The sequence below is a fragment of the Muricoccus harenae genome (assembly GCF_009848505.1).
Classification (GTDB): domain Bacteria; phylum Pseudomonadota; class Alphaproteobacteria; order Acetobacterales; family Acetobacteraceae; genus Roseomonas; species Roseomonas harenae.
On sequence record NZ_WWDL01000007.1, the window covers coordinates 56,859 to 112,939 of the forward strand.

General features: G+C 69.2%; 51 protein-coding genes (2 of these 51 cut by a window edge). 29 read left to right on the top strand and 22 right to left on the bottom strand.

Annotated elements, in window-relative coordinates; translation table 11 throughout:
* From GSE44_RS07375 to GSE44_RS07395, 5 genes are all read left to right on the top strand, one after another.
* Positions 1-803 carry the 3' portion of a Bug family tripartite tricarboxylate transporter substrate binding protein gene (locus GSE44_RS07375; RefSeq protein ID WP_159348148.1) on the top strand. It extends 199 nt beyond the left edge of the window, so 803 of the gene's 1,002 nt are visible here — the last part of the coding sequence; its start codon lies beyond the left edge, outside the window; it ends in the stop codon at positions 801-803.
* 28 nt (positions 804-831) lie between these two features.
* Positions 832-2,004 carry a thiolase domain-containing protein gene (locus GSE44_RS07380; protein WP_159348149.1) on the top strand — a complete coding sequence of 391 codons (1,173 nt, stop codon included), beginning with the start codon at positions 832-834 and terminating at the stop codon, positions 2,002-2,004.
* 5 nt (positions 2,005-2,009) lie between these two features.
* On the top strand, positions 2,010-2,408 hold the full coding sequence (locus GSE44_RS07385) for a Zn-ribbon domain-containing OB-fold protein (protein WP_159348150.1): 399 nt from the start codon (positions 2,010-2,012) through the stop codon (positions 2,406-2,408).
* A 14-nt stretch (positions 2,409-2,422) separates the two neighbouring features.
* Complete coding sequence (locus tag GSE44_RS07390) at positions 2,423-3,337, top strand: SDR family NAD(P)-dependent oxidoreductase (RefSeq protein ID WP_159348151.1); 915 nt, start codon at positions 2,423-2,425, stop codon at positions 3,335-3,337.
* A 126-nt stretch (positions 3,338-3,463) separates the two neighbouring features.
* Positions 3,464-4,687, top strand: coding sequence for an ABC transporter substrate-binding protein (locus tag GSE44_RS07395; protein WP_159348152.1), 1,224 nt, complete (start codon positions 3,464-3,466; stop codon positions 4,685-4,687).
* Between the two features lie 21 nt (positions 4,688-4,708).
* On the opposite strand, the gene GSE44_RS07400 is transcribed toward GSE44_RS07395, so the two are convergent.
* Positions 4,709-5,512 carry an IclR family transcriptional regulator gene (locus GSE44_RS07400; protein ID WP_159348153.1) on the bottom strand — a complete coding sequence of 268 codons (804 nt, stop codon included), beginning with the start codon at positions 5,510-5,512 and terminating at the stop codon, positions 4,709-4,711.
* A 251-nt stretch (positions 5,513-5,763) separates the two neighbouring features.
* Here GSE44_RS07400 and GSE44_RS07405 point away from each other — a divergent pair, with 251 nt between their 5' ends.
* On the top strand, positions 5,764-7,767 hold the full coding sequence (locus GSE44_RS07405; RefSeq protein WP_159348154.1) for a pre-peptidase C-terminal domain-containing protein: 2,004 nt from the start codon (positions 5,764-5,766) through the stop codon (positions 7,765-7,767).
* Positions 7,742-8,122, top strand: coding sequence for a hypothetical protein (locus GSE44_RS07410; protein ID WP_159348155.1), 381 nt, complete (start codon positions 7,742-7,744; stop codon positions 8,120-8,122). The genes GSE44_RS07405 and GSE44_RS07410 overlap by 26 nt, the downstream gene beginning before the upstream one ends.
* A gap of 26 nt (positions 8,123-8,148) precedes the next feature.
* Here GSE44_RS07410 and GSE44_RS07415 read toward each other — a convergent pair whose 3' ends face one another.
* The 6 genes from GSE44_RS07415 to queA form a co-directional block, all read right to left on the bottom strand.
* Positions 8,149-9,114 (bottom strand): MYG1 family protein, encoded by a 966-nt coding sequence (locus GSE44_RS07415; RefSeq protein ID WP_159348156.1) that lies wholly within the window; start codon positions 9,112-9,114, stop codon positions 8,149-8,151.
* Between the two features lie 50 nt (positions 9,115-9,164).
* Positions 9,165-10,025 carry a lytic transglycosylase domain-containing protein gene (locus GSE44_RS26460; protein ID WP_408015094.1) on the bottom strand — a complete coding sequence of 287 codons (861 nt, stop codon included), beginning with the start codon at positions 10,023-10,025 and terminating at the stop codon, positions 9,165-9,167.
* A gap of 129 nt (positions 10,026-10,154) precedes the next feature.
* Positions 10,155-11,225: a tRNA epoxyqueuosine(34) reductase QueG gene (gene queG / locus GSE44_RS07425; protein ID WP_159348157.1), complete on the bottom strand. Its 1,071-nt coding sequence runs from the start codon at positions 11,223-11,225 to the stop codon at positions 10,155-10,157.
* Complete coding sequence (gene queF, locus GSE44_RS07430; protein WP_159348219.1) at positions 11,222-11,686, bottom strand: preQ(1) synthase; 465 nt, start codon at positions 11,684-11,686, stop codon at positions 11,222-11,224. The genes queG and queF overlap by 4 nt, the downstream gene beginning before the upstream one ends.
* A complete protein-coding gene (gene tgt, locus GSE44_RS07435; protein ID WP_159348158.1) occupies positions 11,680-12,834 on the bottom strand; it encodes a tRNA guanosine(34) transglycosylase Tgt in 1,155 nt (384 codons plus the stop codon). Before tgt ends, queF begins: the two co-directional genes overlap by 7 nt.
* Positions 12,831-13,895 carry a tRNA preQ1(34) S-adenosylmethionine ribosyltransferase-isomerase QueA gene (gene queA, locus GSE44_RS07440; protein ID WP_159348220.1) on the bottom strand — a complete coding sequence of 355 codons (1,065 nt, stop codon included), beginning with the start codon at positions 13,893-13,895 and terminating at the stop codon, positions 12,831-12,833. The genes tgt and queA overlap by 4 nt, the downstream gene beginning before the upstream one ends.
* A 162-nt stretch (positions 13,896-14,057) precedes the next feature.
* On the opposite strand from queA, the gene GSE44_RS07445 reads away from it, so the two are divergent.
* Both GSE44_RS07445 and GSE44_RS07450 read left to right on the top strand, forming a co-directional pair.
* Positions 14,058-15,146 carry a calcium-binding protein gene (locus GSE44_RS07445; RefSeq protein WP_159348159.1) on the top strand — a complete coding sequence of 363 codons (1,089 nt, stop codon included), beginning with the start codon at positions 14,058-14,060 and terminating at the stop codon, positions 15,144-15,146.
* An 84-nt stretch (positions 15,147-15,230) separates the two neighbouring features.
* The gene (locus GSE44_RS07450) at positions 15,231-16,427 is read left to right on the top strand and encodes a hydantoinase/carbamoylase family amidase (RefSeq protein WP_159348160.1); all 1,197 of its coding nucleotides are present in this window, start codon (positions 15,231-15,233) and stop codon (positions 16,425-16,427) included.
* A gap of 20 nt (positions 16,428-16,447) precedes the next feature.
* Here the strand turns inward: GSE44_RS07450 and GSE44_RS07455 are convergent, their stop codons facing one another.
* Positions 16,448-17,731: an O-antigen ligase family protein gene (locus GSE44_RS07455; RefSeq protein WP_159348161.1), complete on the bottom strand. Its 1,284-nt coding sequence runs from the start codon at positions 17,729-17,731 to the stop codon at positions 16,448-16,450.
* A 282-nt stretch (positions 17,732-18,013) separates the two neighbouring features.
* Between GSE44_RS07455 and GSE44_RS07460 the strand changes: the two genes are divergently transcribed.
* Entirely contained in the window at positions 18,014-18,619 is a 606-nt protein-coding gene (locus GSE44_RS07460; protein WP_159348162.1) for a DUF2585 family protein, read from the top strand.
* A 35-nt stretch (positions 18,620-18,654) separates the two neighbouring features.
* On the opposite strand, the gene GSE44_RS07465 is transcribed toward GSE44_RS07460, so the two are convergent.
* Positions 18,655-19,677, bottom strand: coding sequence for an SDR family oxidoreductase (locus GSE44_RS07465; RefSeq protein WP_235924611.1), 1,023 nt, complete (start codon positions 19,675-19,677; stop codon positions 18,655-18,657).
* Positions 19,678-19,922: 245 nt separating this feature from the next.
* Between GSE44_RS07465 and GSE44_RS07470 the strand changes: the two genes are divergently transcribed.
* The 3 genes from GSE44_RS07470 to aqpZ all read left to right on the top strand — a co-directional run bounded on the left by GSE44_RS07470 (position 19,923) and on the right by aqpZ (position 24,635).
* Complete coding sequence (locus GSE44_RS07470) at positions 19,923-22,226, top strand: molybdopterin-dependent oxidoreductase (RefSeq protein ID WP_159348163.1); 2,304 nt, start codon at positions 19,923-19,925, stop codon at positions 22,224-22,226.
* Complete coding sequence (locus tag GSE44_RS07475) at positions 22,223-23,794, top strand: PhoX family protein (RefSeq protein ID WP_159348164.1); 1,572 nt, start codon at positions 22,223-22,225, stop codon at positions 23,792-23,794. Before GSE44_RS07470 ends, GSE44_RS07475 begins: the two co-directional genes overlap by 4 nt.
* A 100-nt stretch (positions 23,795-23,894) precedes the next feature.
* Complete coding sequence (gene aqpZ / locus GSE44_RS07480) at positions 23,895-24,635, top strand: aquaporin Z (protein ID WP_159348165.1); 741 nt, start codon at positions 23,895-23,897, stop codon at positions 24,633-24,635.
* Between the two features lie 23 nt (positions 24,636-24,658).
* Here the strand turns inward: aqpZ and GSE44_RS07485 are convergent, their stop codons facing one another.
* The 4 genes from GSE44_RS07485 to GSE44_RS07500 form a co-directional block, all read right to left on the bottom strand.
* Complete coding sequence (locus tag GSE44_RS07485; protein WP_159348166.1) at positions 24,659-25,492, bottom strand: ABC transporter permease; 834 nt, start codon at positions 25,490-25,492, stop codon at positions 24,659-24,661.
* Positions 25,493-25,625: 133 nt separating this feature from the next.
* Positions 25,626-26,570: an ABC transporter permease gene (locus GSE44_RS07490; protein WP_159348167.1), complete on the bottom strand. Its 945-nt coding sequence runs from the start codon at positions 26,568-26,570 to the stop codon at positions 25,626-25,628.
* 1 nt (position 26,571) lies between these two features.
* Complete coding sequence (locus GSE44_RS07495; protein ID WP_159348168.1) at positions 26,572-28,242, bottom strand: peptide ABC transporter substrate-binding protein; 1,671 nt, start codon at positions 28,240-28,242, stop codon at positions 26,572-26,574.
* Between the two features lie 44 nt (positions 28,243-28,286).
* Complete coding sequence (locus GSE44_RS07500; protein WP_201305968.1) at positions 28,287-29,618, bottom strand: Nramp family divalent metal transporter; 1,332 nt, start codon at positions 29,616-29,618, stop codon at positions 28,287-28,289.
* 170 nt (positions 29,619-29,788) lie between these two features.
* Here GSE44_RS07500 and GSE44_RS07505 point away from each other — a divergent pair, with 170 nt between their 5' ends.
* Positions 29,789-30,415: a DUF4412 domain-containing protein gene (locus tag GSE44_RS07505; protein ID WP_159348170.1), complete on the top strand. Its 627-nt coding sequence runs from the start codon at positions 29,789-29,791 to the stop codon at positions 30,413-30,415.
* 61 nt (positions 30,416-30,476) lie between these two features.
* On the opposite strand, the gene GSE44_RS07510 is transcribed toward GSE44_RS07505, so the two are convergent.
* Positions 30,477-31,199 (bottom strand): orotate phosphoribosyltransferase, encoded by a 723-nt coding sequence (locus tag GSE44_RS07510; RefSeq protein WP_159348171.1) that lies wholly within the window; start codon positions 31,197-31,199, stop codon positions 30,477-30,479.
* Between the two features lie 114 nt (positions 31,200-31,313).
* Between GSE44_RS07510 and GSE44_RS07515 the strand changes: the two genes are divergently transcribed.
* From GSE44_RS07515 to sugE, 5 genes are all read left to right on the top strand, one after another.
* Complete coding sequence (locus GSE44_RS07515; RefSeq protein ID WP_159348172.1) at positions 31,314-32,303, top strand: mitochondrial fission ELM1 family protein; 990 nt, start codon at positions 31,314-31,316, stop codon at positions 32,301-32,303.
* A 266-nt stretch (positions 32,304-32,569) separates the two neighbouring features.
* Positions 32,570-34,516 carry a PAS domain S-box protein gene (locus GSE44_RS07520; RefSeq protein ID WP_159348173.1) on the top strand — a complete coding sequence of 649 codons (1,947 nt, stop codon included), beginning with the start codon at positions 32,570-32,572 and terminating at the stop codon, positions 34,514-34,516.
* Between the two features lie 88 nt (positions 34,517-34,604).
* Positions 34,605-35,675, top strand: coding sequence for a tartrate dehydrogenase (locus tag GSE44_RS07525; RefSeq protein ID WP_159348174.1), 1,071 nt, complete (start codon positions 34,605-34,607; stop codon positions 35,673-35,675).
* A gap of 158 nt (positions 35,676-35,833) precedes the next feature.
* Positions 35,834-36,073: a hypothetical protein gene (locus tag GSE44_RS07530; RefSeq protein WP_159348175.1), complete on the top strand. Its 240-nt coding sequence runs from the start codon at positions 35,834-35,836 to the stop codon at positions 36,071-36,073.
* 107 nt (positions 36,074-36,180) lie between these two features.
* A complete protein-coding gene (sugE, locus tag GSE44_RS07535; protein ID WP_408015095.1) occupies positions 36,181-36,507 on the top strand; it encodes a quaternary ammonium compound efflux SMR transporter SugE in 327 nt (108 codons plus the stop codon).
* A gap of 10 nt (positions 36,508-36,517) precedes the next feature.
* Here sugE and GSE44_RS07540 read toward each other — a convergent pair whose 3' ends face one another.
* The gene (locus GSE44_RS07540) at positions 36,518-37,939 is read right to left on the bottom strand and encodes a helix-turn-helix domain-containing protein (protein ID WP_159348176.1); all 1,422 of its coding nucleotides are present in this window, start codon (positions 37,937-37,939) and stop codon (positions 36,518-36,520) included.
* A 131-nt stretch (positions 37,940-38,070) separates the two neighbouring features.
* Between GSE44_RS07540 and aceA the strand changes: the two genes are divergently transcribed.
* The gene (aceA, locus tag GSE44_RS07545; protein WP_235924612.1) at positions 38,071-39,483 is read left to right on the top strand and encodes an isocitrate lyase; all 1,413 of its coding nucleotides are present in this window, start codon (positions 38,071-38,073) and stop codon (positions 39,481-39,483) included.
* Between the two features lie 49 nt (positions 39,484-39,532).
* Here the strand turns inward: aceA and GSE44_RS07550 are convergent, their stop codons facing one another.
* The 5 genes from GSE44_RS07550 to GSE44_RS07570 all read right to left on the bottom strand — a co-directional run bounded on the left by GSE44_RS07550 (position 39,533) and on the right by GSE44_RS07570 (position 44,479).
* Positions 39,533-41,119, bottom strand: coding sequence for an ABC transporter substrate-binding protein (locus GSE44_RS07550; protein ID WP_159348177.1), 1,587 nt, complete (start codon positions 41,117-41,119; stop codon positions 39,533-39,535).
* A 119-nt stretch (positions 41,120-41,238) separates the two neighbouring features.
* Positions 41,239-42,168: a dihydrodipicolinate synthase family protein gene (locus tag GSE44_RS07555; protein WP_159348178.1), complete on the bottom strand. Its 930-nt coding sequence runs from the start codon at positions 42,166-42,168 to the stop codon at positions 41,239-41,241.
* Between the two features lie 101 nt (positions 42,169-42,269).
* A complete protein-coding gene (gene bluB / locus GSE44_RS07560) occupies positions 42,270-42,914 on the bottom strand; it encodes a 5,6-dimethylbenzimidazole synthase (RefSeq protein WP_159348179.1) in 645 nt (214 codons plus the stop codon).
* Positions 42,915-42,998: 84 nt separating this feature from the next.
* Positions 42,999-43,721, bottom strand: a complete 723-nt coding sequence (gene cuyB / locus GSE44_RS07565; protein WP_235924613.1) for a cysteate racemase — start codon at positions 43,719-43,721, stop codon at positions 42,999-43,001.
* On the bottom strand, positions 43,721-44,479 hold the full coding sequence (locus GSE44_RS07570; protein WP_159348180.1) for a sulfite exporter TauE/SafE family protein: 759 nt from the start codon (positions 44,477-44,479) through the stop codon (positions 43,721-43,723). Before GSE44_RS07570 ends, cuyB begins: the two co-directional genes overlap by 1 nt.
* Positions 44,480-44,622: 143 nt before the next feature.
* Between GSE44_RS07570 and GSE44_RS07575 the strand changes: the two genes are divergently transcribed.
* The 7 genes from GSE44_RS07575 to GSE44_RS07605 all read left to right on the top strand — a co-directional run bounded on the left by GSE44_RS07575 (position 44,623) and on the right by GSE44_RS07605 (position 53,258).
* Positions 44,623-45,453 (top strand): sulfite exporter TauE/SafE family protein, encoded by an 831-nt coding sequence (locus GSE44_RS07575; RefSeq protein WP_235924614.1) that lies wholly within the window; start codon positions 44,623-44,625, stop codon positions 45,451-45,453.
* 62 nt (positions 45,454-45,515) lie between these two features.
* Positions 45,516-46,763, top strand: a complete 1,248-nt coding sequence (locus tag GSE44_RS07580) for an Hsp70 family protein (protein ID WP_159348181.1) — start codon at positions 45,516-45,518, stop codon at positions 46,761-46,763.
* 424 nt (positions 46,764-47,187) lie between these two features.
* Positions 47,188-47,313, top strand: a complete 126-nt coding sequence (gene ykgO / locus GSE44_RS07585) for a type B 50S ribosomal protein L36 (RefSeq protein ID WP_043337704.1) — start codon at positions 47,188-47,190, stop codon at positions 47,311-47,313.
* Positions 47,314-47,579: 266 nt separating this feature from the next.
* A complete protein-coding gene (locus GSE44_RS07590; RefSeq protein ID WP_201305969.1) occupies positions 47,580-49,619 on the top strand; it encodes an MASE4 domain-containing protein in 2,040 nt (679 codons plus the stop codon).
* Between the two features lie 67 nt (positions 49,620-49,686).
* Positions 49,687-51,144: an FAD-linked oxidase C-terminal domain-containing protein gene (locus tag GSE44_RS07595; RefSeq protein WP_159348182.1), complete on the top strand. Its 1,458-nt coding sequence runs from the start codon at positions 49,687-49,689 to the stop codon at positions 51,142-51,144.
* A 5-nt stretch (positions 51,145-51,149) separates the two neighbouring features.
* Positions 51,150-52,340: an FAD-binding protein gene (locus GSE44_RS26190; RefSeq protein WP_408015096.1), complete on the top strand. Its 1,191-nt coding sequence runs from the start codon at positions 51,150-51,152 to the stop codon at positions 52,338-52,340.
* Between the two features lie 276 nt (positions 52,341-52,616).
* Positions 52,617-53,258 carry a hypothetical protein gene (locus GSE44_RS07605; RefSeq protein WP_159348184.1) on the top strand — a complete coding sequence of 214 codons (642 nt, stop codon included), beginning with the start codon at positions 52,617-52,619 and terminating at the stop codon, positions 53,256-53,258.
* 177 nt (positions 53,259-53,435) lie between these two features.
* On the opposite strand, the gene GSE44_RS07610 is transcribed toward GSE44_RS07605, so the two are convergent.
* Complete coding sequence (locus GSE44_RS07610) at positions 53,436-53,951, bottom strand: VOC family protein (RefSeq protein ID WP_159348185.1); 516 nt, start codon at positions 53,949-53,951, stop codon at positions 53,436-53,438.
* Positions 53,952-54,431: 480 nt separating this feature from the next.
* On the opposite strand from GSE44_RS07610, the gene GSE44_RS25270 reads away from it, so the two are divergent.
* Together GSE44_RS25270 and GSE44_RS25275 are read left to right on the top strand one after the other, a co-directional pair.
* Positions 54,432-54,959, top strand: a complete 528-nt coding sequence (locus GSE44_RS25270; protein WP_201305970.1) for an MFS transporter — start codon at positions 54,432-54,434, stop codon at positions 54,957-54,959.
* 38 nt (positions 54,960-54,997) lie between these two features.
* Entirely contained in the window at positions 54,998-55,387 is a 390-nt protein-coding gene (locus GSE44_RS25275; RefSeq protein ID WP_235924617.1) for an MFS transporter, read from the top strand.
* A gap of 57 nt (positions 55,388-55,444) precedes the next feature.
* Here the strand turns inward: GSE44_RS25275 and rpoH are convergent, their stop codons facing one another.
* Positions 55,445-56,081: the 3' portion of an RNA polymerase sigma factor RpoH gene (rpoH, locus tag GSE44_RS07620; protein ID WP_201305972.1), read on the bottom strand. 248 nt of this gene lie beyond the right edge of the window; only the last 637 of its 885 coding nucleotides appear in the window; the start codon falls outside the window, past its right edge — the gene reads right to left on this strand; the stop codon is at positions 55,445-55,447.

A 56,081-nucleotide genomic window follows, 5' to 3' on the forward strand; every position in this document is an offset into this window, starting at 1 on the left:
TGGTGGAGAACCGCGGCGGGGCGGGCGGCAATATCGGCGCCGATATCGTCGCGAAGTCTGAGCCGGATGGTTACACCTATCTCATGACGTCGATCGGCACGGCGGCAATCAACTATGCCGCCTATGGGCAACGCATGCCTTACCGGCCGCAGGATCTTGCGGCGGTGGGGCTCGTCACGCGTGTGGCGAATGTGCTGCTGGCGGCCAAGGATGTGGCCGTGCCAGATGTGGGCGGGATGATTGCGGCCGCGAAGCGGCAGCCAGGCACGCTGAATTATGGGTCATCCGGCACGGGCGGCAGCCCGCATGCCTGCATGGAGTTGCTGAAGTCGAAGCTGGGGATCGAAATCCAGCATGTGCCCTATCGCGGTTCCGGGCCGATGCTGACGGAGTTGGTGGCGGGGCGGATCGAGCTGGGGATGGACAATATTCCCTCGGCGCTGAACTTCGTCCGCAGTGGGCAGATCCGCGCGCTGGCTGTCACCAGCCGGGAGCGTTCGACGGTGCTGCCGGAGGTGCCGACGCTGCACGAGACCGGGATTGCCGATTTTGATGCGGTTGCCTGGTTCGGCCTTCAAACGCCGGCGGCGGTGCCCGCGCCGGTCGTCGCGTGCATGGGGCGCGAGATCGACGCGGTCGTGCGGCAGCCGGATTGGATCGCGAAGATGCGGGAGTTTGCCGCCGAGCCGCCGCGGCTGACGCCGGAGGGCGGCACCACGCCCGAAGCCTTTGCCGCATTCATCCGCGACGAGATCTCCCGCTGGGCGGAGGTGGCGCGGGTGAGCGGGATGGTGGTGGAATAGTGATGAAGAACGGGAAGGGACAGCGCGCTTGAGCATCCGGGGAAAGGCCTGCATCGTCGGGGCCTATGAGCATCCGACGCGCAAGGCGGAGGACAAGAGCACGGCTCAGCTGCATGCGGAGGTGGCGCTGGGCGCGCTGCGCGACGCGGGGCTGACGCGCGCCGATGTGGACGGCTATTTCTGTGCCGGCGACGCGCCTGGCATGGGGCCGCTGAGCATGGTGGACTACATTGGCCTGGATCGGCTGCGGCATGTGGATTCCACCGATGTCGGCGGAAGCTCCTACCTGCTGCATGTCGCGCATGCGGCGGAAGCCATCGCCCTGGGCAAGTGCAACATCGCGCTGATCACCCTGGCCGGGCGCCCGCGTTCGGAAGGGGTGGCGACGGGAACCGCGCCGCGCTCCGGAAGCCCGGCACAGCCGGACGTGCAGTTCGAATATCCCTATGGAGCCGCCGTCGCGAACATGTATGCCATGTGCGCCAAGCGGCATATGCATGAGTTCGGCACCACCTCCGAGCAGCTTGCCTGGATCAAGGTCGCGGCCAGCCATCACGCGCAGCACAACGAGCATGCGATGCTGCGCAAGGTCGTGACGGTGGATGAGGTGGTGAACTCTCCCCTGGTGGCTGATCCGCTGCACCGGCTGGATTGCTGCGTGATCAGCGATGGCGGCGGTGCGCTGGTGGTGGCGCGGCCGGAAATTGCGCGCCGGCTGAAGCGCCCGGTGGTGACGGTGCGCGGCGCTGGCGAAGCGGTGAAGCACCAGATGGGCGGGCAGCTGGACCTGACCTATACCGGCGCCCGCTTCTCGGGTGCGCGCGCCTTCGAGGAGGCAGGGGTGAGGCCCGCCGACATTAAATACGCCAGCATTTATGACAGCTTCACCATCACGGTGCTGCTGCAGCTGGAGGATCTCGGCTTCTGCGAGAAGGGGCAGGGCGGGCGCTTCGTGCAGGACGGCAATCTGATCAGCGGCACCGGCAAGCTGCCCTTCAACACGGATGGCGGCGGGCTCTGCAATAATCACCCGGCCAATCGCGGCGGCATCACCAAGGTGATCGAGGCGGTGCGCCAGCTGCGCGGCGAGGCGCATCCGGCGGTGCAGGTGAAGAATTGCGACCTGGCGCTGGCGCATGGCACGGGCGGGTCGCTCGGCACGCGGCATGGCAGCGCCACACTGGTGCTGGAGAGGGAGTAAGGGCGATGAGCGAACAGCTGCAAAAGCGCGTGCCGCCGAGCCCGACGCCCGATCCCTCCACCCGCGGCTTCTGGGCGGCCGCGCGCGAGGGCAAGCTGCTGATCGGGCGCAACACCAAGACCGGCAAAACGCATTACCCGCCGCGCCCGATCTGCCCCTTCGACGATGAGGGCACGGTGGAATACGTGCCGGCGAGCGGTGCGGGGACGATCTACACCTACAGCGTCATGCGGGCGAAAATCCCCTATGTGATCGCCTATGTGGAATTGGCCGAGGGGCCGCGCATCATGACCAACATCGTCGACTGCGACATCGAGGCGCTGCAGGTCGGGCAGGCGGTGCGCCTGACCTTCGTACCCAGCGAAGGGGATGGCCAGCCCATTCCCATGTTCACCCCCGCCTGAGAGGAAACCCAGTCATGAGCATGCTGGATGGCAAGGTCGCGATCGTTACCGGTGCGGGGGGCGGGATCGGGCGGGAGATTGCGCTGGCCATGGCGCTGGCCGGGGCGAAGGTGGTGGTGAATGACATCGGCGCCTCGCTGACCGGCATCGGCGAGCAGTCGGCGACGCCCGGCGAGCAGACCAAGGCAATCATCGAGCAGCGCGGCGGGAAGGCGGTGACGAATACCGACAGCGTTGCCGACTGGGAGAGCGCGAAGCGGATCGTGGCGAGCGCGATCGAGGCCTTCGGGCGTGTGGACATCGTGGTCAACAATGCGGGCATCCTGCGGGACCAGATCTTCCACAAGATGACGCCGGAGGAGTGGCGCGCCGTCATCGACGTGCATCTGAACGGCAGCTTCTATGTCTCGCGTGCTGCCGCCGAACATTTCCGCGCGCAGAGTTCGGGTGCCTATGTGCACATGACCTCTACTTCCGGCCTAGTGGGGAATTTTGGGCAGGCGAACTACTCGGCGGCGAAGCTGGGGATTGCGGCGCTGTCCAAGTCGATCGCGCTCGACATGCAACGCTTCGGCGTGCGCTCGAACTGCATCGCGCCCTTCGCCTGGAGCCGCATGACAAGCTCCATTCCGGCGGAGACGCCAGAGCAGAAGGAGCGGGTTGAGAAGCTGAAGCGGATGACGCCGGAGAAGAATGCCCCATTGGCTGTCTTCCTGGCGAGCGATGCAGCCAAGGATGTGACGGGGCAGATCTTTGCGGCCCGGAACAACGAGCTTTTCCTGTTCAGCCAACCGCGCCCGGTGCGCAGCGCGCATCGGAGCGAGGGCTGGACGCCGGAGTTGATCGCCGAGCACGCGATGCCGGCGCTGCGGGCGCAGTTCATGCCGCTGGACCGTAGCCCGGACGTGTTCTCCTGGGATCCGGTCTAGTCCGGAGGCGTAGTATTCTGGTGAAGCGGGCGGGGGGTTGTCTAAGCTCTCCGTCTGGCAGGGTGGCGGGAGCCGGCGGCCCGGCTTCGGTAAGCACAACAAGAATCAATGGGGAGGCTTGGTGAGATGTTGCAGCGCAGAGTACTTCTGGCCGGTGCTGCTGCAGCACCGCTTGCGTCCCGTATGGCACGGGCCCAGGCCCAGCCGATCCGCCTGGCGGTGCTCGGCGACTTCTCCGGACCCTACCGGCATCTTTCCGGTCCAACCGCTGTCGCTTGTGTGCAGCAGGCAGTGGAGGATTCCGGGATCCGTCAGCGCGGGATCGCCGTGGAGGTGTTCCAGGCGGATCACCAGCAGAAGGCCGATACCGGCGTGGGTATCGCGCGGGAATGGTTCGACCGTGGCGGGGTGGATGTGGTGCTGGAGGTGAACAACTCCTCCATCGCCCTCGCGCTCAACGGGCTGGTGCGGGAGAAGGACAAGATCCATCTCAACACCGGTGCCGCGACGTCGGAGCTGACGGCCAAGGCCTGCAGCCCGAACACGGTCCAGTGGACTTATGACACCTACATGCTCGCCCGCTCCTCGGGCGTCGCCTCGGTGCGCGCGGGGGCGGACACATTCTTCGTCATCGCCGCGGACATGGCCTTCGGGCACCAGATGGAGCGCGACGTCACGAAGTTCGTGGAGGCGGAAGGCGGGAAGGTGGTCGGTTCCATCCGCCATCCCTTCCCGGGCACAATGGATTTCTCCTCCTTCCTGCTGCAGGCGCAGCGGAGCCGGGCGAAGGTGGTGGCCTTCGCCAATGCGGGGCAGGACTTCATCACCTGCGTAAAGCAGGCTCATGAGTTCGGCCTCGTCTCGCGCGGGCAGAAGCTGCTGGGCACCATTGGTTTCGTCAATGACGTGAAGTCGCTTGGGCTTGAGACGGCCAAGGGGCTGTTGCTGACCGAGAGCTTCTATTGGGACCTGAACGACCGTACGCGCGCCTTTACGCGGCGTGTGTTGCCGAAGACGCCGGACAACTACCCGAACCAGACACATGCGGGGAACTACTCCGCCGTCACGCATTACCTGAAGGCGGTGGCGGAGATCGGGGCGGTGCGGGCGAAGCAGTCCGGGCGGGAGGTGCTGGAGGTGATGCGGCGCATGCCGACGGATGACGACGCCTTCGGGGCAGGCAGCATCCGTATCGATGGCCGTCACCTGCATGACGTGTATCTGTTCGAAGCCAAGTCGCCGGCGGAATCCAAGGGAGCATGGGATCTGCTGAAGCTCGTCAGGACCACGCCGGCGGCCGAGGCCTTCCGGCCGCTGTCGGAAGGGGGATGCGCGCTGGCCTCTGGTTGATTGCGCTGTTGCGGGCCGGTGCTATGCCCGCTCGGCCGGGCGGGGGAAGAGGGCCTTGCCGGTGAGCAGGGCGACCTCGCGCAGATCTTCACCCAGGCGGGGGAAGACATCTTCGGCATGCTGGGCCGCGATGGTGATGCCGCTGAGGCCGAAGCGGGGCAGGTCCTGCTGGTCGGTCACCAGCGCGGCAACGGTGATCAGCCCGCGATAGAGGTGGTGGCGGTCCATGCTCCAGCCGGCCTGCCGCGCCTTGCGCGTGTCGGCCAGGTAGGATTCGAAGCTCGGCGGCGTCTGCCAGCGGAGGGTGGCGAAGCGGCGGCGTAGTTCTTCCTCGGGCAGGTCGAGCGCGGCGGCCACGCAGCGGCCGACGGCGCCCACCAGCATCGGCAGGCGCAAACCCATGCGCATCTCGACGCGAACGGCGGTGTGGCTATGGGCGCGGTCGATAAGGACGATGTGCCCGTCCTCGGTAACGCGCCAGAGCACGATCAGCATGTCGTATTTCTGTGCCAGGCGCTGCAGTTCCGGCCGGATCAGCTCCGTATGACTCATCCCGAGGAAGCCGGCAGCCAGTTCCGCGACGGCAAGGCCGAGCGCATAGGTCTTGTCGGCCTCCCGGAAGGAGACGAAGCGGGCGCGCGTCAGCGTACGCAGGATGTTGAAGCAGGTGCTGACGCTGATGCCAGTTCCGCGCGCAATGGCTGCGACGCCGAGCGGCGCCGTTGCGGTGGAAAGGTGCCGCAGGATGCCGATGGCGTGGACCACCGCGCCCACGTCACGCTGGCCGGTCGCCTCGCGCTCCAAGGTGGACGCACGCGTATCCATCCAAGATCCTGATCTCCCAGCCGTTTTTTGAATGTAGACGAGTTGCCGGGCGGTGCAAGCGGCGCTTTGGCAGGAAATCCTGTGCCCATGGCTTCCAGGCGGAACCGTGGAGCACTCCGCAGCTGCTGTATAAGTTATTGTCCGCGCGAGTTCGTTGCACGAATTACAATCACAGTCGCATGATTACCATTGTACGTTATTCGACCTTCGCACCGGCTGTCGTAAGTTGTTCTGGGGCAAGGAGAAGCAACGTGCCGGGAACGACCAGCGTAAGCAAGACGGGCAACCAGGATACTGACGGAGTGCTGAGCGGCACGCGGTGGGACACGCTGAACCTGACATTCAGTTTTCCGGCGAGCGCGTCCTTCTATGGGACCAATTACGGGGGTGAGCCAAGCTCCGGCTTTGAGCCGCTCAACGCGATGCAGATGACGGCGGCGCGCGAGACCTTCGCGATGATCTCGGCGCTTACGAATCTCACCTTCGCCGAAATAACGGAGAGCGCGACGACGCATGCGGATCTCCGCCACGCGAGTTCCAGCCTGCCTGGTACCGCATGGGCCTATTATCCGTCCAACGCACCCTCCGGCGGCGATGCCTGGTACAATGGGAACGGGACCTATGACGTCCCCATTCTCGGCAGCTATGCCTATTTCACCTTCATGCATGAGATCGGGCACAGCCTCGGGCTGAAGCATGGCCAGGAGAATTCGGTCTATGGGCCGATGACGCCGGCCCATGATTCCCACGAATACTCGCTCATGACCTATCGCAGCTATGTTGGCAGCCCGGGCCAATTCTACACGAACGAGACCTGGGGTGGCCCGCAGACCTTCATGATCAGCGACATCGCTGCGCTGCAGCACATGTATGGCGCCGATTATTCGATGAACGCGGGCGACACGACCTATAGCTGGAGCCCGATCACCGGCCAGATGTCGCTGAACGGTGTCGCGCAGGGGATGCCTGGCGGCAACCGCATCCTCCGCACCGTCTGGGATGGCGGTGGCAACGACACCTATGATCTCTCCAACTATTCAGGCGGCGTCACGATCGATCTCCGCCCCGGCGAATGGACGACGACATCCCAGGTGCAGCTCGCAAATCTGGGAGACGGGCATTTCGCGCGGGGCAATATCGGGAATGCGCTGCTGTATCACGGCGACACCCGCTCGCTGATCGAGAATGCGATCGGTTCCTCGGGCAACGACACCCTCTACGGGAATGTGGCGGGCAACCTGCTCGACGGGCGAGGCGGAACCGACACGGTGGTGCTGGCGGGCGCGCGGAGCGACTATGCCTTCGCAGGGAATGCCGGCAGCTTCACGGCAGCAGGCTTCGGTGCGACAGATTCCATCCTCAACACCGAATTCGTGCGCTTCCTGAGTTCGGGTGTCGTCGTTGCCTCGGCGGATCTGTTCAGCACCGGCAGCTCGCCGGATGACTACCGGGACAGCATCACGGATCAGACCTCGCCGCTCGGCGCGCTGAGCGCTGGAGGCTCGCGCACGGGGCGGATCGAGGCCGCGGGGGACAGGGATGTCTTTGCCATCAGCCTGAAGGCGAGCAGCGACTATACTTTCGAACTGCGCGGGTCGCCGAGCGGTGGCGGAACGCTCGGCGATGCCGTGCTCGAGTTGCGCGACAGCAAGGGCGCCCTGCTGCTGTCCAATGACGACTTCAACTCGGCGGATGCAACCCTCGTTTTCCGGGCGAAGACGACTGGCACCTACTACCTCTCGGCGGGCGGCGATGGCAGCAGCACCGGGACCTACACGCTCTCCGCCTTGCGTGGCTTCGACGACCACGCGGACAAGCTGAGCGACACCAGCTCCGCGATGGGCCATCTGGCGGTGGGTGGGACACGGATGGGCGCGATCGAGAGAAGTGGCGATATCGACTTCTTCGCCGTGACTCTTGCCGCCGGGCAGTCCTACAGCTTCGACCTGCGAGGATCGCCCTCGGGTTCCGGCACGCTGCCCAATGCTCTGCTGGAGCTTCGCAACAGCGCGGGAAGCGTGCTGCTGACCAATAACGACTTCGGCGGGTCACGCGATTCCCACATCAGCTACACGCCCAGTGCGGACGGCACCTACTATCTGAGCGCGCGCGGCTCCGGCAGCAATATTGGCACCTATAGCCTGAGCGCGAGCAGCCCATCCGGCAGCCGCGCGGCTGGCGCGGAGGAGGACGTGCCTTTCCAGCCTGTCCTGTTCGCCGGCGCGGCCCATGCCGATTACCATCTGCCCGCGTGATGCGGCGCCGGGGGGTGGTGAACGCCATAGCCGGGGCGTGGCACTGCCGATCCGGCGCGGCAGGCGCCGCCACCACTTTGCCGTCCGGGCGGCGGTGCTGCTCTCGTGCTGGGTGCTGCTGCTCGGTGCCTGGGGCGCCGCTGCATCCGGTGGGGACGGAGCGGTGAGCAACCCTTCCGTCGTTCCGCCGGCACGCAGCGGCGATATCGCAATCCAGCAGGAGCTGGAGGCAGCGAGAGCGGCTGGCACGCGGGAGGCCTACGACCTTTTCATCGCAAGGCATCCTGGTCATCCGCTCGAGCGGGTGGCGCGCGAGGAGCGTGCGAAGCTGGAGGGGCAGTCTTCGGGACGTTAGAGGGGCGGTGCGACGCCGGAAGGGCTTCAGCCGCCTGCAGTCGCGGCGGCGGTGCCGATGGCGATGGCCTTGCGCGCCATCTCCATCGCACCCTGGCGGGACCGTGCGGCGGCGACGAAGCGGCGGGCATGGGTGAAGACCGCATCGGATATGCCACAGACGGCCGCCAGATCGGCGTCGCGCAGGCCGGCCCAGGCTTCGGGCAGGGGCATCCGCTGGGCGAAGGAGCCGGGCTCGGGCGGCATGCTATCCACCATCCAGTTGCCGTTCGGCACGGGATACACGGCGTAGAGGACCGGCAGCCCATGGGCGAAGACCGGGTTCTCCCAAGGCATCTTGCTGTCGAGCTCCAGAATGCGCGGGTCGGCGGAGCGGGCATGCGCGGCGACCACCACGGCCTCGGCCGCGAGGCTGGCCCGCATCGCCTCGGCGCGGCGGCGGAGGAAGGCTTCGGCGAGTTCGGAGGCACGGAGGAAGGCGGCGTCCTCGGCGGCGCGGTCGCCGATGGCGGGCGAATCCCAGGACGGGTTGCAATCGGCGACCGCCGCCGAGAGGTCGAGCGCGCCGCCCGGCTTGCCGAAGCCGTTGTCGATTTCGTCGATGCGGCGGATGACCTCGTGGTCGATCCCGGCGGCAATGGCGGGGATCAGGCCGGCGGCAGCGGGTAGGATGGCGCGGAGGGCGGCCTCGCCATGCTGGCGCCAGACCAGGCCGGCGGCGCTGAAGGGAGTGCCGTCCTCGCGCAGCGGGGCGCCGCGCTGATGGTGGTCGAAGCGGTGGGTGGCGGGGTCGTGAATGGCGCCGACATCCCAGACGATATCGGCGCTGGCGAGCGCGGCCTCGTCGCGGCTGCGGAGAAGGCGGTGATCCTGCCCGGCCGCGCGCAGGCCGAGCGCGAGGCGCAGGACGGCATAGGCGAAGGCATCGTCGAGATGGAAGGTGCCGCTATGGGTCGCGAGCAGGGGGCCGGAGGGCGGCGGCTTGGTGTCCATCGCCCTTCCCTAGACCGCTGGATGGATAGCGGCCAGCGGCGGTCCGGCTTTCAGCGCAGGATGCCGGTTGGTGCGCCGGGAGTAACCAGACCGCCGCCTTCAAAGGCGCGGAGGGAGGGGTCGTCGGCCGACCAGCCGGTACCGCCCTGTGATGGGCGGTAGTCCACGCCCATCAGGCCGCCGCCGGCATAGGCGAGGTCGGCAGCGGAGGTGGAGGCCGTCCGGTAGCTGCCGCCGCCGATATATTCCGTCATCGGGCCTGTCATCGCGACTTCCGGCCCGAGCCGTGGGGCTACGCTGGCGATGTAGTTGATCGTCTCGTCGGGCAGGATCTTCGCGCCGGAGAGGTAGCCGTCCACCCGGTCCGGCCCGGCGTTGTAGGCGGCGAGGAAGCCGGGCGCCCCGTAGCGGTCGTACATCTGGCGGATATAGGCGGCGCCGGCGAGGATGTTGTCGCGCGGCTCGTAGGGGTCACTGCCGAGGCCGTGGCGGGCGCGCAGGATGTCGTAGGTGTGGGGCATCACCTGCATCAGCCCCATGGCGCCGACGGGGGAGGTGATGGGGTAGCCGCTCGCGTCGTAGAGGCGGCCGCCGCTCTCCTGGCGCATGATGGCGCGGATCCAGCGATCGGGGACGCCGAAGCGGGAGGAGGCCTCGCGGATATGCGGGCCCCATGGGTCGTCGGGCGTGCCTGGGACGGCGTAGCTGCGGGCGGCATGGGCGCGGTAGCTGCTGGCCTCGGCACGGGAGGCAGCGGGGTCGTAGCCGTAGTCGCCATTGCCGTCATAGCCACGGCGGCCGTCCCAGCTTGTGGTGTAGGGCGCGGCGGCGCAGCCGGACAGGAGCGCGGCGAGGAGGAGTGCCGCGAGGGAGCGCATGGCGGCGGGGGCCTTGGACAGAGATGGTGTCATGGGCGCCTGGAATGGAGTTGCGTCGTCGTGGTGCCGCCAGTCTGCCGGATCGTCGCGCGGCTGGCAGGGTCAATCGGGCGTGACAGCGGCGGTTGGCGCGCGGGTGTGGCAGCGCGGTGTCGCCTGTGCTTACGGGGCGTGGGGATCAGGCCGGTGCGATGCGGCCGTGCCCAGGCGGCCCGCGGCCCAGCGGGCACTATCGGCCACCACCGGGTCTTCGTCGTCGCCGAGCGCGAGGGCGACGGGCAGGAGCGTTGGGTCGGCCGAGTTGCCGATGGCGTTCAGCACGTTGCGGACGAAGCGGTTGCGGCCGACGCGCTTGACCGGCGAGCCGGAGAAGCGGGCGCGGAAAGCTGCGTCATCCAGCATGGCCAGTTCGGCGAGGCGGGGGGCGACCAGGTCCTCCCGCGCGATCAGGCCGGGGACCGTGGTGGGGGCGGCGAAGCGGTTCCAGGGGCAGACGGCGAGGCAGTCGTCGCAGCCATAGATGCGGTTCCCGAGGCGGGGGCGAAGCTCCTCCGGGATCGGGCCGCGATGCTCGATCGTCAGGTAGGAGACGCAGCGGCGGGGGTCGAGCTGGTAGGGGGCGGGAAAGGCGTCGGTGGGGCAGGCCACCTGGCAGCGGGTGCAGGTGCCGCAGCGGTCGGCATGGGGCGCGTCGGGTTCGAGGGCGAGGGTGGTGTAGACCTCACCGAGGAAGAGCCAGGAGCCGTGGGCCCGCGAGACGAGGTTGGTGTGCTTGCCTTGCCAGCCGATGCCGGCCTGTTGCGCGAGCGGCTTTTCGGAAACGGGGGCGGTGTCGACGAAGACCTTCACGCCGGAGCCATCGAAGCGCGCGACCATCCAGCGGGCGAGGGCCTTCAGGCGGGATTTCACCAGGTCATGGTAGTCGCGGTGGCGGGCATAGACGCTGATCGTGCCGCGGTCGGGCATCTCCAGATAGGAGAGGGGGTCGTCCTCGGGGGCGTAGGAGAGGCCCAGGGAGATGACGGAAAGGGCTTCGGGCCAGAGGGCCTGGGGATGGGCGCGCTGCTCGGCGCGGGTTTCCATCCAGCCCATCTCGCCATGCATTCCCGCGGCGAGGAAATCGGCGAGGCGGTCCCGGACTTCCGGGCCGAGTTCCGCCCGCGCGAAGCCGACCGCGTCGAAGCCCAGGCGCAGGGCTTCGTCGCGGATCAGCGCGCGGGCGTCCCTACTCATCCGCGGCCGCGATAGGGCGGGACGCCCTGGTCGGGGATCCAGGCGCCGGCGAGCGGGGCGCCGGTCTGCCAGAAGACGTCGATCGGAATGCCGCCGCGCGGATACCAGTAGCCGCCGATGCGGAGCCAGGCGGGTTCCAGCAGGGCCACCAGGCGCTTGGCGATGTCGATGGTGCAGGCCTCGTGGAAGGCGCCGTGGTTGCGGAAGGAGGTGAGGTAGAGCTTCAGGCTCTTGCTCTCCACCAGCCATTCGCCAGGGATGTAGTCGATCACCAGATGCGCGAAGTCGGGCTGCGCGGTGATGGGGCAGAGGCTGGTGAATTCGGGCGCGGTGAAGCGGGCGACGTAATGCGTGCCCTTGTGCGGATTGGACACGCGCTCCAGCACCGCCGTCTCGGGCGATGTCGGTTGGGCGGTGTACTGGCCGAGCTGGGTCAGGCCGGATACGTCATGGTTCACGATGTCGTCTCCTCCGGCGAGGGCGGCTCGGGCGGCGTGGGGGTTTCCCACTTCGCGGCGATGGCGGCGGCCTCGGCCTCGAAGCGACCCTCGAGGATGGCGGCGCGGAGGCGTGCCATGAGGGTCTGGTAGTAGCGGATGTTGTGCCAGGTCAGCAGCATCGGGCCGAGCATCTCCTCGGCCCTGATGAGGTGCTGGATATAGGCACGCGAATGCCGTGTGCAGGCCAGGCAATCGCATTCCGGATCCAGCGTGGACGCATCGTCGGCATGGCGGGCGTTGCGCATGTTGAGCACGCCGCGGCTGGTATAGGCGCGGCCGGTGCGGCCGGAGCGCGTGGGAATCACGCAGTCGAACATGTCCACGCCGCGGCGGACCGCGCCGATGATGTCCGACGGCGTGCCGACGCCCATCAGGTAGCGCGGCTTGTCCTGCGGCAGCATGGGCACGGAGAAGTCCAGGGTGCGGAACATCTCCTCCTGGCCCTCGCCGACGGCGAGGCCGCCGATGGCATAGCCCTCGAAGCCGATATCGGTCAGCGCCCTCGCGCTTTCGGCGCGCAGGTCCTCGAAGACGCTGCCCTGCTGGATGCCGAAGAGACCGTAGCCGTCGCGCGGCTTGAAGGCGTCGCGCGACCGGGCAGCCCAGCGCATGGAGAGGCGCATGCTCTTGGCCGCCGCCTCATGCGTGGCGGGGAAGGGGGTGCATTCGTCGAAGCACATGGTGACATCGGAATCCAGCAGGTGCTGGATCTCGATGCTGCGCTCGGGGGTCAGGCGGTGCTTCGTGCCGTCGATATGGCTTTGGAAGGTGACGCCATTGTAATCCATCTTCCGCAGCCCGGCGAGGGACATGACCTGGAAGCCGCCGGAATCCGTCAGGATCGGGCCGTGCCAGTCCATCAGCCTGTGCAGCCCGCCGAGGCGGCCAACGCGCTCGGCGCCGGGGCGGAGCATCAGGTGATAGGTATTGCCCAGCACCATGCGGGCGCCGGTGGAGCGTACGGCATCGGCCGTCATCGCCTTCACCGTGCCGGCGGTGCCGACGGGCATGAAGACGGGCGTCTGCACCTCGCCATGGGCGGTGTGCAGCGTGCCGGCGCGGGCGGCGCCATCCTTGCCCTGGAGGGAGAAGGAGAGGGGGCCGTTCATGCCTCGGCCTCCGCATCGTCCCGGGTGATCAGGCTGGCATCGCCATAGGAGTAGAAGCGGTAGCCGGCGGCGATGGCATGCGCGTAGGCCGCCTTCATCCGGGCGGTTCCGCCGAAGGCGCAGACGAGCATGAAGAGCGTGCTCCGCGGCAAATGGAAGTTGGTGAGGAGGAGGTCGGCGCCGCGGAAGCGGTGGCCGGGCAGGAGGAAGATGTCGGTCAGCCCCTGGAAGGGCGCGATGGTCCCGTCCTCCCGCGCCGCGGTTTCCAGCAGGCGAAGGGCGGTGGTGCCAATGGCGACGATGCGGCCGCCCCGGGCGCGGGCGTCGTTGATGGCGGCGGCGGATTCCGGCGTCACCTGGCCCCATTCGGCATGCAGGCGCTGGGCGCGGGGGTCGTCTCCGCGGAGGGGCAGGAAGGTGCCGGCGCCGACATGCAGGGTGAGGGTGGTGCGCGACACGCCGCGCGCCTCCAGGGCTGCGAGCAGATCCGGGGTGAAATGCAGGCTGGCCGTGGGGGCGGCGACGGCACCGGGGGTGCGGGCGAAGATGGGCTGGTAGTCCTCGCGGTCCTCCGGGCGGGGGCCTTCGGGGCGCGCGATATAGGGCGGCAGGGGGATTTCGCCCGCCTTCTCCAGCGCGGCGGCCAGGGCGGCCTGATCCGGGCCGAAATCCAGGCGGACGGCGCCCTCCATCGGCGCTTCCACCACGCGGGGAGCAAGCTCAGGGGCGCCGTCGATCGACAGGATGTCGCCGGCGCGCAGCTTGCGGGCGTTGCGAACCAGGGCATGCCAGGTTCCGTCGGCCTCGGCGCGGTTGAGCATGATCTCAATCCGCGCCTCGCCGCGCAGGCCGCGCAGGCGGGCGGGGATCACGCGTGTGTCGTTCACCACCATCAGGTCACCGGGGCGCAGGAGATCCGGCAACTCGCGGATGATGCGGTCCATGGGCGGGTCGGCCACGCATAGCAGCCGCGCGGAGTCGCGCGGGCGGGCAGGGGACTGGGCGATCAGCGCCTCGGGCAGGTCGAAGGCGAAATCGGCGGTGGTGAGGGGGCGGGGCAGGGGACCTGGCCGTTGGAAAGGGGCGGGGGCGGGTAGCCCTTCCGGCGGGCGGGGGCAAGCGCGGGAGATCACGTGAACATTAAAATGGTTAACGAGGTGTGAGGTTGTGAAGGGGCCATAAACGTCTCAGAAAATAGACCGTCGACAATTGGTGAACGAGTCGTGCGGTATTCGACCCAAAGCTGGCGCCCCCATGGGAGCGTCGACCTGGCCGAGGCGCTTCACATGGCGGCGCTGCGCGATGCCGCGTTGATGCAGCCGGAGGTGGCGGGGATTGCCCTTGCACGGACGATGCCGGCGGACGGCTCGTTGCTCACGCTGTGGGAGGCGCTGTTCGAGATGATCATGGACGAGCCGCCCACCCCGGCCGCAATGCCCATGCCCGCTGATGTGCCTGTCCCCGCCGTCGTTCCCGTGCTGCCGCTGGAGGCCGTGCCCGCCCCGGCGGCGCCCGTGCTTCCACCCGCCCCGATCCTCCCCCGCCTGCTGGGCGGACTGGCGGACGAGATGCTGGTGGGCGGTGACGGAGACGACGTGATCAACGGGGGTGGTGGCCGCGATACGCTGTCCGGCGGCGCGGGGCGGGACATCATCACCGGCGGGGCGGCCGACGACAGCATCGACGGCGGCGCCGGCAATGACAGCATCCAGGCCGGGGATGGCGACAACCGCGTGGATGGCGGAGAGGGCCTTGACCTGATCGGCACGGGCCGTGGCCGGGACCTCATCCTGGGTGGGGCGGGCAACGACCTGATCTCCGCTGGAGCCGGCGATGACCGTGTCTTCGGGGGAGAGGGGGCGGATTTCATCCTTCTCGGTGCCGGGGATGATTTCGGCGATGGCGGGCCGGGCGACGACTTCATCCAGGGCGAGGCAGGGGATGACATCCTCTGGGGCGGCGAGGGGAACGACATTCTGTCCGGGGGTTCCGGCCTGGATCAGGTGCTGGGCGGGACGGGCGATGACCTGGTGATACACCGCTTCGCCGATCGCGGACCCTTGCCGGATCTCTATCTCGGCGGGGCTGGGCGGGACACGCTGCGATTGGAATTCGATTCCGGTTTCTGGGGCGACCCCGCCAATCGCGAGGCCGCCGCCTCCCTGGCCCGCTGGATCGAGGGCAGGCCGGGGGAGGAGGCCAGCTTTGCCGATGCGCGGCTCGGCCTTTCCGTCTCGGGCTTCGAGGTGCTGGCGGTGACGGTGGATGGCGTCGCGCTGGCGCCCGGCTGGTTGGACAACTGGTTCGCCTGATGGATGTTTGCGGGCGGGATGATGTTGCGCGGTACCAATCCGCTCTAAACCCTCCGACGCAACCCTGAGGATGGAATCGCGCACATGCAGGTGGACACCGATCGTTTCCTGGCGGACCTGCATGCGCTGCGCCGCTTCGGCGAGTTCAAGAGCGGCGTGCACCGCCCGACCTTCTCGCCGCAGGACATGGAGGCGCGGCACTGGTTCGTCTCCCGACTGCGGGAGGAGGGGCTGGAGGCCGAGATCGACGGCATCGGCAACATCCTCGGCCGCAGCAAGAAGCCGGGGCCGCATCTGCTGGCGGGCAGCCATCTGGAAAGCCAGAACGAGGCGGGGTGGCTGGACGGCGCGCTGGGCTGCGTCGCCGCGCTGCATCTGGCCCGCGCCGGGCTGCCGGTGGATGTGGCGGTCTTTGCCGATGAGGAAGGCCATTACGGCAGCTTCATCGGCAGCCGCTCCTTCACCGGGCTGCTGGAGGAGGCGGAGATCGACCGCCTGGCCAACCGCTACCACGAGAAGCCGCTGCGGCAGGCGCTGCGCGAGGTGGGGCTGGAAGGGCGCCCCCGGCTGCAGGTGGAGGCCGGGCGCTACAAGGCCTTCCTCGAGATGCATATCGAGCAGGGGCGGCAGCTCGAGAGCCAGGATCTCGGCATCGGGGTGGTGACGGGGATCGTCGCCATCTGGCAGTGGAAGATCACCATCGAGGGCCAGCAGAACCATGCCGGCACCACCACCATGGCCGAGCGGCGGGATGCCGGCATGGCGGCGGTGCGGCTGCTGGCGATGATCGACGAGGAATTCCCCCGGCACTGCGCCGAGCGCACCGTCTGGACCGCTGGGCGCATAGCCCTGACGCCCGGCGCGCCTTCCATCATCCCGGGCCGGGCCGAGATCCTGTTCCAGTACCGGGACGTGGATATCGAGGTGCTGCGCCGGCTCGAGGGGGTGCTGCGTCGGTGCGTTGCCGAGAGCAACCGGCGGGAGCGCACCCATGCGGTGCTGGAGGCGCTTTCGCTCTCCACCCCGGCGGTCAGCGACCATGCGCTGCAGGATGCGCTGGCCGATGCCGCCGAGGCGCTGGCGCCGGGCCGGTGGCAGCGCATACCCTCCGGCGCCGGGCATGACGCGCAGTACCTCGCCCGGGTGATGCCGGCCGCGATGCTCTTCGTGCCCTCCATCAATGGCATCAGCCATCATTGGACGGAGGATACGAAGGAGGAGGACCTGGCGCTCGGCATGCGCGTGATGGCCGAAGGCGCCCGCCGCATCCTCGCGGGCTGAGACGGGCCAGGCCTGGCGGGTCAGACCCGCCGGGCTGCGAGCCCCGCCGCGAGGGCGGCCGCGAAGGCCTCCGTGGCAAGCCACCAGGGCTGCCACACGCCGAAGGAGGCCATGAAGGTCACGGCGCCGGAGGCCAGGACCCCGGCCGCGACTGGGGGCGCCCCCCACCCCAGGGCCAGCACGGCCAGCGCGGCCAAAGCGAGGCCGATCCAGCCCAGTTCCAACCGGATCTGCAGCGCGCCGTTATGCGGGTGCAGCGACATGCGCTCGACCCCCTGCTGCGCGAAGAAGGCGTGCTTACCTTCCGGCACGATGCCGAGGCGGGCCAGGGATTCCGGAGACGGCCTGTCATGGCCGCCGGGAAGCTTCCGGCTTGCCTCCATGCCCCAGCCGAGGAGCGGCCTCTCGGCCGCGCGCTCCAGGGCGAAGTCCCAGATCAGCATCCGGTGCAGGGCGGAATTCGGTGCGCGCTGCGCGAGGTCGGGCCGGAGCATCAGCGGCACCAGCAGGGGCGAGGCTAGCAGTCCGCCCGCGAGGATCACCGCCAGAAAGCAGGACATGGCGCGGCCACCGACCCAGACCAGCCCGGCCACCAGCACCCCGGCCACGGCGGCGATCTTCGCCGTGTCGCCGGGCAGGATGAGGATGGCGCCGGCGCCGGCGCCGAGGAGGAGCCATCGCCAGCCGGCCCCGACGCGCAGCCGCAGTAGCAGGGGCAGGAGGAGCGCCATCACCGAGGCGGCGGGCTTCAGGCCGAATTCGAGCCCCGGCCGGGATGTCTTCAGGCCGCGGACGGCGGCGCGGATGGACTGGCCAGTGGCATCGTCGATGGTGGCGAGGGCGATGCCCAGGGTGAGCCCGGCCAGGAGGCACCAGACCAGGTTCCGCCGGGCGGCCGGCCCTTCCTCCTCCACTACGACGGCGCAGGCGCCGCCCAGAAGCGCCAGGCCGGCGAGATTGCCAGCGGCGGTGAGGGCCCAGCCCCAGTCCGGCGCCCATAGGCTTGAAAGGGCGCCCCAGGCGGCGAGGCCGACCAGGGGCAGCATTGCGAGCCCGCGCGGCCAGGGCCAGCGCCCTGCTTCCCGCCGGTGGGCGAGGACGGCGAGCAGCATGCAGAGGATGGCGATCGGGGCCATCGCCTTGGATTGCAGCACCGCCGCTGGAGGGGCGATTACCGCCGCCACCGAGAGAGGCAGGCTGGCGGTCCACCACCAGGCGCGGGGCGTGCCGCGATGCAGGGCACCCGGGCCGGGGCCGTCCGCGAAGTCGCTGGCATCTGGCGTGCGGATGCGGGGCAGCGCCATGTTGACCGCCTCTGCCCCGCCGGCAAGGTCCGGCGGGGCCGCCTCGGGCTGGCCGGGGGCGGTCAGCGGGGGCCTCCGGTGCTGGCCGCAGGCAGCGGTGCTTGCATTCTAGGCTGTCCGGTGGGCTGGGGACGGGTCACGCGATGCCATGCTCGTCCTTGTCGTGGGGATGTGGGACCGGCCGCGCTTCGCGGGCCATGGCGTTCTAAACCGGCGGGCGGTAGCACCCAAGCGGTGCCTTCGGGATCTTTGCCTGGGAAGCCGCGGGTGGCAGGCAGGGGGATGACCACGCGAATCGCGCCCATCGGCCGGGCCAGGATCTCGACCAGGGCTTGGATCTGGAGCCTGGCCATCCTGGTCCTGGCGGCCGGAATGGCGGGGGTGCTGCTGGCCATGGGGCGGGTGCCGATTTGCGAATGCGGCACGGTGACGCTCTGGCACGGGGCGGTGAACAGCGCCGAGAACTCGCAGCACATCGCGGATTGGTATGCGCCGTCCCATCTGGTCCACGGGCTGTTGTTCTACGGCCTGTTCTGGCTTCTGGCGCCACGCGCGCCGCTGGGGGCACGAGCCCTGATGGCGGCGCTGCTGGAGGCGGCCTGGGAGATCGTCGAGAACACGCCGATGGTGATCAACCGCTATCGCGAGGCGACGGCGGCGCTCGGCTATGCCGGGGACAGCGTGGTGAATTCGCTGTCCGATCTCGGCTTCATGCTGATTGGTTTTGCCTTCGCGGCCCGGGTGCCCGTCTGGGTGACGGTGGCGTCCGGGCTGGCGTTGGAGTTGCTGGCGCTGGCGGCGATCCGGGACAACCTGACGCTGAACGTGCTGATGCTGCTCTGGCCGGTGCCGGCGATCCGGGACTGGCAGGCGGGGTTGGGGGGCTGAGGCCTGGCCCCCTCTGCGGGGGCCAAGCGTGCCGCTCAGGGATTGCCCGAGCCGCCGGAGGCGCCGAGGACCTGGCCGGTGGTGAAGCTCGATTCCTGGCTGGCCAGGAGCACGTAGGTGGGGGCGATCTCCACCGGCTGGCCCGGGCGGCCCATGGGGGTGTCGCCGCCGAACTTCGTCAGCATCTCCTGCGTCTGGCCGCCCGAGGGCTGCAGGGCGGTCCAGTAGGGGCCGGGTGCCACGGCGTTCACGCGGATGCCCTTCTCCGCCAGCTGCTTGGCCAGGGATTTGGCGAAAGCGACGTTGCAGGCCTTGGTCTGCGCATAGTCGAAGAGGGCGGCGGAGGGCTCATAGGCCTGGACCGAGGCGGTGATGATGATTGAGGCGCCGGGGCGAAGATGCGGCAGCGCGGCCTTGGTGATCCAGAAGGGCGCGTAGACGTTGGTCTTGAAGGTCCAGTCGAAGAATTCGGTGGTGAGGTCGGCCAGGGCGGGGATGGTGTGCTGCCGGCCGGCATTGTTCACCAGGATGTCGAGGCCGCCCAGTTCGCGCACGGCGGTCTCCACCATCTGGCGGCAGAAGGCTTCCTCGCGGATGTCGCCGGGTAGGGCGACGGCCTTGCGGCCCTCCTTGCGAATGAGGTCCAGCACCTCGTCGGCATCCGGCTGCTCCTGCGGCAGGTAGCCGATGGCGACATCGGCGCCCTCCCGCGCATAGGCGATGGCGGCGGCGCGCCCGATGCCGGAATCGCCGCCGGTGATCAGCGCCTTGCGCCCGGCGAGGCGGCCGGAGCCGCGATAGCTCGTCTCGCCATGGTCGGGGCGCGGGTTCATGCGGCCGGCGAGGCCGGGCCATTCCTGTGGCTGCCGTTCGAAGGGCGGGCGGGGATATTCGGCGCGTGGGTCGCGCGGGGTGACGAGGGGCGGGGTGCCGCTGGCCTGGGGGGAAGTTCCCTGGGCTTCGGCGGGGGCAGCGACCAGCGCGGCTGCGGCGGCCCCGGCGGTCATGCTGCCCATGATCTGGCGGCGCGACGGTGCGGCGTCGTTGTTCCTGTCCACGGACGGGGTCTCCTGTCGGTGATGGATGTCGGGCCGTGGGCGCATCCCGCCGGGAAGGGAGCGCCGTTTTCGGCCGGCAGGCGGCCGCGCCACCGGGCCATGGTGAGGGCGGGGTGCGGGCGCCGGGTGGCGGTGCTTGTTCTGGCTTGCGGAGCCGAACGCCCGGCCCTGCGGCCGGTTGCCATTTCGGCGTAACCCCTCCGCTCGCATTGCACTGGGCGGGTCGGGCATCGCATTCTCGGGCGATGACTGAGATCAAGCCGCATGCCGCCCATTGGGGCTATTTCGATGCCCTGGTGGAGGATGGCCGCGTCGTCGGCACGCGCCCCTTCGGGCGGGATCCCTTTCCCGGCACGCTGATCGACGGCATCCCTGACATCGTCCATGCGCCGAGCCGTATCGACCGGCCGCATGTGCGCGAGGGTTGGCTGCGCGGCGAGCGGCGCGGCTCCACGCGGGGGAAGGACCGGTTCGTGCCGGTCTCCTGGGACCAAGCGACGCGGCTGGTTGCGGAGGAAGTGCGGCGGGTACGGGCGGAGCATGGGGATGCGTCGGTCTTCGGCGGCTCCTATGGCTGGTCCTCGGCTGGGCGGTTCCACCATGCGCGCAGCCAGCTGCAGCGCTTCCTGGGGCTGGGCGGCGGCTTCACCAGCCAGGTGACGAATTATTCCTATGGCGCGGGCATGACGCTGATGCCGCATGTGCTCGGCACCAATGACGTGGTGCAGGGGCCGGTGACGGACTGGCGCAGCATCATCGGGAACGCGCGGCTGATGCTGTGCTTCGGCGGGCTTCCGGTGAAGAACGGGCTGGTCACGGCGGGTGGCGGCGGGGCGCATGACTATGTGCCCATGATGAAGGCCGCCGTGGAGGCGGGGCTGCGCTTCGTCAATATCAGCCCCTTCCGTGGCGATGCGGCGGATTTCCTGGGCGCGCAATGGGTGCCGATCCGGCCGGGCGGGGATGCCGCCATGGTGCTGGCGATGATCCAGGCGATCATCGCGGCGGCGCTCGAGGATCGCGACTTCCTGGCGCGCTGCACGGTCGGCTGGGAGAGGCTGCGCGCCTATGTGATGGGCGAGGCGGATGGGGTGGCGAAGACGCCGGAATGGGCTTCGCCGCTCTGCGAGGTGCGGGCGGAGGTGATCCGCGCACTGGCGCTCGAAGCCGCGGGCAAGCCGACGATGGTGACCGCCACCTGGTCCATCCAGCGTGCCGAGCATGGCGAGCAGCCCTGGTGGGCGCTGGTGGGGCTGGCGAGCGCACTCGGCGGCATCGGCAAGCCGGGACAGGGCATCGCCTTCGGCTATGGCAGCATCAACGGCATGGGCAACTCGCGGCGCAATGTGCCGAGCGTGAACCTGCCGGCGACGCGCAACCCGGTGCAGATCTCCATTCCCGTCTCGCGCGTGACGGAGCTGCTGGAGCGGCCGGGGGAGGTGATGCGCTACAATGGACGCGACATTCACCTGCCGGATACGCGGATGGTGTTCTGGTCGGGCGGCAATCCCTTCCATCATCACCAGGATCTGAACCGCCTCGCGCGCGCTCTGTCGCTGCCGGATACGGTCGTGGTGTCGGAGCCGTGGTGGACCTCGATCGCGCGCCACGCGGATATCGTGCTGCCTGCGACGACGACGCTGGAGCGGAACGACATCGCGAGTTCCTCGCGCGACCGCTTCGTGCGCGCGATGCACCAGGCGGTGCCGCCGCAGGGGCAGGCGCGGAACGACCATGATGCCTTTGCCGACATCGCCGATGCCTTGGGCTTTCGCGAGCGCTTCACCGCGCAGCGCGACGAGGGCGCCTGGCTGCGCCACATGTATGACCAGTTCCGCCGCGCCTGTGCCGCCATGGGCGAGGAGGTGCCGGATTTCGACCGCTTCTGGGCCGAGGGGCATGTCGAGTTCGCGCTGCCAGAGGAGGACTTCGTGCAATTCGCCGATTTCGCGCGCGATCCGGAGGCGGCGCCGCTGAACACGCCTTCGGGGAAGGTGGAGCTGTATTCGGAGACCATCGCGGGGTTTGGCGACGAGGGCGTGGCGGGCCATGCCGTGTGGATGGCGCCGCGCGAATGGCTGGGCGGCGACACGTCGCGCTTTCCGCTGCATCTCCTCTCGGACCAGCCACCCGTTCGGCTGCATTCCCAGCTCGATACCAGCCGCCGTGCGGCGGCGCGCAAGATCCAGGGGCGCGAGCCGATCCGCATGAACCCGGCGGATGCCGCGGCGCGCGGGTTCTCGGCGGGCGACATCGTGCGCGTGTTCAATGATCGCGGCGCGTGCCTCGCCGGCGTGGTGGTGACGGATGAGCTGCGGCCCGGCGTGGTTTCCATGTCGACGGGTGCCTGGTGGGATCCGCAGGAGACGGAGAAGGGGCCGCTCTGCGTCCACGGGAACCCCAATGTGCTGACGAAGGATGTCGGCACCTCCCTGCTGGGCCAGGGCTGCGCGGCGCATTCCTGCCTGGTACAGGTGGAGGCCTGGACCGGTCCCTTGCCCGAGGTTTCCGTGCATCGCCCGCCCGCCACGGCCGGCCTGCCGGCGTGAGGCGTCGCGACGGCGCCGTACCCGGGTTGGAGGCTACGACGCGGCGCGGCCTCATGCGGGCGGCGGGCGCGCTGCCGCTCGTGGGGCTGCTTCCGGGAAAGGCGCGGGCGCTGGACATGCCGCCCGCGCTCTATCCGACCAAGCCCGACGACACGGTGGCGCCAGGCTATGTGCGGGACGTGCTGGTGCGCTGGGGCGATCGCGTGACCTTCGACGCGCAGCCCTGGGACCCGCGCAACCCCACCCAGGCGGCGGCCGAGACCCAGTTCGGCTGGGATGGGCGGATCATCGGGCTTTCGGTGCCGCCGGCGGGGGCCGATGGCGTGCCGCGCGGCGTGTTGGCGGTGGCGCATCCCACGGTCGATCCGGCGATGGCCTTTCCGGGTGGAGTGGACCGGCCGGAGATCGCGGCCGTGATGCAGGGCGCCTCCCTGCTGAATGTGGAGCGCAACGCGGACCGCTGGATCGTGACGGATGGAGGCTACCAGTCGCGCCGGCTGACGGCGAACACGCTCTGCCGCGTCTCGGGCGGGGCGGCGGATGCGCTGGGCGCCTCGGTGCGCGGCTTGCTGGCCGTGTCGGGTGGGTGCTGGACGCCTTGGGGCACGCTGCTGCTGACCGAGAGCGACCCGGGTGGATGGATCGCCCGGCTGCGCGGGGTGGATCAGCGCTTCGGCGATCCGGCGGGCTTTGGCTGGGTGGTGGAGCTGGATGCGGCCGAGCCGAGCGCGGTGCCGGTGAAGCGCACTTCGCTCGGTCGCTTCGCGCATGGGGACGCCGCGGCCGCACTGACGCGGGACGGGCGCGCGGTGGTCTACATGACGGATCGGCAGGCGGGCGGGCATCTGCTGCGCTTCAGTTCGAACGGCGCGGCACGGGCGCCGGATGCGCTCGATGCCGGCACGCTTTCCGTGGCGCGGGTGGACGGGCCGAGGCTGCGTTGGCTGGACCTGCCGCCCGACCCGGCCGCGCTGACCGACACCGCCGCGCTTGCCGCGCGGCTGGGGGGAACAGGTTTCGGTACGCCTTCGGGCCTCACCGTCGATCCGCAGGGCGGGGCGCTGTTCCTGGCCTGCCGCGGCAGCCCGGGGGCATCGGCGCCCATGCCGGGGCAGGTCCTGCAGATCCTGCCCACAGGCGGCGACCACGGGGCGGATTCAGCGGCTGTTTCCGCGGTGGTGCAGGCTGGGGCCGAGCGCCAGGGCACGGCATGGCCGGGGCATCCAGATACGGTGACGGCGGATGCGGCCGGCCGCGTCTGGATCGGCACGGATCGCGGCGGGCGGATCGGCGCCGCGCCGGACATGTTGTTCGGCTGCGAGACGCGCGGGCCGGGGCGCGGCATGCCCCTGCCGCTCTATGCCGCGCCGCGTGGAGCGGCGGTGGGTGGGGCGGCGCTGTCGCCGGGCGGCGAGACGCTTTTCGCCATGGTCCGCACGCCGGGGGCGGAGCCGGGGGCCTCCTGGGAACGGCCTGGAACGCTCTGGCCTGCCTTTGATCCGTCGGTGCCGCCGCGGAGCACGCTGGTGACCTTCAGCCGCCTGCGGGGCGGGCGGGTCGGTGGCTAGGCGGCCCCCGCCACGGCGCCGGAGGCAACTCATCGCTCATTTTTGTTTATTACCGAAAGGATGAAGGCGTAGCGTTCCCGTCCAGCCTGGAGGGTTCACAATGTCCAAAGACATGGGGCGCCGGATCATGGCCGAGTTCTTCGGCACCTTCTGGCTCACTTTCGGTGGTTGCGGCGCCGCGGTTCTGGCCGCCGCCTATCCTGCTCTCGGCATCGGCTTCCTCGGCGTCGCGCTCGCATTCGGGCTCACGGTGCTCACCATGGCCTATGCGGTCGGGCATATCTCGGGCGGGCATTTCAACCCGGCAGTCACCATTGGCCTCTGGTCGGCGGGCCGCTGCGCGAACCACCACGTGCTGCCCTATATCGTCGCGCAGGTGGTCGGTGCCATCGCGGCGGCCGGGATGCTGTGGATGATCGCATCCGGCAAGGCGGACTGGGTTCCGGGCGGCTTTGCCTCGAATGGCTATGGGGCGCTCAGCCCCGGCAAGTACAGCTTCACCGCCTGCCTGACGATCGAGGCGCTGCTCACCTTTTTCTTCGTGCTGATCATCGTCGGCACGACGTCCAAGGGAGCCGCCGTCGGCTTCGCCGGCATCCCGATCGGCCTGGCGCTGACGCTGATCCACCTAATCTCGATCCCGGTCACCAACACCTCGGTCAACCCGGCGCGCAGCACCGGGCCGGCCCTGTTCGCGGGGGCCGAATATGTGGGGCAGCTCTGGCTCTTCTGGCTGGCGCCGCTGATCGGTGCGGCCGTCGGCGGCGTCGTGGCGCGGTGGATGTACGAGCCGGCCGAGATCCGCGAGGCGGAGGTTGTCGAGGCACGGCTCGTTCATTGAGACGCGAGGCAGGCTGCGGCCGATCAGCGCAGGGCGTCCTCGCGCCGCAGCCCGTCCGCGACCAGCATCGCTCCCGCCACCGCCGCGGCGATGGCGAGGCCGGGCCAGAGTGCGGCCATCGGGGCGCTGAACACGAGATCCTGTGCATTCGCCAGCATGTTGCCCCAGGAGGAAGCGGGCGGCTGGATGCCGAGGCCGAGGAAGGACAGGGTGCTTTCTGCCAGGATGGCGCCCGCCACAGCCAGCGATCCCGCCACGGTGAGCGGTGCCGCCAGGGCGGGGGCGACATGGCGGCGCAGGAGGCGGGCCTCGCCGACGCCCAGCGCCCGCGCGGCCCGCACATGGTCCCGTGCCAGGACAGAGATGGCCGCCGCACGGGACAGGCGTGCCACGCCGACCCAGCCGAAGATGGCGAGGATCAGCACGATGCGCAGCACATCCGCCAGCGCGCCGCCGCGCGGCAGGCCGATGGTCGCGGGGTCCATGGCCGCCAGCAACACCAGCAGCGGGAGGGCCGGAAGCGCGAGCAGCCCGTCGGCGAGCCGCATCAGCACCGCATCCACCCAGCCGCCGAGCCAGGCAGCCAGCAGCCCGGCCGCCAGCCCGATGGTGGTGGAGGCCAGCGCCGCCGCCAGTCCCACCGCCAGCGAGACGCGTGCGCCGAAGAGCAGCCGCGCCAGGATGTCGCGGCCCAGCTCGTCCGTGCCGAGCGGATGGGCGGCGGAAGGGCCGGACTGGCGCGTCAGCAGGTCCGGCACCTCCGGGTCGACGCCCAGCCAGGCAGCCACCCAGGGCGCGGCAACGGCGGCAGCAGCCAGCAGGATCAGGATCGCAAGGCCGAGGCGGAGACGGGTCATGACGGCGCCGGGTGCCCTTGGGAAGGCGCTGCCTTCCCAGACCGATCCGCGAGGAAGCTGAGGTTCCTCGAACTTCCGTCTCGAAAAGAGATGCCTTCGATCAGGGGGAGCCAAGGGCCACCGACGCCCGCCATCATCCGTCCCGCCCCAGCCGCGGGTCTAGCGCCCGCTGGGCGAGGTCCGCGGCCAATGTAGCGAGGAGGGTCGTGCCGGCGACCAGGAGGAGGGCGAGCAGGGCGAGGTTGTGGTCGTTGCCCATCACAGCATCGGTGAGGAGCTTGCCCATGCCGGGGCGGGCGAAGACGGTTTCGGTGATGAGGGCGCCGGAGACGAGGGCGCCGGCGTCCAGCGCCAGGATGGAAAGGAGCGGGACGGCAGCGTTGGGGAGGGCATGCCGGAAGGCAATACGCGATTCCGGGGCGCCGCGGGCGCGGGCGGCTGTGATCCAGGGGGCGCGGAGAACCTCGGCCATGGCGGCGGCGGTGTGGCGGGCATAGGCGGCCAGATGGGCGATGGCGAGGGTGGCGACAGGGAGGATGAGGAAGCGGGCCGCCTCCACCGCGCTTCCTGAGTCCGGGGTGCCGCCGGCGGGAAGCCAGCCGAGGGTGACGGCGAAGAGGATGATCAGGAGGATGCCGAGCCAGAAGGAGGGCAGGGCCTGGGAGACCAGCGCAACGGCATCCACCGGCGCGCGCCAGCGCGGGCGGAGGGCGGCGAGCATGCCGGCGGCGATGCCGAGCGTGGCCGCGATGGCGAGGGCGGCGCCGAGCAGGGCGAGGCTGCCGCGCAATGCTGGCCATAGAACCTCGGCGGCGGGGCGGGCGAAGAGGCGGGAATAGCCGAACTCGCCATGCAGCACGCCGCTGGCCCAGGCCCACCAGCGGGCGATGAGAGGTTGGTCGAGGCCGTGCAGGGCACGCATGCGCTCGATATCCGCGGGGCCGAGGCGCGGATCGGCCATCATGGCGAGCGAGATCGGGTCGCCGGGCATGGCGCCGATGGCGAGCCAGGCGGCGAGGGAGAGGATGACGAGCGTCGCCACGATCTGCGGCAGGCGCCAGGCAATCATCCGCAGCATGTCAGCGCACCCGCCAATCCGTCACCCAGAGGGAGGAAGGGGACATGTTGCCGGTGGGGCGGATGCCATCGAGCCATTGCGGCCAGACATGCGGCTCGGCCCGGTGCCAGAGGGGGATGGCGGGGAGGTCCCGATGGGTCATCGCCTGGAGGCGGGACCACATGGGGCGACGCTTTTCGGCATCGAGTTCCTGCGGCAGGGCTTCGAGGAGGGCGTCCATCTCGGGGTTCGAATAGCCGGGATAATTCTGACCTGACCAGTTGCGGGCGGCGGTGGGGATTTCGTCGGAATGCAGCGTGCTGCGCGGGACGTTCTCCGGACTGCTGATCCAGGCGAAGAGGACGGCGCCCTGGAAGCGGCGCTGGGAGAGGGTTTCGCCGAAGAGGACGCGGGGGGGCTGGTTGGCGATGCGCGCCTCGACGCCCGTGGCACGCCACATGCCCTGGATGACCTGCAGCACGGTCTCGCGGGAGCGGTTGCCAGCGGTGGTCTGGAGATCAAGCGCGAGGCGGGTGCCCTCGGCGTTGCGGCGGATGCCGTCGGGGCCGGGACGCCAGCCCGCTTCCTCGAGCAGGGTGGCGGCGCGGGCGGGATCGAAGGGCCAGGGGGCGAGGGCCTTGTCGATCATCGGGTCGTCGGGATGGATCGCGGTGGCGGCGATGGGCTGGCGGCCGTCGAAGAGGCTTTGCACGATCCTTGGGCGGTCGATGGCCAGCATCAGGGCCTGGCGGATGCGGACATCCGAGAGGATCGGGTTGTCCAGGCGCAGGTCCAGGTGCTCCCAGACGAGGCCGGTGCGATATTCGAAGCGGAAGCGGTTGCGGCTGCGGCGCTCCAGGGCGATGGCCTGGTCAAGGGAGAGGCCGAGTTCGCCGGCGATCATGTCCAGCTGGCCGGCGAGGAGCTGGGCTTCCAGGGCGGCCGAGTTCTCCACGACGCGGATATTGATGCGGCGGAAGGCAGGCGCGGGGCCGGCCCAGCTTTCGTTGCGTTCCAGCGTGACGCCGGCGCCGGGCTGCACGGCGGCGATGCGGTAGGGGCCGTTCCACAGGCCGGGGTTGGCGGTGTCGGTGTCATAGGCTGTGCGCGAGCGGTAGTTGCGGCGGTCGGCCTCCCAGATCGCGCGATCGATATGGGCGGGGAGGGGTTCGAAATTGCCGGCGGAACCGGCATCGAAGCTCAGCTTATCGAAGCGGAGTGTGACGCTGCGCGGGCCGTCCGAGAGGAACTCATAGGCGGAGCGGTAGAATTCGGCGCCGCCGAAGCCGGTTTCGAAGGCACGGCCGGCTTCCCAGGCGAAGCGCAGGTCCTCGGCGGTGACAGGGCGGCCATCGCCCCAGCGGAGATCCTCGCGCAGCCGCCAAGTGACGTGCATGCCGGGCTTGCCGTCCGGCGTGGTTTCACGGGCGACCTGGCCGTTCTCCAGCGTGGGGAAGCTGTCGCAGCCGAGGCAGACGGGGCGCCAGTCGGGGCCATGGGCGGTGAGGGGGCGGCGGGTGAAGCCCAGGATGTAGGACTTCGCCAGCATGCTCTCGATATTGGGGTGGAAGGTGCCGGTGGCCTGGGCCATGCCGATGGTGAGGGTGTCGCGGGTCTGGGCGGCGGCCTGGAGGGGCGCCGCGAGGAGGAGCGCCAGCACCGCCAGGCGGGGGGAGAGCTTCGCAACCGTCATCAGCCGATCATGCGGGGCTTCGTGGGCGGCCGGTAGTCCCGGGGCTATGGACCGGCGACGAAATCGGCCAGCAGCTTCACGTTCAGCACCACGATCAGCAGGGCGCAGGCCCAGCCGAGCACGACCTGCCAGCGTGGCGCCACCAGCGTGCCGAGGCGCTTGCGATCGCCCGCGAAGAGCATCAGCGGAATCACCGCGAAGGGAAGCTGGAGCGACAGCAGCACCTGGGAGAGGACGAGCATCCGCGCGGTGCCGCTTTCGCCATACAGCGCGGTGACGATCACGGCGGGAATAATGGCGATCAGCCGCGTCACCAGCCGCCGCACCACGGGGCTGAGGCGGATGTGGAGGAAGCCCTCCATCACCACCTGGCCGGCAAGCGTCGCGGTGACGGTGGAGTTGAGGCCGCAGGCGAGGAGCGCGATGGCGAAGAGCATCGGCGCCGCCGTGCCCATGAGCGGCGCGAGGAGCTTGTGCGCGTCCTGGATCTCCGCGACCTCGGTCTGGCCGTTCGCGTGGAAGGCGGCGGCGGCGAGGATGAGGATGGAGGAGTTGATCAGCAGCGCGAGGCCCAGCGCCACCGTGCTGTCGATGGTGGCGAAGCGGATTGCCTCCCGCTTGCCTTCCTCGTCTCGCCTTATGTCGCGGGACTGGATGACGGCGGTGTGGAGATAGAGGTTGTGCGGCATCACCGTGGCGCCGAGGATGCCGAGCGCGATGTAGAGCTGCGCCTGGTTCGTCACCACTGAGGCAGAGGGCAGGTAGCCGCGCAGCACCTGGCCCCAGGCGGGATCCGCCATCAGCACCTGCACCACGAAGCAGCCGGCGATGAGGGCGATCATCCCCATGATGAAGGCTTCCAGCCAGCGCATACCCTTGTTCTGCAGCCAGAGAATGAGGAAGGCGTCGAGCGCCGTCAGCAACACGCCGTAGAGCAGCGGGATACCGAAGAGGAGCTCCAGCGCGATGGCGGTGCCGATCAGCTCGGCCAGGTCTGTGGCGCAGATGGCGATCTCGGCCAGGAACCAGAGCGGCAGGCCGACCCAGCGCGGAAAGCGGTCGCGGCAGAGCTGGGCAAGGTCACGCCCCGTGGCGAGGCCGATGCGGGCGCAGAGGGCCTGCAGCAGGATCGCCATCAGCGAGGAGAGAAGCGCGACAGTGAGCAGCGTGTAGCCGAAGGCTGATCCGCCCGCGAGCGCGGTGGCCCAGTTGCCCGGGTCCATGTAGCCGACGGCGACGAGATAGCCGGGCCCGATGAAGGCCATCAGGCGCCGCAGCCAGCTGCCCGCATTCGGGACGGCGACTGTGCGGTTCACTTCGGGGAGACTGGCGCTGCCATCTGCCGGACGCGCTTTCCAAGCCTCGGCTCGCGCCATCGTCATTCCTCTCGGAATCGAAACCGTCTATGCGTGGACATCTGTTCAGTTTGCAAACTGTCCAGATTATTGCTTGGTTTCAGTGGTTTGTGTGCAGTTGGCCGGGCCGGATCAGCACCGCGAGCCGAGCGAATCGGCGTCCCGGCCCTTTGGAATCCCGGGGGAACACCATGCTGAAGATCATCGCCGCTGCGGCGGCCGCCTCGCTCCTGGCCACGCCGGTCCTGGCACAAGGGGCACCGGCCAACATGACGCCCACGCGGGATGTGTCCGTGACCTATCGGGTCAGCGGGCTTCCGGGCGTGCAGGGGGACGAGATGCGGATGGCTTGGTCGGTCAGCGACGGGAAGCAGCGCATCGATCCACCGGGCGGCATGGGCTGGATGCTTATCGACCGCCGCGCCGGTTCCGCGATGATGGTGATGGACGCGCAACGGATGGTGATGACCCTGCCGGCCCAGGCCGCGGCCGGCATGACGCAAAGCATGCCCCCCGATGCCCGCTTCGCGCGGAAGGGAACGGCCCGGGTGGCCGGGCAGTCCTGCACCGAATGGGATGTGACGATGACCGATATGCGCAGCACCGTCTGCATGACGGATGACGGCGTGATGCTGCGCTCGCAGATGGAGTTGCCGCAGAATGGCGGCACGTCGCGCATGGAGGCGACCGAGGTGCGCTACGGGGCGCAGGAGGCGGCGCGTTTCCAGGTGCCGCAGGGCTACCAGCCGATGCAGATGCCCGGCCAGATGCAGGGCGGGGCGCCGGGGGCGCCGGCCGGCAAGCCGCCGGCGCGCTGACTCCGGTCCCGCCGGGCGCCGCGCGGCCGGTTTCGGCAACGGGCGCACGGCGGGCCTTGTCTCAGGCGGTGATGCCCTTGGAGATCGCCTCCTCCGCGCTTCCGATGCCGCCATGGGCCTTGGACCATTCCATGGGGTTCTCGAGGAAGCGGCGCACCTCGCGCAGGGCGCTCTCCTCGAAATAGGGCCGCTCGCGGCAGACCTCGAGCACGTCCCACCAGGTGCAGAGGTGCAGCAGGTTGAGGTTCATCGCCTTCATCGTGTCGAAGGCACCCGGGAAGACGCCGTAGAAGAAGACCACGAAGGTGTCGTTGCAGATGGCCCCCGCGTCGCGCAGCGCCTGAGCGAAGCGGATCTTGGAACCGCCATCCGTCGTCAGGTCCTCGACCAGGATGGTGCGCTTGCCCTCGGGCACGTCGCCCTCGATCTGGGCGTTGCGGCCGAAGCCCTTGGGCTTCTTCCGGACATAGGCCATGGGGGTCATCATGCGGTCGGCGATCCAGGCGGCGAAGGGGATGCCCGCCGTCTCGCCGCCCACCACGGCCTCGATCGTCTCGTAGCCGATATGGCGGCCGATCTTGTCCGTCGCCAGGTCGCAGATCGTCTTGCGCGCGCGGGGGAAGTAGATGATGCGTCGGCAATCGATATAGACCGGGCTCTTCCAGCCCGAGGTGAAGGTGTAGGGCTCTTCCGGCCGGAAGTTCACCGCCTTGATCTCGAGAAGGATGCGGGCCGTGGTGAGCGCCGCGTCGCGGTCCCACTCGGAGGCGTGCTGGATGGCCATGGAATTGTCCCTGCTTTCGTCCGGGGGCGGCGCGGAATGCGCGTTCCCTAGCGGCAGGCGGCGGCGGCGTCCATGCGTCAAAACCGGGTGCGGGCATGCGGGATGCGGGCTGGCATGAGCGGGGGACCGGAGGCGGCAGTCTGGGTGCTGGCCGACCCGCGCGCGGGGACGGCGGCCCAGGCGCTGGGCATCGCCGAGCGGCTCGGGGTGCCGTTCCGGACCCTGGGACTGGAATGGGGGCGGCTGGCGGCGTTGCCCTGGCCCTGGCCGAGCCTGGCGGGATTGGCGCCAAGCGTGCGGGAGCGGATCGGGCCGCCCTGGCCTGGGCTGGTGATCTCGGCGGGGCGGCGTGCGGCGCCGGTGTCGCGCTGGTTGCGCCGCCGCGGAGCGCGGACGGTGCATTGCATGCGGCCCGGATTCGGCGCGGCGGATTTCGACCTGCTGGTGATCGGGCGGCATGACGGCCCGCCCGCGGCGCCCAACATCCTGCCGGTGCTGGGGGCGACGCATCGTGTTTCGCCCAAGGTGCTGGCGGCGGCGCGGGCGGAATGGCCGGCGCTGGAGAAAATGCCTTGCCCGCGTGTCGTGCTGCTTCTGGGCGGAGCGGTGCGGGGGGAGGGAATGGCGCCCGAGGAGGCGCTGTCCATCGCGGAGCGGGTGATGCCCTGGGCGGGCAGCGTGCTGGCGACGACCAGCCGCCGGACTGGCGAGGCGGCCGGGACGGCGCTGGCGGCGCGACTGGCCGGGGTGCCGGGGATGTTGCATTGCTGGGGCGGTGCGGGGCCGAATCCCTATGCCGCCTTCCTGTCGGTGGCGGATGCTGTGGTGGTGACGGGGGATTCCGTCTCGATGCTGTCGGAGGCACTGGCGACGGCGGCGCCGGTCTTCATTGCCGGGACAGCTCCGGAAGCGCCGCGCCACCGGGCGCTGCATGCGGCGTTGATCGCGGCAGGGCATGCGGCGCCGCTCGATGCCTTTCCCGATGCCGCGTCACGCGCGCCGCTTGATGAGACCGGGCGGGTGGCGGCGGAGGTTCGGGCGCGCTGGCCGGAGGTTTTCAGCGCGGCGGTGCAAGGGGCAGCGGCGTCCAGCGGGCGGCATTGAGATGGGTGGCGGGTTGGGCGTCCCGCGGCAAGGCGGGCCCTCGCTTGGTCAGGCGGCGAGGAGCGGGCGGCGGCGAGGCTGCCAGCGCGAAGGGCGCGAGGGGAACCGCCAAGCCGATGCTCTGTTGTATTTCGGACACGAGCTTCGTCCACCGGGCACGCATGGGCCAAATGGGCTGTATCTTGAGGTGCGTTCCCTTCTATAAAACAGTTTACAACACGACTCCGTGATGCGTGGTAGCCGGGATTGCACGCGGAGATTGGGGGATGGGCTTGCGCGTCGAGCACCACGACATGGAAGCGAGATGGTCGCGCGGGCCGGTTTCAGATGGCCTCGGGTTTCTCCATGGGGCGGGCCAGGCGGGCGAGCTGATCGAGCGGCTCGGCGCGCAGAATTGCCCATTGGGCGGGCCAGGCGGCTGGTCCGCGACGCTGTGCTGCGCCCTGGGCATCGCGCTGCCGTCGCGCGCGCAGATCGTGCTGTTCTGGGGCGAGGAGTACGTCGCCCTCTACAATGATGCCCTCGCGGCAACGATCGGGGAGAAGCATCCCCGCGCCATGGGCCGCCCGGCCCGCGAGACTTGGCCCGAACTGTGGGAGGTGCTCGGGCCGATGCTCTCAAAGGTGCGCCGCACCGGCGAGACGGTCCATGCCAAGGACCACCGCTTCGTGACGGAGCGCCATGGGTTTCTGGAGGAGGTGTATTTCGACATCTCCTACTCCGCCGTGCATGAGCACGGGGAGGTGGCCGGGGTGATGAGCATCGTTGCGGAGACGACCGGCCGGGAGCTGGCCGATCGCCGCCTGCGGACCCTGCGCGCCCTGGGGCAGCGGTTGGTAGCAGAACGGAGCGTCGATGCCGCCTGCGTGGCCGCGCTGCGGACGATGGCGGTGGAAAACCCGCTCGACCTGCCCTGGGGCAGCATCCTCATGCGCGGGGAGGCGGGGCTTGCCACCGTGGCGACACATGGGGCCAGCCCCGGGCCGGAGGTTCCGGCGGAGGTGCTGGAGGCCGTGCTGCGGGAGGCGACGCCGCAGAAGGTTCCTGGTGCGCTCATCCTGCCGCTGATGGCGGGCGGCGCGGCGGTGGGGATCTTCGTGGCGGGGTTGAGCCCGCATCTGCCGCTGGCCGGGGAATATGCCAGCTACCTCGGCATGATGGCGGGGCAGCTTTCGCTGGCCATCGGCCGGCTGCGGCGTGAGGAGAATGAGCGCCGCTCCGCCGCAGCCCTCCGCGAGAGCGAGGCGCGGTTCCGCAACATGGCGGATCATGCCCCGGTGATGGTCTGGATGACGGATGCGGATGGCAGCAGCATCTTCCTGAGCCAACGATGGTACAGCTACACGGGGCAGACGCCGGAGACGGGGCTGGGCTTCGGCTGGCTCGATGCCGTGCATCCCGAGGACCGGGACATGGCCAATGCGGTCTTCCTCCAGGCGATGCGGGACGAGGCCGCCTTCGAGATCGAGTACCGGCTTCGCGCCACCGATGGCACCTATGCCTGGATGATCGATGCCGCCGCCCCGAGGCGGGATGGGGACGGGCGCTTCGCGGGCTTTGTCGGTTCTGTCTTCGACATCAGCGACCGGCGGCGGGCCGAGGAGGCGCGGGACCTGCTGGCGCGAGAGCTGTCGCACCGGATCAAGAACATCTTCATGGTGGCGGGCGGCCTCGCCTCGCTTGCGGCCCGGGGCGATGCGGCGGCCGAGGCCTTTTCAGCGCAGTTGCAGGCGCGGCTGAACGCACTTTCCCTGGCGCATGACCTGGCCAAGCCGGTGGGGCGGCCGCAGGAGGAGACGGGCCGGTCTGGCACCGTCCATCAGCTGCTGCGCAGCATCCTGGCGCCCTATGCCGGGCGCGGTGGGGCCAATTTCACGCTGGACGGAGTGGACCGGCCGCTCGGCTATGCCGCCGCCAGCACATTGGCTCTGGTGCTGCACGAGCAGGCTACGAATGCGGTGAAATACGGCGCCCTCTCCTGCGCCGACGGGTGGCTGGAGATCGATACGAGGGTGGAGGACGGGAAGTTCCGGTTGGACTGGCGTGAGACTGGTGGCCCCCAAGTGCCCGGCCCGCCGTCCCGTCAGGGATTTGGTACCGTTCTGGCGGCACGATGCCTCGCGGGGCAGATCCATGGCCGGATGACCCATGACTGGCGGCCCGAGGGGCTGGTGATGCAGCTGGAGCTGCCCGAGGAACTGCTCGCCCGCTAATCGGACTCACCGAGGGTAGGGGCGGGGGGCTTGCCGCGCGCTGCGTCCGAGGGCACCACCGGACCCGCAAGGAAGGGAACATCACCCCATGGCGCGCACCCACCGTATCGCGGTGATCCCGGGCGACGGGATCGGCAAGGAGACAACGCCGGAAGGGCTGCGCGTGCTGGATGCCGCCGCCCGCCGCTTCGGCTTCGAACTGTCGCTGACCCATTACGACTGGTCCTGCGAGACCTATGCGCAGACCGGCAAGATGATGCCGGATGACGGACTGGACCGGCTGCGCGAGGCGGACAGCGTGTTCCTCGGCGCCGTGGGCTGGCCGGGGGTGCCGGACCATATCTCGCTCTGGGGCCTGCTGATCCCGATGCGGCGGGAATTCGACCAGTACATCTCCCTGCGGCCCTGCCGGCTGATGCCGGGGGTTCGCAGCCCGCTCGCGAATCGCGGGCCGGAGGACATCGACTTCGTTGTCGTGCGCGAGAACACGGAGGGCGAGTATTCCTCCTCCGGCGGGCGCATGTTCCGGGGCACGGAGCGGGAATTCGTCAGCCAGGAAAGCGTGTTCACGCGGCATGGCGTGGACCGGGTGATGAAATACGCCTTTGAGCTGGCGATGAAGCGGCCGCGGAAGAAGCTGACCTCGGCTACCAAGTCCAACGGCATCACCTTTACCATGCCGTTCTGGGACGAGCGCTTCGCGGAGATGGCGAAGAGCTATCCGGGGGTGACGACGGACCAGTTCCACATCGACATCCTTTGCGCGCATTTTGTGCAGCACCCGGATTGGTTCGACGTGGTGGTGGGCTCCAACCTGTTCGGTGACATCCTGTCTGACCTTGGCCCGGCGGTGGCGGGTTCGATCGGCATCGCGCCATCGGCCAACATCAACCCCGAGCGGGCGCATCCCTCCATGTTCGAGCCGGTGCATGGCAGCGCGCCGGACATCGCGGGCAAGGGGGTGGCCAACCCGATCGCTCAGATCTGGTCCGGCGCGCTGATGCTGGAGCATCTGGGCGAGAGGGAGGCGGCGGCGGCCATCACCACGGCCATCGAGTCGCTGCTGGCCGAGGGCGGCCCGCGTACCCGTGACCTGGACGGCAATGCCGGGACCGTGGAGGTCGGGAAGGCCCTGGCGGAGGCCGTTTCCCGCGGCTAGAGCCAGGAGGAGGCCCGTTGCGTGCCGGCCATGCCGGGCCTCTACACTCGCACCGCATCAATCGACACTTGAACGTATATTCAGGTGTCGTTATAAATCGGCTTAGTGTTGCGAGTTATTCTCAACAACAGCGCAGCACGGAATATGGGGTTGGATGGATGGGGCAAGACTTCAGCTACATCGCCCGCAACTGCGAGCGGGCCGTCGTGACCGCCTATCGCGAGCTGCGCGATGTTGGCACGAATGACTTCAGCGCCTTCGGCGCCTGCACCTCCCTGTACCGGATCCATCACCCGGAAGCGACGGTAACCGAGGCGCGTCGCCTGGTGGCGGAGTGGATCGACCACCATGTTGTGCGCGCCGATCCTGGCCCGACACCTGGCTGCGACTGCGACTGACATTCTGATTGCGGGCGGCGCGACCAGCGCCTGACCTGTGGGCCGGGGGACGACCCCTGGCCCGATCCCCCGTTCGCCGGGACGGCCCGGCCCCATTGGATGGGGCCGTGAACTTGGCCTGGATTCTCCTTGTTATTGCTGGGCTGCTTGAGATCGTCTGGGCCTTCGGGATGAAGGCTTCGGAAGGGTTTTCGCGTCTGGGCTGGTCGGTTCTTACCGTGGTGGCGATGGTCGCCAGCGTGGGGCTGCTGGGGCTCGCCATGCGGAGCCTGCCCCTGGGCACGGCCTATGCGATCTGGACCGGGATCGGGGCGCTGGGCGCCTTCGTGGTGGGGATCGCCGTGCTGGGAGAGGCGGCCACGCCGATGCGGATTGGCAGCGCGGCGCTGATCCTGGCGGGGCTGGTGGGGCTGAAGCTGACCTCGGGGGAGTAGGGCAGGCCGCTTATCCGGCGGCGCCGGGGGCGGGCTGGCTCGGTGGCGTGAAGCCGTAAGGGGCGCCGGCCTGGGCCGGATCGAGCAGGAGGCGGTGCTCGAGCGGCGGGAAGGCGCGGGAGCGGCAATCCGGGCGGTCGCAGAGGCGGCAGGACAGGCCGATCCCGACCCGTGCCGAGATCAGGTCCAGACCGTCGGCGTAGCAGACCTCCGGCGCGTGGCTCAGCTCGCAGCCCATGGCGACGACGCGCATGGGCGCCGGCTCGCCCCAGCGGGTGGCGGGGTGTTCCACCGTACGTGCGAAGCAGAGGAAGGCGGCGCCGTCGGTCAGCTCCGCCACCTGCACCACGATGCGGCCGGGGGTGGCGAAGGCGGCATGCGGGATCCAGCGCGGGCAGGAGCCGCCTCCGCGCGCAAAGGGGAAACCCGCGGCCGAGAAGCGCTTGGAGACATTTCCCGCCGGGTCCACGCGCAGGAAGAAGAAGGGCACCCCGCGCGCGCCCTCCCGCTGCAAGGTGGAGAGGCGGTGGCAGGTCTGCTCGTAAGATGCGGCGAAGCGGGCGGAGAGCGCGGCCACGTCATGCCGCAGCACGCGGGCGGCGGCGAGGAAGGGCGCGTAGGGCAGCATCACGGCGGCGGCCACGTAGTTGAGCAGGCCGATGCGCAGCATGGCGCCGGCTTCCTCGCTGGACGGGCCGATGACGGCGATGATTCGTTCGACGGCATCGCGTGCCTCCAGCAGGGCGAGGGTGAAGGCGAGATGGAAGCTGCGGCTTTCGCGCGGGAGGGTTTCGCTCAGGAGGAGCTGGCCCGCGGTGGCGTCGTAGCGGCGCAGGGCGGCGCCGGGCAGCACGCCGACGGAGACGGCAATTCCGTGATGGGCGTGCAGGCGATGCGCGAGTGCGTGGTCGAGCGCCTGGGGGGTGGGATCGCCCGCCGCGGCGCGCAGGGTTTCGGCGGCGTCCTCCAGGGCTGGGAAGTGGTTGCCGGCATCGTGGAAAGCGTCCCGCGCTTCCTCGCTGGGGAGCAGGAGGCGGCGGCCGGAGGGGAGGGAAAGGCCGGCGGAGTCCTCGCGCGCGACGCGCCAGGCGCGCCAGAGGGCGAGCATCGCGCGGGCGGCGTCGGGGGCTGAGGCGACGAGGGCGGCGGCCTGGTCCTCGGGCACGGCTTCGGCGCCGAGCAACGGATCCCTGAAGACTTCGCGCAGGCCGGCTTCGAGGCGGCCTTCCGCCTGGCCGGAGAGAAGGGCGAGATCGACGGAAAGGGCGTCGGCGAGCTTGAAGACGAGGCTGGCGGTGATGGCGCGCTGGTCGGCCTCGATGAGGTTCATGTAGCTGGCGGAAATGCCCAGGCGCGCGGCGAGGGCAGCCTGGGTGATGCCCTGTTCCTGGCGGAGACGCCGGACCACCCGGCCGATCATGGGACGCGCCATGATTTACAACCTTTACGGATTTTCGCCGGGGGCGGTGAAGGGATTGACCGGTTTGCTGGTCTGAACTGCCTGGAAAAGCTCGCTTTTTCGGCGCGGATGTCAATCCTTTACGCATTGCAGGAGGACAGGCGATGCACCCCCAGACCCAACCCAATTTCTCCCCCGATGGCTCCGGCAGCGGCATTCCCGCGGAGCCCAACCGCTTCGCCGGGATCCGGCGCGACTACACGCCGGAGGATGTCGAGCGGCTCTCCGGCTCCTTCCGGGTTCGGCACACCCTGGCTGAGATGGGCGCCGAGCGGCTGTGGCGGCTGCTGCATTCGGAGCCCTTCGTGCCGACGCTCGGCGCGCTGACGGGCAACCAGGCGCTGCAGCAGGTGAAGGCCGGGCTGAAGGCGATCTATCTCTCCGGCTGGCAGGTGGCCGCCGATGCGAATTCGGCCGGGGAGATGTATCCGGACCAGTCGCTCTATCCAGTGGATTCCGTGCCGAAGGTGGTGCGGCGGATCAATGCCTCGCTGCGGCGCGCGGACCAGATCGCGACGCAGGAGGGTGGCGACACGACGCATTGGATGGCGCCGATCATCGCCGATGCGGAGGCCGGCTTCGGCGGGCCGCTGAATGCCTATGAGCTGATGCGCGCGATGATCGAGGCGGGCGCGGCCGGCGTGCATTTCGAGGACCAGCTGGCCAGCGAGAAGAAGTGTGGGCATCTCGGGGGCAAGGTGCTGGTGCCGATCAGCCAGCATATCCGCACGCTGAACGCGGCGCGGCTGGCGGCCGACGTGGAGGGCGTGCCGACGGTGCTGCTCTGCCGCACGGATGCGGAGAGCGCGCAGCTTCTCACCAGCGACGTGGATGAGCGCGACCATCCCTTCATCAGCGGCGAGCGGACGCCTGAGGGGTTCTTCCGGATCAAGGCGGGCGTGGGCAAGGATTACGCGATCGCGCGCGGGCTGGCCTATGCGCCCTATGCCGACCTGCTGTGGTGGGAGACGAGCGATCCGGACCTGGAGGATGCGCGGCGCTTCGCCGAGGCGATCCACCGGGAGTTCCCGGACAAGCTGCTGGCTTATAACTGCTCACCCAGCTTCAACTGGAAGCGGAAGATGGGCGAGGCGCAGGCGGCGAAGTTCCAGGCCGAGATCGCAGCCATGGGCTACAAGTTCCAGTTCATCACCCTCGCCGGCTTCCACAGCCTGAACCATTCGATGTTCAGCCTGGCAAGGGGATACCGCGAGCGCGGGATGGCCGCTTATTCCGAGTTGCAGCAGGCGGAATTCGCGTCCGAGGCGGATGGCTACACGGCCACGCGGCATCAGCGCGAGGTGGGGGTGGGGTACTTCGACGCGGTCGCCGCGGCGGCGAGCGGCGGACGTTCTTCCACCACGGCATTGAAGCATTCGACCGAGGCGGCGCAGTTCCACGACGACGGTGGGGCAACGCCGCGGATGGGTGGGGAGCCAATCGATCACGACGATGGGCTGGTGCACAACCATGACTGGGCTTGCTCGGAGCGCAGCGCGCCGGCCATGGCGAAGTAGTGCGGAACGCGCTGCCATGGGGCAGGGGTCCCATGGCAGCGCGACGCGACTACTTCTTCTCCATATTCCAGAAGAACTGCACGGGGGAGAGCACCATGCCGGTGAGGTTCTTGCGGTAGGCCATTGGCTGCTGCACCAAACCTGCGGGTGCATAGGGCACGGTTTCGAAGGCGCGGCGCTCGATGCGGGCGGCCAGCGCCTTCTGCGTGTTCAGGTCGTCGCTCGCGATCCATTGGTCGCGCAGGGATTCGATCTCCGGGTCGTTGGGCCAGCCGAACCAGGCGGCGCCGCCGTTGCTGCGGATCAGCGGGTGCAGGGCGGGGTTCAGCACATCGGCGCCGGACCAGAGGGTGTGAAAAACGGACCAACCGCCGGCATCGGGGGCGCCGCGATTGGCACGGCGGCCGATGAAGCTGGCCCAGTCGGTGGAGATCAGCTCGACATTCATGCCGAGATTCTTCAGGAGTTCCTGCGTGACGAGGGACTGGTTGTAGGCGATGGGCTGGTCGGCGGGAGCGAGGAGGACGACCTTCTCGTTGTTGTAGCCGGCTTCCTTCAGCATCGCCCTGGCGCGGGTTATGTCGGCGCGCATCGCCTCGGCGCCGCCGGCGCCGGTGGACATGGGCGAGCCCGGGGTGAAGAAGGTCTTGGCTTCCTGGTAGTATTCCGGGCTGCCGACGACCGCCTGCATGTAGTCTTCCTGCTTCATCGCCATCATCACGGCTTGGCGGACCTTCGGATTGTTGAAGGGCGGCTGCGTGTGGTTGAAGCGCATCAGCAGGATAAGACCGAGCGGCACGTTCTGGATGGCGATGTTGCGGTCGCGCTTCAGGACCGGCAGCAGGTCCACGGGTGGCTGTTCGTACCAGTCCACCTCGCCCTGGATCATGGCGCCGACGGCGGCTGCAGGCTCGGTGAGCGCGACCCATTCGATCTTGTCGATCTTCGCGAGTTTGCCGCCGGCGGCCCAGGAGGGAGCCTCCTCGCGCGGCTTGTAGCCGGCGAAGCGCTCGTAGATGGCGTTCTGGCCGGGCACCCATTGTGTCGTCTGGAAGCGCCAGGGGCCGGAGCCGATGGCTTCGGTGATGTTGCGCGCGGGGTCCGTCATTGCGACGCGCTCGGGCATCATGAAGGGCACGTTGGAGGAAAGCTTGCCGAGCGCCGCCGTGATCTGCGGGAAGGGCTTCTTCAAGCGGATGGCGAAGCTGCGCGCGTCCACCACGTCGTAGCCGTCGACGAAGGTGGCGAAGGTCTGGCCGAAGGCGTCGCGTGCGGACCAGCGGCGGATGGAGGCGATGCAGTCCTGCGCGCGGACGGGGGTGTTGTCGTGGAACATCAGCCTGTCGCGCAGCTGGAAAGTCCACTTCAATCCATCCGGCGCGCTTTCCCAGTGCTGCACCATCTGTGGCTTGATCTGGAAGTTCTCATCCGTCGCGAAGAGCGTGTCGTAGATGAGATAGCCGTGGTTGCGGATGACGTAGCTGGTGGCGACGATGGGATCGAGCGAGGGCAGCGGCGTCGAGGGGATGAAGCGCAGCGGGGCCGCGGATTGCGCACGGGCGGGGCCGATATAGGGCATGCCGGCAGTGGCGATGGCGGCGCCTCCGGCGAGGAGGTGGCGGCGGGTCAGGCTCATCGGTCAATCCTCATAGGGTTTGATGCCGTGCGCTTGGCGGCGCTTCCAGCGTTTCGTCCGCGTCTGTGTCTTGGGAACGGCCCCGTCGGGCCGTTCCGTTCATGCGATTGCGCGCTGAATCAGGCCGCCTTGGGCAGGCCCACATCCGGCAGCTTGGGGCGGCTGGCGAGGGCGGCCTTCATCATCGCCTCGACCTCCCCGCGCTCCTTCTCCGGCAGGGCGAGGCGGGGCGGGCGGGTGATGGCGGAGCCGCGGCCCATAATGGCCTCGCAGAGCTTGATGCATTGCACGAGGTCCGGGCGCGCATCGAGATGCAGCAGCGGCATGAACCATTCGTAGATCGGCATCAGCTCGGCCATGCGGCCTTCCCGCGCCAGGCGGAAGAGGGTCTCGCCCTCAACCGGGAAGGCGTTGGACATGCCGGAGACCCAGCCCTCGGCGCCCATCAGCACGCTTTCCACCACCACGTCGTCCAGGCCTGCGAAGAGGGTGAAGCGGTCGCCGACGAGATTGCGCAGGTCGGTGAAGCGGCGCGTATCGCCCGAGGATTCCTTAAAGCAGACGATGGTCTCGACATCGGCGAGCATGGCCAGGATGTCGGGCGTGACGTCGTTCTTGTAGATGGGCGGGTTGTTGTAGACCATCACCGGCAGGTCGGTGGCAGAGGCCACGCCGCGGAAATGCGCGGCGGTCTCGTGCGGCTTCGCGGAATAGACGAGGGCGGGCATCACCATGATGCCGTCCAGCCCGATGCGCGAGGCTTCCTTCGCCGTGTCGCAGGCGAAGGCCGTGGTGAATTCGGCAATGCCGGCGATGACGGGAACGCGGCCCTTCGCGGCGTCCTTCGCGGCCCCCATCACCTGCACCTTCTCCTTGAGGGAGAGCGCGGTGTTCTCGCCGACCGTACCGCAGACGATGAGGCCGGAGACGCCATCCCGAACCAGGTTCTCGATCACCTTGTGGGTGGCCTGGAGGTCCAGGCTGAAATCCTCGCGGAACTGGGTGGTGACGGCGGGGAATACGCCCTGCCAGCCGATCTTCTTCGCCATGGGAAGCTCCTGCGCTGCGGACAAAACGTAGATTGGATAAAATAGACGGGTCAAGCGTGCGTGCGGGGTCGCTGGTGGCGGCGCCAGGATCAGGATGGGGCTTAGCGGAAGATGAGAGTGGAACTGGCGGGTTGCCGGGACTCCCAACCGAGGCGCTCCAACTCCGGCCAATCCTGTTCCGCCGCCGGATAGCCCAGACAGAAATAGCCGATGAGGGTCCAGCCCGGCGGCAGGTCCAGGACCGCGGCGACCTTCGCCGGCTCAAGGATGGAAACCCAGCCGAGGCCAAGGCCCGATGCCCGCGCGGCCAGCCAAAGCGTGTGCACGGTCATGACGGCCGAGTAGGCCGTGGTCTCCGGCATTGTCCGGCGCGCCAGCCCGTGGCCCTGCTCCGGATCGGGCAGGGCGAAGACGGCGAGATGGCAGGGCGCCTGGTCAAGCCCAGCCAATTTGAGCCGTGCATAGAGGGCTGCCCGCTCGGGCTCCTGGCCGGACAGGGCTTGCGCGTTGCATGCCTTGAAGCTCGCGCGGATCGCGGCGCGGCGGGATGGGTCATCCACCAGGACGAAGCGCCAGAGCTGGCTGAGGCCCACCGAGGGGGCGAGATTTGCCACGTCCAACAATTCGCGCAGCAGGCGGGAAGGCACGGGCTTCCGGTCGAAATGGCGCACGTCGCGCCGCCACCGGAACAACTCCGTCAGCTGCGTGCGGAAGCCATCCCCGAAGACGTGTGCGGGTAGCGTCATGGTGGCCTTACGTCATGCCCCCGATATTACGGCTCCCGACGGGCCGCGGATTTCTTGCGGCCCTCCAGGAGCGAGGGCGCGGCCCTAACCGGATGGGCGTGCCCAGCGGATGGAGGCAAGCGCCAGGGCCTCGATCGTGTCGATGACTGGGAAGGGCTGGGCGGGGCCGGCTGCGATGCCGAGGGGAATCTCGGTGCAGCCGAGCACCACGGCGCGGGCTCCCCGGGCGGCGAGGGCCTGAGCGGCCGCGGCCAGCGGGGCATGGGATTCGGCCACGCGGTTGGCCTTCACCAGGGCGATGCCGGGTGAGACCAAGCGGGCCATTTCCTCCTCGGTCGGGACCGAGACCTCCCAGCCATTCCCGCGCAGCCCGTTCTGATAGAGCCCCATGGCGAGGGTGGCGGCTGTGCCCATGACACCGATGGGGCCGGGGCCGATGCCCTGGACGCGCAGCGCATCGGCGGCGGCCTCGACGATGTCGAGGACGGGCAGGCGGGTGGCGGCGCGCATGCCGTCGATCCATCCATGGGCGGTGTTGCAGGGGATGGCGATGGCTCCGCAGCCGGCGGCTTCCAGCCCGCGTATGCCGCGGATGAGGGCAGGCAGGGGGTCTGGGCCGCACCCCTGGCGCGCCGCGGTGCGGTCAGGCACGCGGGGGTCGGACCAGAGGATGGTGGGGATATGGTCCTGGTCCCGCTCGGCCGGGGTCAGGAGGGTGAGCTGGCGCATGAACTCGGCGCTGGCCAAGGGGCCCATGCCGCCGAGGACGCCCAGGATCCTGTCGCCCTGCATTTTTTCATTCGCCATCAGGAAAGCCCGTCCCAGACCAGTTTTGCGCCGGTGATCGCCAGCAGCACATAGACCACGTTGTAGAAGGTTCTGTCCGTGATCCGCCGCTGGAGCCAGATGCCGAAATAGACGCCGATGGGGGCGACCGGGACAAGGAGGAGGCTGGTGAGGATGTTGGTCCAGTCGAGCAGGCCGAGGCCCCAGTAGGGCAGGAGCTTCGTGTAGTTCATCACCCCGAAGAAGACGGTGGTGGTGGCGGCCAGCTTCTGGCGGTCGAGCCGCAGCGGATAGAGATAGATGGCCAGCGGCGGTCCGCCGGAATGGGCGAGGGTGCTGGTCAGGCCCGAGGCCGCGCCGCAGATCCAGGCCTTGATGCGGTTGGGGGCGGCGGGGGGCGGCAGCAGGCCGCGCAGGCGCTGCCAGAGGGAGCGGGCGAGGAAGCCCAGCGTCAGCAGCCCGAGGAGCAGGCTGATGCCCTGGGCGGAGAAGAGGCCGAAGGCGAGGGAGCCGATGGCGATGCCGAGGATGCCGGATGGCAGGAGGGCGCGCATCTCCCGCGTGCTCCATTTCCCCCACCAGGCGCGCAGCCCGGCGACATCCATGACGCAGAGAACGGGCAGGGCGATTCCGGCCGCCTGCGGGGCGGGCACGAGGGTAGCCATGAGCGGGACCGCCACGTTGCCGGCGCCGGAGGCGAAGCCGCCCTTGCTGATTCCGTTGATCAGGAAGCCCGGTACGGCAAGGGCGTAGAACCAGGGATCGGTGATGAGCGGCACGGGACGGAGGATGCTCCGGACCGTCCGGTGGCGCCAGCCTCCCCCCTGACAGGTGCCGCGTTCCGGCCTACAGCCGGCCTCGCGGCTCTTCCGGCCGACGCATTCCTTCCACGCCTTTCCCCACCACTGCCCAGGACCTGCCCATGGACCATATGCATGACCCTGTCTGGATCGCCGCCCTGGCGGCGGTGATGGCGGCGACGGGGCTGGTTTCAGGCACGTTGGCGGGGTTGCTGGGGGTTGGAGGCGGCATCGTCATCGTGCCGGTGCTGTTCAACGTGTTTCCCTTCCTCTCCATCCCGGAAGTGATCCAGATGAAGCTGGCGGTCGGGACCTCGCTGGCCACCATCATCCCTACTTCGATCCAATCGGCCCGCAAGCACCATGCGAGAGGGGCGATGGACGTGCCCCTGCTGAAGGCGATGATCCCCTCGCTGATCATCGGCGTGGCGATCGGCACGGTGATCGCGATCTGGGTGAAGGGATCGACCCTGACGGCGGTCTTTGCCGTGATCGCGCTGCTGGTGGCGCTGAACATGGGCTTCACCGGGGTGGATGCGCGGCTACGGGAAAGCTTCCCGACCGGCTTCCTGCGGCAGGTTCTCGGTGTCTTCATCGGCGGCGTCTCGGCCATGATGGGCATCGGCGGCGGCACGGTGGGCGTGCCGCTGATGAACATGTTCGGCACGCCGATCCGCTCGGCGGTGGCCACGGCCTCGGCCTTCGGGATCGTCATCGCCATCCCGGCCACCATCGGCTTCATCTATGCGGGCTGGGGCGATCCGCTGCTGCCTCCGGCTAGTCTGGGCTATGTGAACCTGATCGGCTTTGCGCTGATCGTGCCCTCCTCCATGCTGGCGACGCCCTGGGGGGTGCATCTGGCGCATACCATCCCGCCGCTGGCGCTGAAGCGGGCTTTCGCGGTGTTCCTGGCGATCACCTCGATCCGGATGATCTACTCCCTCGTCACCTGACCCCCTTGCCAGGGGGACGCGGACAGGGTTGAACCCGCCCCCTTTTCGCGGAGGGGCCGGCCATGCGACCCGTCATCGGCATCGATTTCGGCACCACCAACAGCGTCGTCACCGCGCTCCGTGCCAATGGGGAGGCGGTGACGCTGCGGCATGACACGGGGGAAGTGTTCCGCTCTCTCCTGTGCTTCTGGTCCGACCCGCGCGGCGGGGCGTTGCGCCATGCGGCGGGGCCGGCGGCGATCGAGGCCTATCTCGACGAGCCGCTGGCCAGCCGCCTCATCATGTCGATGAAGAGCTATCTGGCGCAGAAGAGCTTCACCGAAACGCGGATCATGGGCCGGCGCTGGACGCTGGAATCCCTCATCGCCCTGTTCCTGCGGGAGCTGCTGGCGCCCTTCGGATCGGAGATGGAGGGCGCCAGGGTGGTGGTGGGCCGGCCGGTGCGCTTCGTGGGGGATCGGGCGGACGATGACTTCGGGGAGGCGCGGCTGCGTCAGGGCTTCGCCGGTGCCGGGCTGCCCGATGTGACCGTGGCACTGGAGCCGGCGGCGGCCGGGCACCGCTTCGCCAGCGGGATCGGGCGGCCGGCAACGGTGCTGGTGGGGGATTTTGGCGGCGGCACGAGCGACTTCTCCCTGCTGCGCTTCGATCCCGGCCCGCCGCGGCGCGTGGCGGCGCTGGGCCATGCCGGGGTGGGCCTGGCCGGGGATGCCTTCGACACGCGGATCATCGACCATGTCGTCTCGCCGCTGCTGGGCAAGGGCGGGGAATATTCGGTGATGGGCAAGAAGCTGCCGATTCCGCCCGCCTGGTATGCGAGCTTCGCCCGCTGGCACCAGCTGCCGCTCATGCGTGGGCCAAAGACGCTGCGCGAGATCGGGGAGGTGGCCCGCACTGCCGATCATCCGGAGCGGCTGCGCCATCTGGTGCGGCTGATCGAGGACGAGGCGGGTTATGCGCTGTATCGCGCGGTGTCCTCGGCCAAGGCGGCGCTGTCCTCGGCGGAGGAGGCGGTGCTGTCCTTCCAGCACGAGGATTTCAGCATCGAGTCGCGGATCGCGCGGGCGGATTTCGAGGCCTGGATCGCGCCGGACCTGGCCCGGATGGAGGCGGCGGTGGAGGCCGCCCTGGCCGATGCCGGGATCGGGGCCGATGCGGTGGACCGGGTGTTCCTGACCGGCGGCACCTCGCTCGTGCCCGCCGTGCGCGCGCTGTTCGCCCGCCGCTTTGGGGAGGAGCGGATCTTCGGCGGCGGCGAGTTCGTCTCCGTGGCCGAGGGGCTGGCGCTGATGGGGCGGGAGGAAAGCTGAGCCGGCTTCAGGATCGGGCACGGCCGCGCATGTAGCGGCGTTCCGGGCGATAGCGGAGGCGGCGGAGGAAGAGGCGGAATCGGTCGAGCATGGCGGGTCCCGTCTGGCTGGCCCACCCTGCGGGCCAGGTCTTTCGGGAACGTAAGCAGGCGGCGTCGGATGCCGGCGGGCCCGGTAGATCCGTGTGGGATCGAGTCCATTTTCGAGACGTTTTTGGAGGCGTTTCGGATAGGCTGGGCGGGACTCGGGCAGGCTGGCTACTGCCGATCGGTGGGGACGGCCGCCGGCCACGCGTGGCGCCGTGCAGGGTGGCGAAGGTTGACCCATGCGGGTCCTGCCCATATACCGCCGCCTCCTTCCGGGGGACGGCCACGTCGCCCCGCCCCCTCATGCCTTGCCCAGGCACTGTCACCAGGCTGGACCCATGAAGATCCGTAATTCCCTCAAGACCGCCAAGACGCGCGACAAGAACTGCGTGGTGGTGCGCCGCCGCGGGCGCCTCTACGTGCTGAACAAGAAGAACCCCCGCCTGAAGGCCCGCCAGGGCTGAGGGCGCTCGCCGGCCCTTCGGGGCTGGCGGCGCGACCGGTACGCGGCGCTTCCTGCGCCGTCCCGGCTATCCCGCCTGGGCAGGGTTCGATGCGTCGCCGCCGGGGGGGGCTCCCCCGGCGGTTTTTCGCATTTCAGCTATACGCAGATCCTTGGGGCGTCATGGGTGACATCGGCATCAAATCTGCCATGATGCAACCAGAACGTGCAGAAGGCCGCTTTCTTGGAATCGATCTGCACCAAGGGGTTGTGGTGGGGACGGGGATAGTGGCCGAATCCACTCCAGCCTCCCTGGCTAGCGAACCGGCGCCCCGTGGGCAGCGCCGCGCCGCGTTGGTGCTCTGCTTCCTGGCGATCGTCGCGACCCTGTGCCTGCTGCCCGTGGCCGCCCAGCCGGGGCCGGTGTTGCCTGGCTTCGTTCTCGTTAACCAGACGGCGCTCGTCGTGGCCTATGGGCTGGGTGCCTGGGTGCTCTTCGCTCAGTTCCGGCGGGCACGCTCGCTGCCGCTGCTGCTCATTGCGGGCGGCACGCTCTACACCGCCGCCATCGTCCTGCTGCATCTGCTGAGCTTCCCAGGGCTGGTGGCGAATGGCCGCGTGCTCGGGAACGGGCCGCATACCACGACCTGGCTCTGGACCTTCTGGCATTTCGGCCCCCCTGCCTGCGCTCTGGCCTATGCGCTGGCGCTGCGCGGCGGGAAGCCACTGGTGGTCAGGCCGCCGGTCGGCCGGGTAGCCTCCGCCGTGGCAGTGCTGTTGGCCCTGGCGGCCGCCGGAGGCGCGGCCCTGATCGCGACCTGGGGGCTGCCCTGGCTGCCGGACCTGGCGGCGGGGGATGATTTCTGGGTGCTGACCACTTCGGGCGTGGGGCCGGCGTTGCAGGTGCTGACGGTGCTGGCCCTGCTTCTCGTCTGGCGCGCGACGCGGGGCCGGCAGACGGTGCTCGACCTCTGGATCACCGTCTCCCTTGTCCTGCTGGTGCTGGACAACTTCCTCACGCTGAGCGGTGCAACACGCGGCTCGGTCGGCTGGTATGTGGGGCGGATTGAGGCACTGGTCTCGGCCTTCGTTATCCTCTGGGCCTATCTGCACGAGGTCGATGCGCTGCGCATCCGGGCGGAGGCTTCCGCCGAGGAGGCGGCGCGGGCCGGGGCGGCGCTGCGCCAGGCGCAGAAGTTGGAGGCGGTGGGTCGGCTGACCGGCGGCATCGCGCATGACTTCAACAACCTGCTGATGGTCGTCACCAGCGGCTTCGACATGATCCGCCGGCGGCCTCAGGACCATGCGCGGGTGATGAAGCTGGCGGATGCCGGGCTGGAGGCGGCGCAGCGCGGGGCACGGCTGACGCGACAGTTGCTGACCTTCGCGCGGCGGCAGAATCTGCGGCCGGAGACGATGAACCTGAACGTCGCGCTGCTGGATTTCGAGCCGCTGACGCGGCGGGCGCTGGGGGAGACGGTGGCGCTCGAGCTGTCGCTGCATCCGGCGCTGCACCCGACGCGGATCGACCCAGGCGAGTTCGAGGCGGCGGTGCTCAACCTCGTCGTCAATGCGCGGGACGCCATGCCGCCGCAGGGCGGCCGGATCACCATCGGGACACGCAACGTGGCGCTGGGGCGCGGTTCTCGCCTGACGCCAGCGGGGCTGTCGCCGGGCCATTTCGTGGTGGTTTCGGTCTCCGATGATGGTTGCGGCATGGACGAGGCGACGCGCGCCCAGGCTTTCGAGCCCTTCTTCACCACCAAGGAGTTCGGTAAGGGGTCCGGCCTGGGGCTGAGCCAGGTCTACGGCTTTGCGCGGGCCTCGGGCGGGGAGGTGGAGATTGCCTCGGCGCTCGGTCGTGGCACGGTTGTCGAGATCTGGCTGCCGCGCGCGGAAAGCGTCCAGCCGGTCGTTCCGGTCAGTACTGGCGTGACCTCTCAGCTGCGGCGGGCCGAGGCGGGCGAGACGGTGCTGGCGGTGGAGGATGAGCCGGCGGTGCTGGCCGTCGTGGTCGAGAATCTCACCGACTTGGGCTACCGGGTGCTGGCGGCACGCGACGCCTCGGAGGCGCTGGAGCGGCTGCGGGGCGAGGAACGGGTGGATATCCTGTTCTCGGATGTGGTGATGCCGGGCGGGATGAATGGCGTGCAGCTGGCGGTGGAGGCGGAGCGGCTGCGGCCCGGGCTGCGGGTGCTGCTCACATCGGGCTATACCGACGAGGCGTTGGGCGAGCACAGCGTGCCGGTGGACGTGCCGATCCTGACCAAGCCCTATCGGCGGGAGGAGTTGGCCGAGCGGCTGAAGGTGGCGCGGCAAGCGGGTTGAGTGCCCTGCGCGCGCTTGCCCTGCAGGGCCGGCGATCCCATCCTGCGCCTCAGCCGGAGGAACACCCATGATCGCCCTGCCCGCACCGAAACCCGATGTGCTGGGCCGCCGCCAGGAGATCCTGGCCGGGCTGCGCGCCCTCGTCCCGGGGGATGGCGTGATCTCCGAGGCGCTGCGGCTGCGGCCCTATGAGACGGATGGGCTTTCGGCTTACCGGCAGCCGCCGCTGGCGGTGGTGCTGCCGACCTCTACGGCGCAGGTGGCCGCCGTGCTGCGCTTCTGCCACGAGAATGGCGTGCGGGTCGTGCCGCGCGGGGCCGGGACCAGCCTTTCGGGCGGTGCCCTGCCGCTGGCTGATGCCGTGGTGATCGGGATGATGCGGATGAACCGCATCCTGGATGTGTCCCTCGCGGACCGGCTGGCGGTGGTGGAGGCCGGGGTCACCAATCTCGGGATCACCAAGGCGGTGGAGGCGGACGGATTCTTCTACGCGCCCGATCCGTCCTCCCAGCTCGCCTGCATGATCGGCGGCAACGTGATGATGAATTCGGGCGGCGCGCATTGCCTGAAATACGGGGTGACGGCGAACAACCTGCTCGGCGTGAAGTTCGTCACCATCGAGGGCGAAGTGATCGATATCGGCGGCACGCATCTGGATGCGGCCGGCTATGACTGGCTTGGCATCATCACCGGCAGCGAGGGGCAGCTCGGCATCGTGACCGAGGTGACGGTGCGCATCCTGCGCGCGGCCGAGGGGCAGCGGGCGATGCTGGCGGCCTTCGGCGGGATCGAGGTGGCCGGCGCTGCGGTGGATGCCATCATGGCTTCGGGCGTGATCCCGGTGGCGCTGGAATTCATGGACAAGCCCTGCATCCATGCCTGCGAGGCCTTCGCCCATGCAGGCTATCCGCTGGATGCGGAGGCGATGCTGATCATCGAGGTGGAGGGCAGCCTGGAGGAGCAGGACGCGCTTCTCTCCAAGATCCGCGACATCTGCGCGCGCTTCGATCCGATCTCCACGCGGGTGGCGACGAGCGCGGAGGAATCGCTGGCCATTTGGAAGGGCCGCAAGGGCGCGTTCGGGGCGGTGGGACGCATTTCGCCCGACTATCTCTGCATGGACGGCACCATCCCGACGGGCGAGCTGCCGCATGTGCTGCGGCGGATCGGGGAGTTGAGCGAGGCTTACGAACTGGGCGTGGCGAATGTGTTTCATGCCGGGGACGGGAACCTGCATCCGCTGATCATGTTCGACGCCAATGATCCGGAGAGCTTCCACAAGGCGGAGGCCTTCGGGGCAGATATCCTGAAGCTTTGTGTCGAGGTGGGCGGCTGCCTGACGGGGGAGCATGGCGTCGGCGTGGAGAAGCGCGACCTGATGGGCGTGCAGTTCACGCGGCCGGAGCTGGCGCAGCAGCGCCGCATCAAGTCGGCCTTTGATCCGGAATGGCTGCTGAACCCGGCCAAGGTGTTCCCGCTGGAGGACAACCCGGCTCTCGGGCCCATCCTCGCCGCCACGGAATGAGTGCCGTGCTGGAGGTCCCGGACATGGCGCCGGGGACGGAGGAGGGGATTGCCACCGCGCTGCGCAACGCCGCCGCCCCGCTGGTGATCGAGGGGAATGGCAGCAAGCGCGGCATGCTGCGGCCGGTGCAGGCGGCGCGTACCCTGTCCACCCGCAATCTGACAGGCATCACGCTGCAGCGGCCGCAGGAGATGGTGATCTCGGCGCGTGCCGGGACGACCCTGCCGGAGATCGAGGCGGCGCTGGCCGCGCATGGCCAGATGCTGGTGGCCGAGCCGCCGGACCTGCGGGCGATGATGGGGGTGGCCGAGGCGCCGCCGCCGACGATCGGCGGGCTGGTGGCGGCCAATCTCTCCGGCCCGCGCCGGATCACGGGCTTCGCGCTGCGCGACACGGTGCTGGGCATCCGCTTCGTGAACGGAGAGGGCGAGGTGCTGCGCTCCGGCGGACGGGTGCACAAGAACGTCACGGGGCTGGACCTGTGCAAGCTGCTGGCGGGCAGCCACGGCACGCTGGGCGTTATCACCGAGGTGACGCTGAAGGTGGGACCGCTGCCGGAGCGCACGGCCACGCTGGTGGTGCCGGTGGCGGATGAGGTTGCTGGGGTGGCGGCGCTCTCGGCGGGGCTGACGAGCCCTTATGGCGTCACCGGGGCGGCGATGCTGCCGGCGGGGATGTCGGCGGGCGGGATCGAGGGGCCGGCGGCGCTGCTGCGGCTGGAGGATGTCGAGGCTTCGGTGACCTATCGGACGGAGCGTCTGCGCGCGGCGCTTCCAGGAAGCCGGGTGGTGGAGGAGGTCGCATCACGCCGGCTGTGGAGCGCCATCCGCGACGTGGCGCCGCTGCACTCGCAGGCGGGCGAGGCGGTGTGGCGCGTCTCCGTACGGCCCTCCGCGGCGCCTGGTGTGGCGGCGGCGCTGCGCGGCGCCTTCGAGGCGCGGCTGCTGCTGGACTGGGGCGGCGGGCTGATCTGGGTGGCGGGGCCAGCCTCGGAGGAGACGCATGCGGCGGTGATGGATGCGGCGCGGGATGCCGGGGGCGTCTTCACCCTGTTCCGCGCCCCTGAGCCGCTGCGCGCGGTGCTGCCCGCCATGCCCGCGGAGGTGCCGGCCCTGGCCGCGCTCTCCGCGCGGGTGAAGGCGGCATTGGATCCTGCGGGGCGGCTGAACCCCGGACGGATGCGGCCCGGACTTTAGCCCGGAGCTGAGATCACCGGGCTGCTGAGATCACCGGGCTGCTGAGATCACCGGGCTGCTGAGATCACCGGGCTGCTGAGATCATCGGGCTGCTGAGATCATCGGGCTGCTGAGATCATCGGGCTTTGGAATGCCTGAAGGCTGGAGCGAACCGGAGCATGGAATGCGGCGCGATCCCGCGGCGTTCCAGCGGAGCGGGATCACGGAATGCTGTCTGGTGGACGTTCAGGCTGCATGGCCTATGATTCGTCCCGAATCAGAGGAGAAAAACGCCCCATGTCGCTGCCCTTTCTGCGTCGGGCCATCCTGGCGCTGGCCGTCCTCCTTCTTGCGGGGACCCGGCCTGCCGCGGCGCAGGGCGACCCGAGCTTCAATCTCGTCAACCGGTCGGGCCAGACGATCCAGGAGCTCTATGTCTCCTCCGCGGATTTGAACACCTGGGGGCAGGACCTGCTGGGGAACAACGTGCTTGAGAGCGGGCGGTCCTTCCCGGTGCGGCTGCCCGTGGGGCAATGCTCCAACGATATCCGCGTGGTCTATGCGGGGGGGCGCTCGGAGGAGCGGCGGGCGACCAATACCTGCCAGGTGAACGATGTGGTCTTCGGCAACCAGGCCTCGCCGGGCCAGGGGGAGGGCAAGCGGGGGCCAACCACCTCCGGCCGGACCGGCAATCCTTCCTTCAACCTGGTGAACCGAACAGGCAAGACGATCCAGGTCCTGCGCGCCTCGCCCAGCTCTGAGAGCAGTTGGGGCGAGGACCGGCTGGGCAATGCCGTGGTGCCGCCGGGCGGCAGCTTCGCCATCCGCCTGCCGGCAGGCGAATGCAACTACGACATCCGCGTGGAATATGATGACCGCGCGGCTGAGGAGCGGCGCGGGGTGGATCTCTGCAACCTGGCCAACGTCACCTTTCCCTGATGCGGGGCGATGATGCGGCCGTTTTCGCCGCATCATCGGTGAGATTGGATGAGGCGTCGGGCCGCTTGGCCCGGCGCTTTTTTGTGCCGCAGGCGTCGGGCGGATGCTGGCTGCGGCCGGGTCTTCGCCGGCGGTCGACGCGGTGGTCGTCAGGCTGGGCTGACCAGCGAGGGCGGTTCAGTCCTTCGCCTCGGCCAGCAGGGCTGGCAGGTCGAGGCGGCGGGTGAACATGCCCAAAGAGCCGTCCGGGTTCCGCGGCCAGTCCTCGCGCGCGCGATCGACATAGAGCTCGACGCCGTTCTGGTCCGGGTCACGCAGATAGATTGCTTCCGAGACGCCGTGATCCGATGCGCCGTCCAGCTGGATGCCGGCCTGGAGCACGATCTTCACCGCGCGGGCAAGGGAGGGGCGGTCCGGATAGACCAAGGCAACATGGTAGAGGCCCGTTGTGCCCGGGGCCGGGGGCGGGCCGCCCTCGCTTTCCCAGGTGTTGAGCGCGATGTGGTGGTGGTAGCCGCCGGCCGCGAGAAAGACGGCCCCGGGGTAGCGCGCCATTTCCTCCAGCCCGATCACGTCCCGCCAGAAGGCGAGGGCGCGGTCCAGATTCGAGACCTTCAGATGGGTATGGCCGATGCGCAGCCCGGCGGGGGCGATGACGGGCTGGCCGGCGGATGCGGGGTTGGTGTCAGGCATGGCGTGATTTCCTTCTCCCCCAATCTGGTGGCCTCCATGCTGCAGCGCCAATCCTGGTGGCGGATGAGCGGCATGCGTGCGGCTGATGGGGCAACGGCACCCTGGGGTGGGCGTGCGGGCCGGAGCCGCCGCAGGAAGGGTGAGCGCGGCTTGACGGGTTTGCGGCGGCGCGGGCAGAAGGCGCCGACCGGCATTCCGCCCGCAAGCGTTAGCGTCATTCAACGCGCCCTTGGGCTGTGTTTAGCCCGGATCGAGGCGCCCTGCGCATGAATCCCGAATCGCCTTCCGCGTGGCGGCTTGCGCCCTTCGTATCGATTGTGCTGGCTGGTTTCCTTGCCATCGCGCTGCCATTGCCCGTGCTGTCGCTGCGCGTGCATGACGAGTTGGGGTTCAGCCTGGTGACGGCCGGCTGGGTGGTGGGGCTGCAATCGCTGGCGACCATCCTGACCCGGCAGTTCGCCGGGGCGCTGATCGACCGGCGTGGGCCGCGATATGCGGCAAAGATTGGGCTGCCTTTGGCAGCAATGGCGGGGGGTGGCCTATCTCGTCTCCTCCTTTATCGGGGACCGCACCGCCTCCATCGCCGTGCTGATGCTGGGGCGGCTGATGATGGGGCCGGCGGAGAGCCTGTTTCTCACTTCGGCCATGAGCTGGGGCATCGCGACGCTGGGGGCGCGGCGCACCGGGCTGGTGATGACCTGGCAGGGGATCGCCATGTTCACCGCGCTCGGCCTCGGAGCGCCGGCGGGGCTGTTCGTCATGGGGCGATTCGGCTTCCAGGGCGTGGCGGTGGCGACGATCCTGCTGCCATTGCTGGCGTTGTGCGTGGCGCTCTCGCAGGCGGAGGCGGCGCCGGCTGCGACGGGAGGGCGCGCATCCTTCCTGGGGGTGGTCGGGCTGGTTTGGCGACAGGGGGTCGTGCTGAGCCTTGCCACGGCGCCGCAGGCGGTGCTCGGGAGCTTTATCGCCCTCTATTCGGCAGCCGGGGCTGGGCGGGGGCGGGGCTGACCCTCACAGGCTTCGGGATCGGCTTCATCCTGGTGCGGATGTTCTTCTCGCACTTGCCTGACGGGCTGGGCGGGCGGCGTGTCGCGGGCTGGTCGCTGGTGGTGGAGGCCTTGGGGCAGGCACTGCTCTGGGTAGCTCCGAACGCTGAGCTGGCGCTGCTGGGGGCGACACTCACCGGGGCGGGATTCTCGCTGATCTTCCCCTCGATGGGGGTGGATGCGGTGCGGCGCGTGCCGGCCGCGAGCCGTGCGCTGGCCATTGCGAGCTTCTCTGCCTTCTTGGACCTCGCTGTCGGACTCTCGGCGCCGCTGGCGGGGCTGATCGTGGGACTGGGCGGCTATCCGGCGGTGTTCCTGGCCGGCGGGCTGGGGTGCATTGCCGGGGTGTTGCTGCTGATCGGGCGGGACAGCCCACCGCGCGAGGGCTGACATGCAATGGGGCGGCGGATTGCTCCGCCGCCCCATTGCACTTCCATCCGGACCGGGTCAGACGACGGCGAGCCTGCGCTCGACGATCTGGGTCTTCATGTTCTTCTGCAGCTTCTCGAAGGCACGCACCTCGATCTGCCGCACCCGCTCGCGCGAGATGTTGTACTGCTGGGACAGCTCCTCGAGCGTGGTCGGCTCATCCTTGAGGCGGCGCTCGATCAGGATGTGACGCTCACGATCGTTCAGCGTGCTGAGGGCGCTGTTGAGCAGGTCGCGGCGGTTGGTCATGTCCTCCCGGTCCGCGAGCTCCTCTTCCTGGCTCTCGCTGTCATCCACCAGCCAGTCCTGCCACTCTCCCTCGCTATCCGAGCGGATGGGCGCGTTCAGGCTGTTGTCGGGGCTGGCGAGGCGGCGGTTCATCGAGACCACGTCCTGCTCCGGCACCTGGAGGACCCGGGCGATCTTCTCCACCTGCTCGGGCTTCAGGTCGCCCTCCTCAAGGGCGGCCATCTGGCCCTTCAGCCGGCGCAGGTTGAAGAACAGCTTCTTCTGCGCGGCGGTGGTGCCCATCTTCACCAGCGACCAGGAGTGCAGGATGTACTCCTGGATCGCGGCACGGATCCACCACATGGCATAGGTGGCCAGGCGGAAGCCGCGGTCCGGATCGAACCGCTTCACGGCCTGCATCATGCCG

Excerpts from the sequence above, each read along its gene's own strand:
- GSE44_RS07385 (WP_159348150.1), top strand. The coding sequence starts at position 2,010 with ATGAGCGAACAGCTGCAAAAGCGCGTGCCGCCGAGCCCGACGCCCGAT.
- GSE44_RS07390 (WP_159348151.1), top strand. The coding sequence starts at position 2,423 with ATGAGCATGCTGGATGGCAAGGTCGCGATCGTTACCGGTGCGGGGGGC.
- GSE44_RS07395 (WP_159348152.1), top strand. The coding sequence starts at position 3,464 with ATGTTGCAGCGCAGAGTACTTCTGGCCGGTGCTGCTGCAGCACCGCTT.
- GSE44_RS07400 (WP_159348153.1), bottom strand. The coding sequence starts at position 5,512 with ATGGATACGCGTGCGTCCACCTTGGAGCGCGAGGCGACCGGCCAGCGT.
- GSE44_RS07410 (WP_159348155.1), top strand. The coding sequence starts at position 7,742 with ATGCCGATTACCATCTGCCCGCGTGATGCGGCGCCGGGGGGTGGTGAA.
- GSE44_RS07415 (WP_159348156.1), bottom strand. The coding sequence starts at position 9,114 with ATGGACACCAAGCCGCCGCCCTCCGGCCCCCTGCTCGCGACCCATAGC.
- GSE44_RS26460 (WP_408015094.1), bottom strand. The coding sequence starts at position 10,025 with ATGACACCATCTCTGTCCAAGGCCCCCGCCGCCATGCGCTCCCTCGCG.
- queG (WP_159348157.1), bottom strand. The coding sequence starts at position 11,225 with ATGAGTAGGGACGCCCGCGCGCTGATCCGCGACGAAGCCCTGCGCCTG.
- tgt (WP_159348158.1), bottom strand. The coding sequence starts at position 12,834 with ATGAACGGCCCCCTCTCCTTCTCCCTCCAGGGCAAGGATGGCGCCGCC.
- GSE44_RS07450 (WP_159348160.1), top strand. The coding sequence starts at position 15,231 with ATGCAGGTGGACACCGATCGTTTCCTGGCGGACCTGCATGCGCTGCGC.
- GSE44_RS07455 (WP_159348161.1), bottom strand. The coding sequence starts at position 17,731 with ATGGCGCTGCCCCGCATCCGCACGCCAGATGCCAGCGACTTCGCGGAC.
- GSE44_RS07460 (WP_159348162.1), top strand. The coding sequence starts at position 18,014 with ATGACCACGCGAATCGCGCCCATCGGCCGGGCCAGGATCTCGACCAGG.
- GSE44_RS07470 (WP_159348163.1), top strand. The coding sequence starts at position 19,923 with ATGACTGAGATCAAGCCGCATGCCGCCCATTGGGGCTATTTCGATGCC.
- aqpZ (WP_159348165.1), top strand. The coding sequence starts at position 23,895 with ATGTCCAAAGACATGGGGCGCCGGATCATGGCCGAGTTCTTCGGCACC.
- GSE44_RS07485 (WP_159348166.1), bottom strand. The coding sequence starts at position 25,492 with ATGACCCGTCTCCGCCTCGGCCTTGCGATCCTGATCCTGCTGGCTGCT.
- GSE44_RS07490 (WP_159348167.1), bottom strand. The coding sequence starts at position 26,570 with ATGCTGCGGATGATTGCCTGGCGCCTGCCGCAGATCGTGGCGACGCTC.
- GSE44_RS07495 (WP_159348168.1), bottom strand. The coding sequence starts at position 28,242 with ATGACGGTTGCGAAGCTCTCCCCCCGCCTGGCGGTGCTGGCGCTCCTC.
- GSE44_RS07500 (WP_201305968.1), bottom strand. The coding sequence starts at position 29,618 with ATGGCGCGAGCCGAGGCTTGGAAAGCGCGTCCGGCAGATGGCAGCGCC.
- GSE44_RS07505 (WP_159348170.1), top strand. The coding sequence starts at position 29,789 with ATGCTGAAGATCATCGCCGCTGCGGCGGCCGCCTCGCTCCTGGCCACG.
- GSE44_RS07510 (WP_159348171.1), bottom strand. The coding sequence starts at position 31,199 with ATGGCCATCCAGCACGCCTCCGAGTGGGACCGCGACGCGGCGCTCACC.
- GSE44_RS07515 (WP_159348172.1), top strand. The coding sequence starts at position 31,314 with ATGAGCGGGGGACCGGAGGCGGCAGTCTGGGTGCTGGCCGACCCGCGC.
- GSE44_RS07520 (WP_159348173.1), top strand. The coding sequence starts at position 32,570 with ATGGGCTTGCGCGTCGAGCACCACGACATGGAAGCGAGATGGTCGCGC.
- GSE44_RS07525 (WP_159348174.1), top strand. The coding sequence starts at position 34,605 with ATGGCGCGCACCCACCGTATCGCGGTGATCCCGGGCGACGGGATCGGC.
- GSE44_RS07530 (WP_159348175.1), top strand. The coding sequence starts at position 35,834 with ATGGGGCAAGACTTCAGCTACATCGCCCGCAACTGCGAGCGGGCCGTC.
- GSE44_RS07540 (WP_159348176.1), bottom strand. The coding sequence starts at position 37,939 with ATGGCGCGTCCCATGATCGGCCGGGTGGTCCGGCGTCTCCGCCAGGAA.
- aceA (WP_235924612.1), top strand. The coding sequence starts at position 38,071 with ATGCACCCCCAGACCCAACCCAATTTCTCCCCCGATGGCTCCGGCAGC.
- GSE44_RS07550 (WP_159348177.1), bottom strand. The coding sequence starts at position 41,119 with ATGAGCCTGACCCGCCGCCACCTCCTCGCCGGAGGCGCCGCCATCGCC.
- GSE44_RS07555 (WP_159348178.1), bottom strand. The coding sequence starts at position 42,168 with ATGGCGAAGAAGATCGGCTGGCAGGGCGTATTCCCCGCCGTCACCACC.
- bluB (WP_159348179.1), bottom strand. The coding sequence starts at position 42,914 with ATGACGCTACCCGCACACGTCTTCGGGGATGGCTTCCGCACGCAGCTG.
- cuyB (WP_235924613.1), bottom strand. The coding sequence starts at position 43,721 with ATGGCGAATGAAAAAATGCAGGGCGACAGGATCCTGGGCGTCCTCGGC.
- GSE44_RS07575 (WP_235924614.1), top strand. The coding sequence starts at position 44,623 with ATGGACCATATGCATGACCCTGTCTGGATCGCCGCCCTGGCGGCGGTG.
- GSE44_RS07580 (WP_159348181.1), top strand. The coding sequence starts at position 45,516 with ATGCGACCCGTCATCGGCATCGATTTCGGCACCACCAACAGCGTCGTC.
- ykgO (WP_043337704.1), top strand. The coding sequence starts at position 47,188 with ATGAAGATCCGTAATTCCCTCAAGACCGCCAAGACGCGCGACAAGAAC.
- GSE44_RS07595 (WP_159348182.1), top strand. The coding sequence starts at position 49,687 with ATGATCGCCCTGCCCGCACCGAAACCCGATGTGCTGGGCCGCCGCCAG.
- GSE44_RS07605 (WP_159348184.1), top strand. The coding sequence starts at position 52,617 with ATGTCGCTGCCCTTTCTGCGTCGGGCCATCCTGGCGCTGGCCGTCCTC.
- GSE44_RS07610 (WP_159348185.1), bottom strand. The coding sequence starts at position 53,951 with ATGCCTGACACCAACCCCGCATCCGCCGGCCAGCCCGTCATCGCCCCC.
- GSE44_RS25275 (WP_235924617.1), top strand. The coding sequence starts at position 54,998 with ATGTTCTTCTCGCACTTGCCTGACGGGCTGGGCGGGCGGCGTGTCGCG.